Raw genomic sequence first — 57,551 nt, 5'->3', positions numbered from 1 at the left:
CCAGCTCGCCGCGGTCGGTCTCGCCACCCTCGCCGCGCTGGTGCTGGACCTGCCGGTGGCCACCGTCGAGGTGCGGGGCCTGCTCGGCTCGATCCAGCCGCCGTCCCTGGACACCTTCGGCGGGGCGGCCGGACTCGGTCTGCTCGGCACGATCGTGGCGTTCACGCTGATCGCGTCCGCCGAGTCGCTGTTCAGCGCGGCGGCGGTGGACCGGCTGCACGACGGGCCGCGCACCGAGTACGACAGGGAACTCCTCGCGCAGGGCGCGGGCAACACCGTCTGCGGTGTGCTCGGCGCCCTGCCGATGACCGCGGTGATCGTGCGCAGCGCGGCCAACGTGCAGGCGGGCGCGCGCACCAAGGCGTCCCGGGTGCTGCACGGCGTCTGGCTGCTGCTGTTCGCGGCGCTCCTGCCGAACGTGCTGGCCTACATACCCATCCCGGCGCTCGCGGGCATCCTGGTGCACGCGGGGGCCAAGCTCATCCCCGTCCGGTCGATCGTGTCGCTGTGGCGCGACCACCGGGGCGAGGCGCTGATCCTGGTCGTCACGGCCGTGTCGATCGTCGCGGTCAGCATGTTCGAGGGCGTCCTGATCGGTCTCGCGCTGGCGGTCGTCAAGACGGCCTGGGAGGCCTCGCACATCAGGATGGAGGTCGTCGACAAGGGCGCCGGACCCGTCCAGGCCTGCCTGTCGGGCAACGCGACCTTCCTGCGGCTGCCGAAGATCCTGGACAGCCTGGAGGCCCTGCCGCAGGACCGCCCGGTCGAGCTGGACCTCTCCGGTCTGCACCACCTCGACCACGCCTGCCGTACGGCGCTGGAGAACTGGGCGGCCCGGCACAGCGACGCCGGCACCGAACCGGTGCGGGTCACCATGGCCGCGTAGGACGAGGCTCGTCGAGGACTCGCCCCCCGCCCGCCGTCGGTTCCGGGACCCGGCACGTGGCCCCGGACCCGGCGGCGGGCCTATCTTTGCAGGACAGGCATGTCGGACCTCTGCCTGAGGAGGTCGTGATGGTCGAGGAACTGCTGACGGCGGCCGCGGCGGTCGGCGCCGCGGGGTTCGCGTACGTGGTGGCGGGCGCGCGGGTGGTGAAGCAGTACGAGCGCGGGGTCGTCTTCCGGCTCGGCCGGGTCGCGGGCGAGGTGCGCAGGCCGGGCTTCACCATGGTGGTGCCCTTCGTCGACCGGCTGCGCAAGGTCAATCTCCAGATCGTGACGATGCCCGTGCCCGCGCAGGAGGGCATCACGCGGGACAACGTGACCGTGCGGGTCGACGCGGTCGTCTACTTCCGGGTCGTCGACCCGGCGGCGGCGATCGTCAACGTCGAGGACTACCGTTTCGCCGTCTCGCAGATGGCGCAGACCTCGCTGCGGTCGATCATCGGCAAGAGCGAACTGGACGACCTGCTCTCCAACCGGGAGAAGCTCAACCAGGGCCTGGAGCTGATGATCGACAGCCCGGCGGTGGGCTGGGGCGTGCAGATCGACCGGGTCGAGATCAAGGACGTGTCGCTGCCCGACACCATGAAGCGCTCGATGGCCCGTCAGGCGGAGGCCGACCGTGAGCGGCGGGCCCGGATCATCAACGCGGACGCGGAGCTGCAGGCGTCGAAGAAGCTCGCCGAGGCGGCCCAGCAGATGGAGGGCACCCCTTCGGCGCTCCAGCTCCGCCTCCTGCAGACGGTGGTGGCGGTGGCCGCCGAGAAGAACTCCACGCTCGTGCTGCCGTTCCCGGTGGAACTGCTGCGCTTCCTGGAGCGCGCCCAGCAACAGCCGCAGCCCCTGCAACAGCCGCAGCCCCAGCAACCGCCACCGCCACCGCCACGAACCGCGCCCTCGCCGTCTCCCTCACCGGTGGAGCGGTGACACGAGCCACGCGCGTGGTTCCCGAGGTGCGCGCCGGGTGATAGACACGGCGGGGTCACCGTCCCTGTCCGCCAGCAGGAAGGTCACCCCATGTCCGCGACCCGTCGTCAGATCCTCGCCCGCACCGGTGCCCTGGGAGCGGGCATCGCCTTCTCCGGGGCACTGTCCGAACTCTTCCCCGGCACGGCCGCCGCCGCCCAGAACCTCGGCCACAGCGGCTACGGCCCCCTCGTGCCCGACCCGCACGGCCTGCTCGATCTGCCGGAAGGTTTCCGCTACCGGGTCCTGTCCCGCGAGGGCGACCCGCTGCGCTCGGGAGAGGGCCCGGTCCCCTCGAACCACGACGGCATGACGGCCCTCCCGGGCCGCCACGGCCGCGTCCACCTGGTCCGCAACCACGAGAACCGGCCCACCGCCCGGTACGCGGTCCCCACCGTGGACGGCCTGACCTACGACCCGGCCGGCAAGGGCGGCTGCACGGCCCTGACGCTGGACGCCGGCAACCGGGTGCTCGACGAACGGGTCGCGATCGCCGGCACGGCCGTCAACTGCGCGGGCGGACCCACCCCGTGGCACACCTGGCTGACCTGCGAGGAGACCGAGGACAAGGCCGGCACCAACGGCTACACCAAGGACCACGGCTTCGTCTTCGAGGTCGACCCGTCCGACCCGCGCCGCACCGGGGCGGTCCCGCTGACCGCGATGGGCCGTTTCCAGCACGAGGCGATCGCGGTCGACCCGCACCTGGGGATCGTCTACGAGACGGAGGACGCCTTCCTCAAGCCCTTCGGCCTGTTCTACCGCTTCCTGCCCGAGAAGCCGCTGGGCGGCGTGGGCTCACTGCGCGCGGGCGGCCGGCTCCAGGCGATGCGCGTGCCGGGCGTACCGGACCTGTCGTCGGTCCAGGAGACCGGCACGGGTTTCGACGGCGTCGAATGGGTCGACGTACCCGACCCGCTGGCCGCCGGGACCCCGGTCCGGCTCCAGGACTTCGGCCCGCGGGGCATCACGCACGCGCAGAAGCTGGAGGGCTGCTACTGGGGCGGGCGGTGCGTGTACTTCGTGTCGTCGTTCGCCCGCGGCACGGACGGCTCGGCGGCCGACCACTTCGGCCAGATCTGGCGCTACGACCCGGCCCGCCGCCGGCTGACCCTGGTGATCGTCTTCGGCCCGGACACGGACGTCCAGCTGCCGGGCGAGTCCCCCGACAACATCTGCCTGGCTCCCGGCGGCGGCCTGATGGTCTGCGAGGACGGCAACGGCGCCCAGCACGTCTTCGGGGTGACGCGCGGCGGCGAGGTCTACGCGATGGCGCGCGGCCGCCAGAACATCGGCACACCGCAGGAGCCCGAGTGGGGCGAGTTCGCCGGCGTCACCTTCTCGCCCGACGGCCGCACGATGTACGTCAACTGCTACACGCCGGGGACGACGTTCGCGGTGACGGGCCCCTGGCGCCGGTAGGCCGGTGATCCGGGTCCGTGATCCGGGTCCGTGATCCGGGTCCGTGATCCGGGTCCGTGATCCGGGTCCGTGATCCGGGTCCGTGATCCGGGTCCGTGATCCGGGCGGGTGACACGGCACGGGGCGCGCGCACGTCTCCACACGATCGGGCCGTCGTCGCTCATAACTTCATACGATGATCCCTCCCGTACGTCGTCTCGCCGCCGTGGGTGCCCTCGGTGTCCTCGGTGCCGTGCTCGCCGCCTGCGGCACCGCCGAGGCACCCCGCGCCCCCCGCGATCCCCGCCCGGCCCCCGGCCTGCCCTCGGCCGGCCTGCCCTCCGCCGGCCGTCCGTCGCCCGTCGCGTCCCGGCCGCCCACCCTCGCGCCGGGTCCGGCCGGCCAGGTTCCCGTCTTCGCGCACGCGCCCCGCACCGGCGACAAGACCGTCGCCCTCACCTTCGACGCCGACATGACCGCCGGCCAGGGGGCGCGGGCGGCGGCCGGTGAGCACTTCGACAACCCCGGACTGATCGCGGCCCTGCGGGCGTTGAAGGTGCCGGCGACCGTGTTCATGACCGGCCGGTGGGCCGAGGAGTATCCGGCCCAGGCCCGCGCCGTCGGCCGGGACCCGCTCTTCGAGGTCGCCAACCACTCCTACAGCCACTACGCCTTCACCGACGACTGCTACGGCCTGCCGACCGTGGAGCGCGAGGCGATGCGGGCGGACGTGGAGCGGGCGTACGCCGCCTTCCGCGCCGCCGGGGTTCCGGACGCGATGCCGTACTTCCGCTTCCCGGGCGGCTGTTACGACGCAGAGGCACTGCGCGCGGTGAGCGGCACCGGGGTGACGGCGGTGCAGTGGGACGTGGTGAGCGGCGACGCCTTCGCCACCGACGCGGACGCGGTGGCCCGGCAGGTCCTGGAGGGCGTGCGGCCGGGGTCGGTGGTGGTCATGCACTGCACGCGCAGCGCCGCCCCGGTCACCGAGCGGGCGGTGCGCGCGATCGTGCCCGAGCTGCGCCGCCGGGGCTACCGGTTCGTGAAGGTGTCCGAGCTGATCGGCGCCGCGGGCGGCCGCCGCTGAGGCCCGCGCCCCTCTCGTACGCTGGGGTGATGAGCGACGACACCTACGGTCCGACCGACGCGAGCGGGCCGCCCGGGGCCGAGGGGGCGCCGTACGCGGAGTGCGTACTGTGCCGGGAGCCGACGGAGTACCCGCGGTCGTACCGGGGGACCACGCTGTGCCCCCGGTGCGAGTGGCAGGAGGCCCAGCGGACGGCCTGCTCGGGCTGAACCCCGGCCGCGCGACGGCCTGGGGCCGGGGGCGTCCCCGGCCGTGCCGGCCCGTCCAGTACTCTGCGCCGAGTGAGTGAGAGCCCCTTCCAGACCGAGCCGAATCCGCGTGATCAGGCGCCGCAGTTCGTCCTCCCGCTCGTCGTGCGGTTGGAGAAGACCGACCCTCCCGGCCGCACCGACGCGCTCGAGACGGCCGCCCGGGCCGTGCTCGTGCTGCTGAGCGACGAGCGGGCCCTCGGGGAGGGCGAGTGGGCGCAGGCCGTACGGGACTGGCAGGACGCCCGCATCCGCAAGGTCGTGCGGCGGGCCCGCGGGGCCGAGTGGCGGCGGGCCGGGGAGCTGCCCGGGATCACCGTGACCGGGGGGACGGCGGAGGTCCGGGTGTTCGTGCCGGTGCCGTTGGACGGGTGGCCGAAGGAGCTGGCGAAGCTCCAGGTGTCGGGGACCGATCTCGACGACCCGCGGGAGCCGTCGCCGGCCGGTCCGGGGGTGCCGGTGCTGTGGATGAGTCCCGAGGTGGAGATGTCGGCGGGCAAGGCCATGGCGCAGGCCGGGCACGGCGCGCAGCTCGCCTGGTGGGAGCTGTCCGACGAGGAGCGCTCGGCATGGCGCGAGGCGGGCTTCCCACTGGCCGTGCGCACCGCGGAGCCCGAGCGCTGGCGCGAGCTGACCGCGAGCGGACTGCCGCTGGTGCGGGACGCGGGGTTCACCGAGATCGCGCCGGGCAGCTGCACGGTGGTCGCGGAACATCCGGCGCTGCGCTCGCGGTGACGGAGCCGGCGCCGCCGTCACGGATCTCGACGCGACCGGGCCCCCTCGTGCCCTCCCTCTGAACCGGGCGGGCCCCTCCCGCGTACTTCCCGGGGACGGGCGGGCCGTGCGGTGGTGCGCGGGCGAACCTCAAATGTTGCTCTGAAGGAGCGCCGTCGGCGGTTCGGGCCCGGCCGGTGGGGTCATATCCCGGTCACCACGCCGGGGGGTCGGCGATGAAGGAGGGGACCATGACGCGACTCGGTACGGGAATCGGCTGGCGGCAGGAGATCGCGGACGCCGTGGAGCGCATGCCGGGCATCGACTGGGTCGAGGCCGTGGCCGAGAACGTCTGCCCCGGTCACCTCCCCGAGTCCCTGCTGCGGCTGCGCGAACGCGGGGTCGTCGTCGTCCCGCACGGCGTCTCGCTCGGCCTCGGCGGCGCCGACCGGCCCGACGAGGGGCGGCTGGCCGCGCTCGCCGCGCGGGCCGAGGTGCTGGGCTCGCCGCTGGTCACCGAGCACATCGCGTTCGTCCGGGCGGGCGGCCCGCTGACCGCGACGCCCCGGCTGGAGGCCGGGCACCTGCTGCCCGTGCCGCGCACCCGGGACGCGCTGGACGTGCTGTGCGAGAACGTGCGCATCGCGCAGGAGTCGCTGCCCGTGCCGCTCGCCGTGGAGAACATCGCGGCGCTGATCGCCTGGCCCGGCGAGGAGATGACGGAGGGTCAGTTCCTGTACGAGCTGGCCGACCGCACGGGCGTCCGGCTGCTCATCGACGTGGCCAACCTGCACACCAACCATGTGAACCGCGGCGAGGACCCCGCCGAGGCGCTCGCCGAACTTCCGCTGGAGGCCATCGCGTACGTCCACGTCGCGGGCGGCTTCGAACGGGACGGCGTCTGGCACGACAGCCACGCGCATCCGGTGCCGCGCCCCGTCCTCGACATCCTGACCGACCTCACCTCCCGCGTCGCCCCGCCCGGGGTGCTGCTGGAGCGCGACGAGAACTTCCCCGCGCCGCAGGAGCTGGAGCGGGAACTGGACGCGATCCGGGAGGCGGTGGAGCCGGGGGCGCGGCAGCGGGGGCCGACCGCCGCACAGATACCGGCCGCGGAGGCCGGGGAAGCGGAACCATACGCGGCGGGGACCGGGGAGACCGAGCCGTCGGCCGCGGGTCCGGGGGCGGCAGGGCCCTCCACCACGAGGGCCGGGAGGGCGGAGCCGTCCGCCACGAGGGCCGAGGAGACCGAGCCGTCGGCCGCGGGTCCGGGGGCGGCAGGGCCCTCCACCACGAGGGCCGGGAGGGCGGAGCCGTCCGCCACGAGGGCCGAGGAGACGGAGCCGTCGCCCCTGGAGGCCGGGGAGACCCGACGGCCGGCCGCCGGCACCGCCGGGGAAAGGGAGCCGTCGGCCGCCGGCACCCTCGGGGAGACCGGGCCGCCGGCCGTCGCCGACGCCACGCGGCAGCGGCTCGGGCTCGCCCAGGCCGCCCTGCTGTCCGCACTGGTGGCCGGGACGCCCGTCCCGGAGGGTTTCGACCGGGTGCGGCTCGGCGTGCAGGCCCGCGCGCTGGCCGCGAAGCGGGCCGACGTGGTGGCGAAGCTGGCGCCGGAACTGCCGCTGATCCTCGGCGCCGGCTACCGGTCCGCTTTCCTCGCCCACGCCCAGCGCCACCCGATGCGCGGCGGCTACCGGCAGGACGCCCTGGACTTCGCCGAGCACCTGCTGCTGGGCGGGCAGCTGGCGGAGGGGCGGGCCCGGCGCGAGCTGCGACGCTGGTGGCTGGACCGCTCGGGCCCGGCGCCGAGGCCGCTGTCCCGGCTGGGCCGGGTGGGCCGCGTGGGACGTTCGTTGATCGGGCGGTGACCGGGGCGGCACCCCGGGCGTCGAAGCCGTCGGGGCACCCCCGTGCCCGAGTGTGCCCGGGTTAACACCGGGGGCGGCCGGTCCTCCCCGGTGAGCGTTTCACGATGCTTTCCGCCCTTTCGCCGCGCGACCCCGGAGGGCGTTTCGCGTTGAAAGCCCGAGCCGCGACCTTTGCCCCTCGGGCGGCAGTCGCCTCCGCGGGCGCAGTAATATGCCCACCCCGCACCCGAAGCACGAGCGTGCGGTGCCGTGAGCAGGAGGCACCATGCGACCCCGACCCCCGATCAGGGGCAGAGGCATCTTCAGTGGCACCGGGCTCATCGTCGTCGGCCTGGCCGCGACGCTCGTCGCGCTCGTCTTCCCGGTCTGGTCCTACGAGGACCGGTCGGGCACCGGCGTCGACGTGCTGAACGCGGAGACCGTGGCGACGCAGTACGGGCCGCTGTCCGGACTCGACCGCGACTTCGTCACCAAGGTGCGGCTGGCCGGGCTGTGGGAGCTGCCGGCGGGCCGGCAGGCACAGGCCAAGGGCGCGACCGAGGCCGTGCGGACGGCGGGTCGGCACCTCGTCGAGGGGCACGCCTTCCTGGACGAGCGGGTGCGCACGGTCGCCGCGCAGCTCGGGCTCGCCCTGCCGAACGAGCCCACCGGCCAGCAGCAGGACTGGCTGAAAAGGCTGGACGCGGCACAGGGCGAGGACTTCGACCGGGAGTTCGCCAACATCCTGCGACTCGCGCACGGCCGGGTGTTCTCCGTCGTCGCGCAGGTGCGGGCGGGCACCCAGAACGCGCTGGTGCGCGACCTCGCCGACGACGCCAACACCACGGTCCTGGACCACATCAAGGTCCTGGAGGCCACCGGTCGCGTCGACTTCGCCCGCCTCGCCCGGGACCTGGCGGCGGGCAGCACCCCGCCGGTCACCCGCTCCCCCGCTCCGCCCGGTCCGGTCGCCGACCCGGGAACGGTCGTGCCGCTCGCGCCACCCTCGGCGTCCTCGGTGTCGGGTTACCCGCTCCCGCCGGCCGCGACCGGTCCGCCACCGTCCGACGGTTCCTGACCGGGCCCGACGAAGGCGAGCGGAACGTCATATATCCACCACACCGGGTCCGGATACTGAACAAGGCATGGCGCTCCCCGGTGCGTCCGGCATAGAACTGCGGCATGTTCTGGGTCCTTCTCCTGCTGCCGGCCTGGGCCGTCGCCGGTGTCGCGTGCACCCGGCTGTGCCTGGCCGCCGTCCGTACGGCAGCCGTCGGCACGGACGCGGCCGGGGGACACGACCTGACGCTCTACGAGGCGGCGTTCCTGTCCGGGGGTCCCGCGCGGGTCGCCGAGCTGACGCTGGTGTCCATGGCCCGGCAGCGACGGCTGCTGCTCGCCCACACGGGCTGGGCCACGGTGGTGGACCCGCACGGGCGCGACGAGATGGAACGGTCCGTCATAGGAGCCATCGGCCCCGCGGGGCAGTCCAGGATCGCCCCGGTGCGGGCCGCCGCCGCGGCAGCCGACGCGGTCCGCCGGCTCGCCGACCGCCTCGTCGGCGTCGGCCTCGCGGTGCCCGACGGCGCCGGTACGACGGTGGCGGCGGGCGTCCGGCAGGTACGGGGTGCCGCCCTCGCCGTCCTGGCGCTGGGTACGGCCGCGCTGCTGATGCCGATCCCCTCGGACATGCCGCGCGTCCTCGTCGCCGCCTGGTTCGGGCTGCCCCTCGCCCTCACCCTGAGCTGCCTGGCCCTGGCCCGGATCGAGGCGCACCCGTACTCACCCTGGGCGTCCCCGGCGGGACAGCACCTGTTGACCGCCCTGACCCGTGGCACCGCGGTCGGGGCCGACGACCACGCCTACCTGACCTCCGTCGCCGTCCACGGCATCCGGGCGGTGTCCGAACCGCACCTGCGAGCGGCGTTCGCCCACCGCGACGCCGGCCACGGGGCCTGCGGGAGCGGCTGAGGCACCCCGGCCGGCGCCCGGCCGGCGCCGTCCCCGTCCGCCCTCGTCCGTCGCCGACCGGCCCGGCCCGGCGCGTGCCGGGCATCGTCCGCCCCGGCGCGTCCGGGTCTCCCGGGGGCGCACGAGGGGCATTGGCGCCGACACCCTCGCGTGGTGCTTGCCTTCGCCGACAGGCGGACGAAGCATCCCTTCTGTCGCTGCCGCGCTTCGAAGGGACACGCGATGAGAGCTGCCGTCCTCCACTCGGCCACGGGAGCCCTGCTCCTGACCCTCCTTTCCGCCGTCCCCGCGGGCGGGACCCCGAACGCCGTCCCCGATGTCGCGGGGATCGCGGGGGTCGCGGGGGTCGCGCTCGCCGCCGAGCGGGCCGCGGCGAAGGGGATCGACTTCGGTGCCTGCTCCGACGTGCCGGACCTGCCGGCCGGCGTGGAGTGCGGCACCGTGAGCGTGCCGCTCGACTACGCGCGGCCGAACGGCGAGCAGCTCGCATTGGCCGTCAGCCGGGTGCGGGCCACCCACCGCGACCCGCACAACAGCAAGCGCCGTGTGCCCGGGCAGGGTTCGCTGGTCTTCAACCCGGGCGGGCCGGGTGCCTCGGGGCTGTACTTCCCGCTGGTCGGCATGGTTCCCGCGTGGAAGCGCCTCGGCGCCGCCTACGACCTGGTGGGGTACGACCCGCGCGGGGTCGGCCGCTCGGCCCCGCTGTCCTGCGAGGACCCGAAGACCTTCTTCAAGGGGCCCGCTGCGGCGCCGGTACACCCCTCGGAGGCGTACAAGCGGGAGCGCGTCGCACGGGCGAAGGCGTACGCGCGGGGCTGCGCGCGGCGGACGGGCGACGCGCTGCGGCACTACCACTCGCTGAACAACGCCCGTGACCTGGACGTCCTGCGGGCCGCGCTGGGCGAGGACCGGCTGACGTTCCTGGGGGCGTCGTACGGCACCTACTTCGGGGCGCTGTACGCGACGCTGTTCCCCTCCCACGTGCGGCGGATGGTGTTCGACGCGGCGGTGAACCCGGACCCGGCGCGGATCTGGTACCGCAACAACCTCGGCCAGTCGGCGGCGTTCGAGAGCCGCTGGGAGGACTTCCGCGAGTGGGTCGCACGGCACGACCGGGTGTACGGGCTGGGCGGCACCCCGCAGGCGGTGCTGCGCAGTTACGAGCGGGCGCGGGCGAGACTGGCCGCCGAGCCGGCCGGCGGCCGGGTGGGGCCCGCGCAGTTGCAGGGCGCGTTCCTCCAGGCCGGGTACTACGACGACTACTGGCCGTCCCGCGCCGAGGCGCTGTCGACGTACCTCAAGGGCGATCCGAAGCGGCTGATCGCGCTGGCCGCGCCGGCCCCGGAGGCGGCGGCGGAGGCGGAGAACGCGAACGCCGTCTACACGGCCGTGGAGTGCAACGACGGGCCGTGGCCGACGGACTTCCGGGTGTGGGACCGGGACAACACGCGGCTCGCGCGGGTGGCGCCGTTCGAGACCTGGGACAACGTGTGGGCGAACCTGCCGTGCGCGTACTGGCCGGCGCCCCGGCAGCAGCCGCCGGACGTGCGGACCGGGCCCGGCGAACTGCCGGCGACGCTGATCCTGGCGGCCGAACGGGACGCCGCGGCACCTTACGACGGGGCCCTGGAACTGCACCGGCGGCTGACGGGCTCGGTGCTGGTGACGGAGCGGGACGCCGGCACCCACGGCATCGCGGGCGGGCCGAACCCGTGCGTCAACGGCCACCTGGAGACCTACCTGCTCCAGGGGCGGCTGCCGGCCCGGCGCGCGGCCTGCGCCCCGCACGCGCAGCCCCGGCCGGCCGGCCCCGCCGAGAGGGCGGCGGCCGCCCGGCCGGCGCGCTGATCAGGCGAGGCCCGCCACCAGTTCGGCGACGTCCTTGCGGCGGCCCGTGTAGAACGGGACCTCCTCGCGGACGTGCAGCCGGGCCTCGGAGGCGCGCAGGTGGCGCATGAGGTCGACGATGCGGTACAGCTCGTCGGCCTCGAAGGCGAGGATCCACTCGTAGTCGCCGAGGGAGAACGAGGCGACCGTGTTGGCGCGGACGTCCGGGTAGCCGCGGGCCATCTTGCCGTGGTCGGCGAGCATGCGGCGGCGGTCCTCGTCGGGCAGCAGGTACCAGTCGTAGGAGCGCACGAACGGGTAGACGCTGATGTAGTTCCGCGGCGTCTCGTCGGCGAGGAACGCCGGGATGTGCGAGCGGTTGAACTCGGCGGGCCGGTGCAGCGCCATGTTCGACCAGACCGGCTCCAGGGCGCGGCCCAGCCGGGTGCGGCGGAAGAGGTTGTACGCCTCCTGGAGCTGGTCGCTGGTCTCGGCGTGCCACCAGATCATCAGGTCGGCGTCAGCGCGCAGGCCGGACACGTCGTAGGTGCCGCGGACCGTCACGTCCTTGGCGGCGAGCTGGTCGAACAGCTCCTGGACCTCGTCGGCGTAACCGGCGCGGTCCTCGGGGAGGGTGTCCTTCAGCCTGAAGACGGACCACAGCGTGTAGCGGATGACCTCGTTGAGGTCCTTGGCCAGCTTGCCCTTGTTCGGGATCCTGCCGGACTCGGTGGTGGGGGCGTCGTCACTCATGGTTCTCATTCTCCCGCTCCGCCGTGCAGACTTTGCACGGGGTTGGCCGTCAGCTCGCGCGCGGTGCTGCCGTCGCCGCCGATCCCGTCGACCGCCGCGTACGCGCTCGCGATGCAGGCGGGGATGCCGACACCGTCGTAGGGCGCGCCGCACACCGCGAGGCCGGGGAGCTTCGCGAGGTGCTCGCGGACGCGGGCCACGCGCGCGTGGTGGCCGACGGGGTACTGGGGCAGGCCGTCCGTCCAGCGGGTGACGCGGGTCTCGAGGGGTGTGGCGTCCAGGCCGACGGCGGCCTTCAGGTCGTGCCGCGAGACGTCGACGAGTTCGGCGTCGGAGCGCTCCAGGATCTCCGTCTCGCCGTACCGCCCGACGGAGGTGCGCAGCACGGTCACGTCCGGGTCCTGGCCGGCGATCCAGCCCCACTTCTGCGAGGCGAACGTGGACGCCTTGACGGTGCGGCCGTCGACGGGCGGAACGAGGAAACCGCTGCCGTCGGGCAGGGTGGCCTCGGCGCGGCGGAAGGCGAGGGTGATCAGGGCCATCGAGGCGTACTCGACGGTGCGCAGTTCGGCGGCGGCCCCGGGGGACTCGGCGGCGAGCAGCGCGGCGGCGGCGGGCGCGGGGACGGCGACGACGACGCCGTCGGCGTGCAGGACGCGGTCGCCGGCGGTGACGCGCCAGCCGCCGGCCGGGTCGCGGCGCAGGGCGCTCACCGGCGTGCGGGTGAGGATCTCGCCGCCGCGCGCCCCGACGGACGCGGCCACCGCGAGGGGCAGCGAGCCGACGCCGCCCTCGATGCCCGTGAACACGGGTCCGGTCTGCTGGTGGGCGGCGGCCTTCGCCTGGATGTCGCGGACGGCCTCCGTCAGCGAGCGGTGGGTGCGCGCGGCCTGGAACAGCTGCGGGACGGCCGAGCGCATCGAGATGCGGTAGGCGTCACCGGCGTAGACCCCGCCGAGGAGCGGCTCCACCAGGCGGTCGACGACCTCGCGGCCCAGGCGGGCCGCCACGTACTCCCCGACGGCCACGTCCTCGCCGATCTCCGTGCGGGGCAGGTCGGCGTCCCGGGCGATCCGGGCGAGGCCCTCGTCGGAGAGGAGGCCGGCGAGCGCGGCGGCGGTGCCGGGGACGCCCATGACATGGCCCTTGGGCATGGGGCGCAGGGCGCCGCGGGTCCACACGGAGGCGGTGGCGGTGGCCGGCGGCTGGAGGCGCTCGCCCAGGCCCGCCTCGCGCGCGAGGGCGACCGCCTCGGGTCGGCGGGCGAGCATCGACTCGGCGCCCAGGTCGACCCGGACTCCCGCGATCTCGCCCGGCAGGAGCTTGCCGCCGACCCGTTCGGACGCCTCCAGCACGGTGACGCGCGCGCCGCGCTCCAGCAGCCGGTGGGCGGCCGCCAGGCCCGCGATCCCGGCTCCCACCACGACGACGTGCCCCGTGCTCGTACCCGTTGCGCTCATGCCCCCCACTCTCTCAGACCCCACCGGCACTCCGGCCAGGGCCATGTGGCCCCACCGAGTCCCGACCGTGACCGCTTCGGAACCGTCGCGGCCGAACGCCGCGCCCCGCCCCGGCGTCGAAGGACCGTCAGCCGTCGCCGAACCCTCGGGGGGTACGCCCACATGCGCACACGACGTTCCGTACGACCGGTCCACGCCCTGGCGGGCGTCCTGCTCGCCGCCGCCGTCGCCCTCACCGGGTGCGGCGCGAACGACACGGGAGCGAGCAGCGCCTCGGACAAGGCGGCCGGTCCGGAGGCCGGCGTGGCGCGGCCGGCCGAGGACGCCAAGTCCGGTGCGGGCGCCGAGTCCGGCGCGGACTCGGGCGCGGGCGGGTCGCGGGCGACCGCGGCGCCGAAGCCGTCCGTCAACCGCATCATCCGCACCGCCACCCTGACCGTGCAGGTCAAGAACGTGCCCAAGGCCCTCGACCGGGCCCGCGCCACCACCGAGAACGCGGGCGGCTACATCGGCGACGAGACGACCGTCCGCGACGAGGACGGCGCCGAGGAGACCCGCGTCGTCCTGCGCGTGCCGGTGGAGGAGTACGACGACGTCCTGGCCGGGCTGCAAGGGACGGGCAAACTCCTGGAGCGCACGGCGAAGGCCCAGGACGTCACCGACCAGGTCGTCGACGTGGAGAGCCGGATCACCTCGCAGCGTGCCAGCGTGACCCGCGTGCGCGCGCTGATGGACCGGGCGACGAAGCTGAGCGACGTGGTCACCCTGGAGGGCGAGCTGAGCCGCCGGGAGGCCGATCTGGAGGCGCTGCTCGCCCAGCAGGCGTCCCTGAAGGACCGCACCAGCCTGGCCACGATCACGCTGACCCTGTCCGAGAAGCCGGTGCCGGTCGAGGCCGGGGACGACGACCCCGGGTTCGTGGACGCGCTGGCCGGCGGCTGGGACGCGTTCGTGACGATGCTGCGCTGGATCGCGATCGCGTTCGGCGCGGTGCTGCCGTTCGCCGCGGTGCTCGCGCTGGCACTGCTCGTGTGGCTGCGGCTGCTCCGCCCCCGGCGCCGGGCGGCCCGCCCGGCCGAGCCGGCCCAGTGGCCGGCCCACCCGGCCCACCCGGCCCGCCCGGCCGAGCCCGAGGGGCGGACGGCCGACCGGGACTGAGCGGGCGGGCGGCGCCGGGCCGCTTCAGGACCCGGCTTCGGGGCCCTGCGCCGTCCCGGGCGTCGGCGCCCCGCGGCCGCGGCGCGCCCCGGAGGCCGCCGGGCCCGACGAGCAGGCCGGCGACCCGGCGCGTGCTGCGCGCCGGCGGTCCGCGAGCCGCTCGGCGGGGAGGCCGCGGCCGCGCTGTCGCGGAGGCTTGAGGCGCTGTCGGGCCCGGCCCGGCTGCGGCTGCGACTGCTGTCTCTGACGGCTTTCCCCGAGGGCGGCGAGGCCTGTGCGTGCGGCCTCACCGGCCCTTCGGCGTCTCCCGGCCGACGGCCTCCCACCACCTGGAGGTGCGGGGGGCCGGGCCGGCCGGACCGCCAAGTCCACGGCCCGGTCGGCCCGGTGGGGGCGAGGGCGGGCGGGGTCCCGTGGCGTCCGCCCCGTAGCGTGTCCGCATGAGCATGAGCGAGAGCGCGCGCCCCGGGGCGGCCGGGCGGAAGCGGCTGGTCGTGATCGGCGGCGACGCCGCGGGCATGTCGGCGGCCTCCCAGGCCCGCCGGCTGAAGGGGCCCGGGGAACTGGACGTCGTGGCCTTCGAGCGCGGCCACTTCACGTCCTACTCGGCCTGCGGCATCCCGTACTGGGTGGGGGGCGACGTCGACGAGCGGGACGAGCTGATCGCCCGCACGCCGCAGGAGCACCGCGCGCGCGGCATCGACCTGCGCCTGCGCACCGAGGTCACGGAGATCGACCTCGCCGGGCAGCGGGTGCACGCGCGTGACGTCGACTCGGGGGCGGAGTCCTGGACGTCGTACGACGACCTCGTGATCGCCACCGGGGCCCGGCCGATCCGGCCGGACCTGCCGGGGGCCGACGCCGAGGGCGTGCACGGGGTGCAGACGCTCGACGACGGGCAGGAGCTGCTCGACTCGCTCGCGCGCACCCGCGCGCGCGGGCGGCACGCCGTGGTGGTCGGGGCGGGCTACATCGGCGTGGAGATGGCCGAGGCGCTCATCAAACGGGGCTACCTGGTGACGGTCGTCAACCGGGGCAGCGAGCCGATGTCCACGCTCGACCCGGACATGGGCCGGCTGGTGCACGAGGCCATGGAGGGTCTCGGCATCACCATGGTGAACGACGCCGAGGTCACCGGGCTGCTCGCCGGTGACGACGGCCGGGTGCGGGCGGTCGTCACGGCGGACGCCGAGCACCCGGCGGACGTGGTGGTCCTCGGCATCGGTGTCCGCCCGGAGACCGCCCTCGCCGAGGCCGCCGGCCTGCCCCTCGGCGCCCACGGCGGTCTCCTCACCGACCTGGCGATGCGGGTGCGCGGCCACGAGAACGTCTGGGCCGGCGGCGACTGCGTCGAGGTCCTCGACCTGGTGTCCGGCCAGGAACGCCACATCCCCCTCGGCACCCACGCCAACAAGCACGGGCAGATCATCGGCACCAACGTCGGCGGCGGCCACGCCACCTTCCCCGGCGTCGTCGGCACCGCCGTCAGCAAGGTCTGCGACCTGGAGATCGCCCGCACGGGCCTGCGCGAGAAGGACGCGCGCCGGGCGGGGCTGCGGTACGAGGCGGTCACCGTCGAGTCGACCAGCCGGGCCGGCTACTACCCCGGCGCCTCCCCCATGACCGTCAAGATGCTCGCCGAACGCCGCACGGGCCGCCTCCTCGGCGTGCAGATCGTCGGCAGGGAGGGCGCGGCCAAGCGCGTCGACATCGCGGCGGTGGCCCTGACGGCGGGCATGACGGCCGAGCGGATGACCACCCTGGACCTGGGCTACGCCCCGCCGTTCAGCCCGGTGTGGGATCCGGTGCTGGTGGCGGCGCGGAAGGCGGCCGCGAAGGTGCGCGGCGCACAGGGGTAGGAACAGCGGCCTGCCCCACGCACCCGCACCCGCACCCGGCCTACGCGGTCCCGGACAGCCTCGGCAGCGCGGAGACCGCCGGAGGCTGCTGCTCGGCCGGCTTCGCGTGCGCCGCCGACGCCGGCCGGGACCGCAGCCGGTGGCTGACGGCCTCGTCGAGGGTCACCGCCCGCTGGTGCTGCGCGGCCAGCCGCCCCGCCTCCTGACCGAGCCGGGCCACGTCCTCCCAGGGCAGCCGGATCACGAGCGCGATCTCCGCCTCGCCGTCGGGTGTGGCGTGCATGGGAGGGGTCACCCTGTCGTTCATCGCCTGTTCCTCACGTCGGTCCCGCGGCCCGCCTTCCCGGTGCGGCGGGCGGTTGCCGGTTCATACGGGCCCGCGGGGAACCGCGTTCACCGGTTCACCGAACGGATCGGGGGCAGTACTTCCTTGTGGTCATCCCCGTCCATGACGTGAATCCCGCACGCCGTACCCCCGTGGTGACGTATGCGCTGATCGCCGTGAACGTCTTCGTGTTCCTGTTCATGCCGGGCCTGTCCGGCTCGGTGGCGGGTGACAGCACGCTGGCGCAGACCTGCCATCTGCACGCGTTCCTGGAGCAGTACGCGGCCGTGCCCCGCGAGTTGATCCACCATCGGTTCCCGCAGCTCGTCCCCACCGGGGACGTGCGCGGCGGCGGCTGTCTGCTGGGCCCGCCGGACTACGACAAGTCCCCGCCGCTCAGCGTCCTCACCGCGATGTTCCTGCACGGCGGCTGGCTGCACCTGCTGGGCAACATGCTGTTCCTGCTGATCTTCGGCAACAACATCGAGGACCGCATGGGCCACGTCCGCTTCGCGCTGTTCTACGTCGCCTGCGGCTATGCGGCGTCGTACGGCTTCGCGCTCGTCAACGCCGACTCGGCCGACCCCCTGATCGGCGCCTCGGGAGCGATCGCGGGCGTGCTGGGCGCCTATCTGGTGCTGTACCCGAAGGCCAGGGTGTGGGTGCTCGTGCCGTTCCTGGTCTTCCTGCCGCTGCGGCTGCCGGCCTGGCTGGTGCTGGGCTTCTGGTTCGGGCTCCAGGCGGTGTACTCCTCCGGCGAGGGCGTGTCCGACGCGGGCACGGTGGCGTACGCGGCGCACGTCGTCGGCTTCCTGGCGGGCATGCTGCTCGCCTGGCCGCTGAAGAAGGGCACCCCGCCACCGCCGGAGCCGCGCGGCCTGCTGTTCGGCAGGAGCGCGCGGCCGGGCTGGTGACGCGGGCGGCGGGTCAGCGGGCCGTGTGGGTGTGGACGTACTCCACGAGGCGGGTCAGCGCGTCCGGGTCGGTGGACGGCATGACGCCGTGCCCGAGGTTGAAGACGTGGCCCTCCAGGCCCTCGGCGGCGCCGAGGACCTCGCGGGTCTTGGTCTCGACGGCCTCGGTGGAGGAGAACAGCACGGTCGGGTCGAGGTTGCCCTGGAGCGCCTTGCCGGGGCCGACCCGGCGGGCGGCCTCGTCGAGGGGGACGCGCCAGTCGACGCCGACGACGTCCGCGCCCGCCTCGCCCATGAGCCGGAGCAGCTCGCCGGTGCCGACGCCGAAGTGGATGCGCGGGACGCCGTACCCGGCGACGGCCTCGAAGACCTTCACCGAGGCCGGCATCACCGAACGGCGGTAGTCGGCCGGAGCGAGGGCGCCCACCCACGAGTCGAACAGCTGGACCGCCGACGCGCCCGCCTCGATCTGCACCTTCAGGAAGGCCGCCGTGATGTCCGCGAGGCGGTCCAGCAGGTCGGCCCACAGCTCGGGGTCGCCGTACATCATCGCCTTGGCGTTCTCGTACGTGCGCGACGGGCCGCCCTCGACGAGGTAGCTCGCCAGGGTGAAAGGCGCGCCCGCGAAACCGATGAGGGGGGTGGAGCCCAGCTCGCGGGTCAGCAGGCCGATCGCCTCGGTGACGTAGGAGACGTCCTCGGGGGTGAGGTCGCGCAGCCGGGCGAGGTCGGCGCGGGTGCGGACGGGCTGCTCGACGACCGGGCCGACGCCCGGCTTGATGTCGAGGTCGAGGCCGATCGCCTTGAGCGGGACGACGATGTCGCTGAAGTAGATCGCCGCGTCCACACCGTGCCGGCGCACCGGCTGGAGGGTGATCTCGGTGACCAGCTCGGGCCGCATGCAGGACTCGAGCATCGGGATGCCCTCGCGCACCTTGCGGTACTCGGGCAGCGAGCGCCCGGCCTGGCGCATGAACCACACGGGCGTGTGCGGCACCGGTTCCCGCCGGCACGCCTTCATGAAGGGGCTGTCGTACGTCGCTGTCGGCTGCCGGCCCGCGGGGCTCTCGTTCGCGCTCACGACGGCAAGTCTCCCACGACGCGGAAAGCCCGCGGAAACCGGCGGTCCGCCCCCGTCCCGCCCGCCGACACCCCCCGCCCGCGCGCCTGTTCGCCCAGCGCGCAGCCGTCCGAGGACCGCGCACGGGTGTCTTGCCCTGCGCGAAGCTCCCGTTCCCCTTAATGTTCCCGGCATGGCTGCGGCTCAGGGACGACTGTCGGACGGTACGGGCGGGATGGATGACGCGAACGGGGAGGACCGGGAGGGGGGCGGGGCTGTTCCGGCGCCCTTCCAGGCCGCCGTCGACGCGCTGAGGACCGCCCGGCTGCGGCCCCAGATCGAGATCGAGCCGACCCCGGCCCCGCGGCGCCTCGCGCCGTACGCGTACGCGCTGGAGGCGACCGTCGTGGACGGCGACCAGGATCTGGCCGACGGGCGCCTGGTCCTGCTGCACGACCCGGCCGGGCACGACGCCTGGCGCGGGACCTTCCGGCTGGTCACCCTGGTGCGGGCGGAACTGGAGCAGGAGATGGCGGTGGACCCGCTGCTGCCGGACGTGTGCTGGTCCTGGCTGACCGGGGCGCTCCAGGCGCGCGGCCTGACGTACGGCGAGCCGAGCGGCACGGTCACGCGGGCGAGTTCGCACCACTTCGGCGGCCTGTCGGAACGTCCGGCGTCCTCGCAGATCGAGATCCGGGCCTCCTGGACGCCTCGCGAGGGGCGCGGCTCGGTCCCGGACACGGCGGCGCACCTGGCGTCCTGGTGCGATCTGCTGGCGCAGGTCGCGGGGCTGCCGCCGGCCGGTCCGGGGGACGCGTCCGTGGTGACGCTGCCGCAGCGACGGGGGCCGCAGTCGCGGTGACGCCGCCGCGACGACGGCGGCCGCGGCGGCGGTGACTGCGGCAGCGGTGACCGCGCACACCGACGGCGACGGGTTCCGTCGCCGCCCGGCACACCCCTGACCTCCTCCGGTTTCCCGACTCCCGCCGATCACCCCGGCACTCCCCGGCCTTCCCCGACCTCACGACCTCACGACCGACGGGCCCCGCCGGGACCCGTCGGCCGTGCTCGCACGCCGTGTTCGGGCCCGGCAACCGCGGAGTCCCCCGAACGGCCGCCCCGATTGACCATCTCTTTGTCGATACGGCCACTTTCGATCCCATACGGCACTCGCTCAAACCGACTCGATCTTCGGATGATCGATCACGTGTCCGAATTAGACGGATTTTTACTCACTAGATCGTGATCATTTTCTAAAGGACCCACGGTCCGGTGCCGAAGACGACTGTGACCTTCACAGCACGGTTCGTCCCGGCTTCATCCCCACGAGCCGGCCCGTCATCCCCCCTCCCAGGAGGCCTGGTGTCCGTTCTCCTCGAGCAGCCCGCAAGCCTGGTCGCCTACCGCCCGAACAAGCCCACCGCCATGGTGGTCGTGGCCGACCCGCGCGTCCGCTCCACCGTCACCCGCCATCTGTGGGCGCTCGGTGTGCGCGACGTCATCGAGGCCTCGTCCGTCGCGGAGGCTCGTCCCCGCATCGGCAACCCCCGCGACATCTGCGTCGCCGACGTCCACCTTCCCGACGGCTCCGGCCTCACCCTGCTGTCGGAGACCCGCGCCGCGGGCTGGCCCAACGGGCTCGCCCTCTCCGCGGCCGACGACATCGGCGCCGTCCGCAACGCCCTCGCCGGCGGCGTCAAGGGCTACGTCGTCACCGGCACCCGCACCAACGTCGGGCTCCCCACCCGGCCCGGTGCCGCCCCCATCGGCGCGGCCGCCGCCCGCCTCCACCGCCGCCCCCCGGGTGCCCCGAGCCACCCGGGCGGCTACCGCGAGCTGTCCGGCCGCGAGGTGGAGGTGCTGCGCCTGGTCGCCGAAGGCCAGTCCAACAAGGCGATCGGCGTCTCGATGGGCCTGTCCGCGCTGACCGTCAAGAGCCACCTCGCCCGCATCGCCCGCAAGCTCGGCACGGGCGACCGCGCCGGGATGGTCGCGGTGGCGCTGCGCACCGGCATCATCCACTGAGCTTCGCGGACCGAGGGCCCGCCCGGCCGCACGGCGGATCGGCCCCGGTCCCGACGCCCCCACCGATCCTCTTCGCTCCCCCCCGACCGCCTCGACACCCCCACCCCTCACCCCCCTCCCCCACCTCACCCCCTCCCCCACCTCACCGGTTCGCCCCGCCCGGCCTCGCCGGCCCGACCGGTTTCCCGTCCCCCTCCCCGGCCTGACTGGTTTGCGACCCTGCGGCGACCGCCGACGGAACGTTCCGTCGGCGGTCGCCGTCCACACACGGATACCCTTGACAGGTGACCGACGCCCAAGAAACCGCCGCAGCCAGCTCACTGCGAACCACCGGGGGCGCCCCTCCGGAAGACGACGGAACGCTTGACACCGGGGCGCCGACACCACTGCTCGAACCGCGCGAGGGCATCCCCCCCGTGATCGCCGACGAGGCCGCGCTCGCCGAGGTGATCGCCGCCTTCGCCGCGGGCTCCGGCCCCGTCGCCGTGGACGCCGAGCGCGCCTCCGGCTACCGCTACGGCCAGCGCGCCTATCTGGTGCAGCTGCGCCGCGAGGGCGCCGGCACCGCGTTGATCGACCCCGTCGCCTGCCCCGACCTCTCCGCGCTCGGGGAGGCGCTGTCCGACGTGGAGTGGGTGCTGCACGCGGCCACCCAGGACCTGCCGTGCCTGCGGGAAATAGGCATGGTGCCCACCCGGCTGTTCGACACCGAGCTGGCCGGGCGACTGGCAGGGTTCCCGCGCGTCGGACTCGGCGCGATGGTCGAGGGCGTCCTCGGTTTCGTCCTGGAGAAGGGACACTCCGCCGTCGACTGGTCCACCCGTCCGCTGCCCGAGCCGTGGCTGCGCTACGCCGCCCTGGACGTCGAGCTCCTCGTCGATCTGCGCGACGCGCTGGAGAAGGAGCTGGACCGGCAGGACAAGCTGGATTGGGCCCGGCAGGAGTTCGACGCGATCGCCTCCGCGCCGCCGCCCGAGCCCCGCAAGGACCCCTGGCGCCGCACGTCCGGCATGCACAAGGTGCGCCGGCGCCGTCAGCTCGGCGTGGTGCGGGAACTGTGGCAGACGCGGGACCGGATCGCCCAGCGGCGGGACGTGTCGCCCGGCAAGGTGCTGTCGGACGCGGCCATCGTGGAGGCCGCGCTCGCCGTGCCGGCCACCGTGCACGCGCTGGCCGCGCTGAACGGCTTCGGGCACCGGATGAGCCGGCGCCAGCTCGAACAGTGGCAGGCGGCCGTCGACCGGGCCAGGGCGCTGACCGAGTCGCAGCTGCCGCAGCCGGGGCAGTCGGTCGCGGGGCCGCCGCCGCCGCGGGCCTGGGCGGACAAGGACCCCGAGGCCGCGGCCCGCCTCTCGGCGGCGCGGTCGGCCGTCTCGGCGCTGGCCGAGGAACTGAACATGCCGCAGGAGAACCTGATCGCCCCGGACACCGTCCGGCGGGTCTGCTGGGAGCCGCCCCAGCCGGTCGGCACGGACTCCGTCGCCGCGGCGCTCACCGCCCTCGGCGCCCGCCCCTGGCAGGTGGAGCAGGCGACGCCGGTGCTGGTGGCGGCGCTGTCGGCGAAGGGCCCGGACACGCAGGGCGGCGGTGCGCCGGAGCCCGGGGGTCAGGGGCCCGCGTAGCCGCCGTGGACATCGCCGTCGTACGGCGGCCGCCAGCCGCGGGCCGTGACCCGCGCGGTGTCCGCGCGCGTGGCCCGGCCGGGTCGCGCCGCGCCGCTGGAGCGGTACCGCGAGGTCGGGATCAGGCCAAGATCTCGTGCGGGCCCGTGGTGGACGGGTGCTGGGGCCACGGGGGCGGCGCCTCCGCCGGCCGTGTGACATTCGCCGCTCCGCCGGGTAGGGCTGTGCAGCTACGTTACCCACAAGTAGCATGGGTTCTGAGCGCGCGCTCAGCGCTTGCGTCACGCAGCAGTGCCATCCCGCACCTGGAGGAGAGCCATCGTGCCTCGTACCGTCAGGGACGTCGTCTTCGTCGACGGCGTCCGTACCCCGTTCGGCAAGGCGGGCCCGAAGGGCATCTACCACGAGACCCGTGCCGACGACCTCGTCGTGAAGGCGATCCGGGAGCTGCTGCGCCGCAACCCCGGTCTCGACCCGAAGAAGGTCGACGAGGTCGCCATCGCCGCGACCACGCAGATCGGCGACCAGGGTCTGACCATCGGCCGCACCGCCGGCATCCTGGCCGGTCTGCCGACCTCGGTGCCCGGTTACTCCATCGACCGCATGTGCGCGGGCGCCCTGACGGCCGTCACCTCGGTCGCCGGCTCCGTCGCCTTCGGCGCCTACGACGTCGCCATCGCCGGCGGTGTCGAGCACATGGGCCGCCACCCGATGGGCGAGGGCGTCGACCCGAACCCGCGGTTCGTCAGCGAGAAGCTGGTCGACGAGTCCGCCCTGTTCATGGGCATGACGGCGGAGAACCTGCACGACCGCTACCCGCAGATCACCAAGCTGCGCGCCGACGAGTACGCGGTGCGCTCGCAGGAGAAGGCCGCCAAGGCGTACGCCGACGGCAAGATCCAGGCCGACCTGGTGCCGGTGTCCGTGCGGCGCACCAGCCCCGAGGCCGGTGAGACGGGCTGGGGCCTGGTCACCGCCGACGAGCCGATGCGTCCGGGCACGACCCTGGAGAACCTCTCCGGGCTGAAGACCCCGTTCCGCGTGCACGGCCGGGTCACCGCCGGCAACGCGGCCGGTCTGAACGACGGCGCCACCGCCTCCCTCATCGCCTCCGAGGACTTCGCGCGCGAGAACGGCCTGCCGGTCAAGATGCGCCTGGTCTCCTACGCCTTCGTGGGCGTCGAGCCGGAGGTCATGGGCTACGGCCCGATCCCGGCCACGGAGAAGGCCCTCGCGCAGGCGGGTCTGTCCATCTCCGACATCGGTCTCTTCGAGATCAACGAGGCCTTCGCCGTCCAGGTCCTGGCCTTCCTGGACCACTACGGCATCGCCGACGACGACGAGCGCGTCAACCAGTACGGCGGCGCCATCGCCTTCGGCCACCCGCTGGCCTCCTCCGGCGTCCGGCTGATGACGCAGCTGGCCCGCCAGTTCGAGGAGCAGCCGCACGTCCGCTACGGCCTGACCACCATGTGCGTCGGCTTCGGCATGGGCGCGACGGTCGTCTGGGAGAACCCGCACTTCGAGGGGGACAAGTGAGCACCACCGCTGAACTGCTGAAGGGTGCGGCCGAGCTGTTCCCGGACGAGGTCGTCACGCAGGCGCACGTACGCCACTTCGACCTGCCGCAGGGTGCCGGGCGCTTCGCCCTGATCACCCTCGACAACGGCCTGGACCACACCAAGCCGACCACCTTCGGCCCGCAGTCCCTCGCGAACCTGAACACCGCGATCGACCAGGTCGAGAGGGAGGCGGCGGCCGGCGAGATCGTCGCCGCCGGCGTCACCGGCAAGCCGTTCATCTTCGCGGTCGGCGCCGACCTCAAGGGCGTCGAGCTGCTGAAGGAGCACGAGCACGCGCTCGCCATCGGCAAGGGCGGCCACGAGGTCTTCAAGCGCCTCTCCGGCCTGGCCGTGCCGACCTTCGCCTACTACAACGGCGCGGCCATGGGCGGCGGCGTCGAGGTCGGCCTGCACTGCACCTACCGCACGGTGTCCGCGGCCCTGCCCGCCTTCTCACTGCCCGAGGTCTTCCTCGGTCTGGTCCCCGGCTGGGGCGGCTGCACCCTGCTGCCGAACCTGATCGGCGCCGACAAGGCCGTCTCGGTGATCATCGAGAACTCGCTCAACCAGAACAAGCAGCTCAAGGGCGCCCAGGTCTACGAACTGGGCATCGCCGACGCCCTGTTCGAGGGTGCGGACTTCCTGGAGCAGTCGCTGATCTGGACGGCGTCCGTCCTCAAGGGCGAGATCGTCGTCGAGCGCCCGGTGATCGACCGCGGCGAGGCCTGGGACCAGGCCGTCGCCAGGGGCCGCTCCATCGCGGACGGCAAGGTGCACGGTGCGGCCCCGGCCGCCTACCGCGCCCTCGACATCATCGCCGCCGCCAAGAACGGCGACCTCCAGCAGGGCTACGACGCCGAGGACCAGGCCCTCGCCGACCTGATCATGGGCGGTGAACTGCGCGCCGGTATCTACGCGTTCAACCTGGTGCAGAAGCGCGGCAAGCGCCCGGCCGGTGCCCCGGACAAGAACCTGGCCCGCCCGGTCACCAAGGTCGGCGTCGTGGGCGCGGGCCTGATGGCCTCGCAGCTCGCCCTGCTGTTCCTGCGCCGCCTGGAGGTGCCGGTCGTGCTGACCGACATCGACCAGGAGCGCGTCGACAAGGGTGTGGGCTACGTCCACGCCGAGATCGACAAGCTGCTCGGCAAGGGCCGCATCAACCAGGACAAGGCCAACCGCCTCAAGGCGCTGGTGACCGGTGTGCTGGACAAGGCCGAGGGCTTCGCGGACGCGGACTTCGTCATCGAGGCCGTGTTCGAGGAGATCGGTGTCAAGCAGCAGGTGTTCGCAGAGGTCGAGGCGGTCGCCCCGGCGCACGCGATCCTCGCCACCAACACCTCGTCGCTCTCCGTCACCGAGATGGCGTCGAAGCTGAAGAACCCCGAGCGGGTCGTGGGCTTCCACTTCTTCAACCCGGTCGCGATCCTGCCGCTCCTGGAGATCGTGCGCGGCGAGACGACCGACGACGCGTCGCTGGCCACCGCCTTCGCCGTCGCCAAGAAGCTGAAGAAGACGGCCGTCCTGGTGAAGGACGCCCCGGCGTTCGTCGTGAACCGCATCCTGACCCGCTTCATGGGCGAGGTGCAGAACGTCATCGACGAGGGCACCCCGGTCGAGGTCGCGGAGAAGGCGGTGGAACCGCTCGGTCTGCCGATGTCCCCGCTGGTCCTCCTCGAGCTGGTCGGCCCGGCCATCGGCCTGCACGTCTCGGAGACGCTCAACCGGGCGTTCCCGGACCGCTTCACGGTCTCCCCGAACCTCAAGGCGGTCGTCGAGGCGGGCAAGCGCGGCTTCTACGTCTACTCCGCCGAGAACAACTTCAAGCCGGAGCTGGACCCGGAGGTCGCCGCGCTGCTGAAGCAGGGCGACACCGTCCTGACCGAGGAGCAGGTGCGGGCGCGCGTCCTGGACGCGGTGGCGCAGGAGATCGGGCTCATGCTCGACGAGGGCGTCGTCGCCGAGGCGCAGGACGTCGACCTCTGCCTGATCACCGGTGCCGGCTGGCCCTTCCACCTGGGCGGCATCACGCCGTACCTGGACCGTGAGGGCGTGTCGGAGCGGGTGAACGGCAAGAAGTTCCTGGCTCCGGGCGTGGCGTCGATCCCGGCGTAACGCGGGCGCATGACGTGAGGAGGGCCTCCGCCGGTCGGCGGGGGCCCTCCTCACGTCGCGCGGGCGGCGGGCCGGTCAGACCTCCTGCCACGCCGTCAGCGCCAGCCCGGGTTCGTCCTTGCGGCGGGTGACGAGGAGCCGGCCGGCCGACGGGGACAGGGTCACGGCGACCACCCGGTCCTCGTGGTCGCGGGCGAGGGCCACCTCGGCGTCGGCGGGCAGCGCGGGTCCGGACTCGGTCCACCAGGCGCCGGCGCCCTCCTCCTCGGTGGGGTACGCCGCGAAGGCCACCCGGCCGCCGGACGAGCGCTGGGCGAGCAGCGTGCAGTCGTGGCCGTCGAGTTCGCAGCGCACGGCGGCCACCGGACCGGGGCCCGCCGCGGCGAGCAGGACGACGGGCGCGCCACCGGGACGCCAGGCGCACAGGTCCCCCGACGCGTCGGTGTAGTAGAGCGTGGTGTGCTCCGGCGAGGTGGCCAGGGCCCGCAGGGTGCCGGGGCGGACCGGCGTCTCCACCGACTCCCCGAGGACGGGCGGGGTGCCCGGCTGCTCCTGCCGCCAGTGCTGGAGCCCGCCCGGGACGGCCGCGTACGCCTCGACGCGCCCGGACTCCCCCGCGAGCGCGACCGGTGCTCCCAGGACGTCCGGCCCCTTCAGGTCGCGCCACGGGTCCCAGCCGCCCTTCTCCTTCTGCGCGACCATGCCGAGCCCGGTGCCGGACCGGGCCACGAAGAGGTGCGCCCGTCCCTGGGCGTCCACGGCGGCGGCGGGGGCGCCGGTGAGGTCGCCCCTGGTCTCCGGGTGGCCGACCGGAACCCAGTCGAGGGCGGCGAGCAGGGGCCGGAAGTGGGCGGAGTGCACGATTCCCGACTGGCCCGGCACGGTGGGCCGCCAGGAGACGAGATGGGCGTACCCGTCGGCCCCGCGGCCGACCGCCGGGACCGCGCGCAGCCTCTGGTCGCCACCGACCCTGCGCGGCGGGTCCCAGGCGCCGCCCGGGGTGCGCTCCGCGCGGCACAGGACCGCCTCGTCCGACGTCAGATAGACACAGAGCCGCCCGTCACGGCCACGTACGAGCCATTCGCCGTTCACCCGGTCACTTTATGACGGCCCGTCGGCGGCGCTCCCGGGCGGGCCGCGTCGGGGCCGCCGTCGGCCGCCGTCGGCCGTCGTCGGCCGTCGTCGGCCGTGGCACCCTGGTCGCCATGGACGACGACAACGGCCCGCTGCTCGTGATCGTCGACGCCGCGAACGTCGTGGGGTCGGTGCCCGACGGGTGGTGGCGCGACCGGCGGGGCGCCGCGGAGCGGCTGCGGGACCGGCTGGCCTCCGACGGGCTGCCGGGGCACTTGGGGCCCGTGGAGGTCGTCCTGGTCGTCGAGGGCGCCGCACGCGGTGTGGCACCGGTGCCCGGCGTACGGGTGGAGTCGGCGCCCGGCAGCGGCGACGACCACATCGTCGGCCTGGTGGCCGGGGCGGGAGACCGCCGCCGGCTGGTCGTCACGGCCGACCGCGAGTTGCGCCGGCGGGTCACCGCGCTGGGCGCCGAGGTGGCGGGGCCCCGCACCGTCCGGGCGTAGGCGGGTACGGCACCCGCGCGCGCCCCGGCCGAGCGGTACACCGGCCGGACGGCAGGCGGCCCCGCGGGCACCGCCGGAGCGGGGCGCGCGGGGCCGTGGGGCGGGGTGTTCAGCGGCCGTCGCCGGGGCCGGGCCCGGCCGCCCGGCCGGCCGCGGTGCCCTCGCCGCGGCCCAGCCGGCTGTGCGAGCGGCCGTACAGGAAGTAGACGACGAACCCGATCACCATCCAGATCGCGAAGCGCAGCCAGGTCTCGGCGGGCAGGTTGAGCATCAGCCACAGCGAGGCCAGCACCGACAGGATCGGCAGCACCGGCACCCAGGGGGTGCGGAAGGAGCGGGGCAGGTCGGGACGGGTCCGGCGGAGGATGATCACGCCGATGGCGACGACCACGAAGGCGAAGAGCGTGCCGATGTTGACGAGTTCGGCGAGTTCGCTCAGGGGCGTGAAGCCGGCCAGGATCGCGATGAGCACGCCGAGCAGGATGGTCGGCCGGTGCGGGGTCCTGAACCGCGGGTGGACCTGGGAGAAGAACCGCGGCAGCAGTCCGTCGCGGCTCATCGCGAAGAAGACGCGGGTCTGGCCGAGCAGCAGGATCATGCAGACCGTGGTGAGGCCGACGGCGGCGCCGAAGCTGATGAAGCCCGCGAACCAGGGGTGACCGGTGGCCTTGAACGCGTCGGCGAGGGGCGCGGTGATGGACAGCTCGGTGTACTTCTGCATGCCGGTCACGACGATCGACACCGCGACGTAGAGGGCGGTGCAGATGACCAGGGAGCCGAGGATGCCGCGGGGCATGTCGCGCTGCGGGTTCCTGGTCTCCTCGGCGGCCGTGGCGACCACGTCGAAGCCGATGAACGCGAAGAAGACCACGGAGGCGGCGGTGAAGATGCCCATCACGCCGAAGTTGGACGGCGCCCAGCCGAACATCAGCTGGATGAGCGGGGCCTGGAGGCTGTCGCCCGCGGGCACCTCCTGCGCCTTCGGGACGAACGGGTCGTAGTTGTCGCCCTCGATGAGGAAGGCGCCCGCGATGATCACGACGAGGACCACGGTCACCTTGACGGCGACGACCACCGAGGTGACGCGCGCGGAGAGCTTGGTGCCCACGACGAGGATGGCGGTGAGGACCAGGACCAGGGCGGCGGCGAGGATGTCGAAGCCGAAGCCCTCGGCCCCGTCCCGGCCGCTGAGCGCCTCCGGCAGGTGCCAGCCCGCGTTGTCCAGCAGCGAGGCGACGTAGCCGGACCAGCCGACCGCGACCACCGCCGTGCCCAGCGCGAACTCCAGGACCAGGTCCCAGCCGATGATCCAGGCGGGCAGTTCTCCGAGGGAGGCGTAGGAGAAGGTGTAGGCGGAGCCGGCCACCGGGACGGTGGAGGCGAACTCGGCGTAGCAGAGCGCGGCGAGCGCGCAGACGACACCGGCCGCCACGAAGGCCAGGGCGACGGCGGGGCCGGCGTTGTTCTTGGCGACCGTGCCGGTCAGGACGAAGATGCCGGTGCCGATGATGACGCCGACGCCGAAAACGGTCAGATCGAGCGCGGACAGGGATTTCTTGAGCGCGTGCTCGGGTTCCTCGGTGTCGAGGATGGACTGCTCGACCTTCTTCGTCCGGAAGAGGGTGTTGCTCACGGGTTTACCTCCCACGCGGTGTCGTCCCCGACATGATCGAGAGGGGCCGTAGTCCGTATGCCCCGGCGCGGGCGCAATCACGCAAATGGGCCGGTTTCACCACTCTCTCAGCGGTGGAACCGGCCCGGTACGGCGTGTCGGCGCGCATCGCGCGTTTCCCGCCGGTCGCGTGCGTTCCCGTCAGTCGCGCGCGGGCTCGACCTCGGCGGCCGTCCTGTCGTACCGCCCGTCGAGCCGGGAGACCAGGCCGGTGACCTGGCGGGCGATGTCGGGGGCGGTCAGGCCGATCTCGGCCATGACCTCGGCGCGGGAGGCGTGGTCGAGGAAGCGGGGCGGGATGCCGAAGTCGCGCAGGGGCACGTCCACCCCGGCGTCGCGCAGGGCCTGGGCGATCGTGGAGCCGACGCCGCCGACGCGCGAGTTGTCCTCGACGGTGACGACGACGCGGTGGCGCTCGGCGAGCGGGGCCATGGCCTCGTCGACGGGCTTGACCCAGCGCGGGTCGACGACGGTGGTGGAGATGCCCTGCCGGTCGAGCAGGCCGGCGATCTCCAGGCACATCGGGGCGAGGGCGCCCACGGAGACCAGCAGCACGTCGGGCCGGTCGGTGCCCGGCTCGCGCAGGACGTCCATGCCGCCGACGCGCCCCACGGCCGGTACGGCGGGTCCGACGGCGCCCTTGGAGAAGCGCACCACGGTCGGCGCGTCGTCGACCTGGACGGCCTCCCGGAGCTGGGCGCGCACCTGGTCGGCGTCGCGCGGTGCGGCCAGCCTGAGGCCCGGGACGACCTGGAGGATCGACATGTCCCACATGCCGTTGTGGGAGGCGCCGTCGGTGCCGGTCACGCCGGCCCTGTCGAGCACGAACGTGACCCCGCACCTGTGCAGGGCGACGTCCATGAGGACCTGGTCGAAGGCGCGGTTGAGGAAGGTGGCGTAGACCGCGAAGACGGGGTGCACGCCCGCGTGGGCGAGGCCCGCCGCGGAGACGGCGCCGTGCTGCTCGGCGATGCCGACGTCGTAGACGCGCTCGGGGAAGGCCTTGGCGAACTTGTCCAGGCCGACGGGCTGGAGCATGGCCGCGGTGATGGCGACGACGTCCTCGCGCTCGGTGCCGAGCTTCACCATCTCCTCGCCGAAGACGGAGGTCCAGTCGGCGCCGCTGCTGGCGATCGGCAGGCCCGTGTCGGGGTGGATCTTGCCGACGGCGTGGAAGCGGTCGGCCTCGTCCTGGAGGGCGGGCTGGTAGCCGCGGCCCTTCTCGGTGAGGCAGTGCACGATGACGGGGCCGCCGAAGCGCTTGGCGCGGGCCAGCGCCGACTCCAGGGCCTCGATGTCGTGGCCGTCGATCGGGCCGACGTACTTCAGGCCGAGGTCCTCGAACATGCCCTGGGGCGCGATGAAGTCCTTCAGGCCCTTCTTGGCGCCGTGCAGCGTGTCGAAGAGGGGCTTCCCGACGACCGGGGTGCGGTCGAGGATGTCCTTGGTGCGGGCGAGGAAGCGCTCGTAGCCGTCGGTCGTGCGCAGGGTCGCCAGGTGGTTGGCGAGGCCGCCGATGGTGGGGGCGTAGGAACGCTCGTTGTCGTTGACGACGATGACGAGCGGACGGTCCTTGGCCTCGGCGATGTTGTTCAGCGCCTCCCAGGCCATGCCGCCGGTCAGGGCGCCGTCACCGATGACCGCCACGACGTGGCTGTCCCGTTTCAGGATCTCGTTGCCCTTGGCGATGCCGTCGGCCCAGCCGAGCACCGTGGAGGCGTGGCTGTTCTCGATGACGTCGTGCTCGGACTCGGCCCGCGAGGGGTAGCCGGACAGGCCGTCCTTCATCTTCAGGCGGGAGAAGTCCTGCCGGCCGGTGAGCAGTTTGTGCACGTAGGACTGGTGGCCGGTGTCCCAGAGCACCTTGTCCTTGGGGGACTCGAAGACCCGGTGCAGTGCGATGGTGAGCTCGACCACACCGAGGTTGGGGCCGAGGTGGCCGCCGGTCTTGGACACGGCGTCGACGAGGAAGGTCCGGATCTCCCCTGCCAGCTGGTCCAGCTCCTCCAGGCTGAGCCGGTCCAGATCGCGCGGTCCCCTGATGCGGGTCAGCAGCGGCACCCGTGCCTCCTTGCAGTAGAGCTGATCGAGCTGTTGCCGGGCCCTGCGAGTCTAATCTTCCGCCCCGGCGGGCGGCGCCCGCCCCTTGATTCAGGGGTTCTCGGGGATTCACGGATCGGCCGCGCCCCGGATGCGGGTTTCCCCGGGCGGTCCCGGCATGCCTGTGCCCGGCACCCGCCACGGGTACCGGGCACAGTCGGTCGCCGCCGTGGTCAGCCGCGACCGGCGGCCTTCTGGCTCTTGCGGGAGACCGAGTCGATGACGACCGCGCCGAGCAGGACGCCACCGGTGATCATGTACTGGATCGAGGTGTTCATGTTCAGCAGGTCGAGACCGGTCTGGATGGACTGGATGACCAGCATGCCCAGGAGGGCGGACCAGACGCTGCCGCGGCCGCCGAAGAGGCTGGTGCCGCCGATGACCGCCGCGGCGATCGCCAGCATCAGGGTGTTGCCGCCACCGGCGCTGAGCGTGGCGCTGGCGGTCTGGCCGGCGAAGAACATACCGCCGACCGCGGCGAAGCCACCGGCGATGGAGAACACGGTGATGCGGATCATCGGCACGTTGATACCGGCGCGACGGGCCGCCTCGATGCCGCCGCCGACCGCGAAGACCTGACGGCCGAAGGTCGTACGGCGGAGGATGAAGTCGACGATGACCAGCGCGGCCAGGAAGATGACGAGCGCGTTGGAGACGCCGGCGGCGTTGTTCAGCACGGCCGCGGCCGCGAAGGACGCGACGGCCAGCGCGCCGACGCGCAGCAGGATCTCGCTGGTGGGCCGGAACGGCACACCAGCGGCCCTGCGGCGGCGCTGCTCGCCGAAGGAGCCGATCAGCATGGACGCCACACCGAGGCCGGCCAGGATGTAGGCGCCGACGATGGCCTGGTCCATGAAGAAGGAGCTCTGCCCGAGCAGGTGGACCGGGCCGGAGTCCGACGGGATGTTGATGGTGCCGCTGTCGCCCAGCAGCCACAGCATCAGACCGTTCCAGCCGAGGAAGCCGGCCAGGGTCACCACGAAGGCGGGTACGCCGATCTTGGCGAAGAACCAGCCGTGCAGGGCGCCGATGGCGATGCCCGTGAGGACCGTCAGGATGAGCGACAGCCAGGGGTTCATGCTGTTGTTCACCACGAACACGGCGAACAGGGTGGACGCCAGGCCGCTGACGGAGCCGACGGACAGGTCGATCTCGCCGAGCAGCAGGACGAACACCAGGCCGATGGCGAGCATGCCGGTGGCCGACAGGTAGTAGCTGATGTTCGAGAGGTTGTCGGCGCTCAGGAAGCGGTCGTTCTGCAGCTGGAAGATCGTCCAGATGACGATCAGGCCGATGACCACCGGCAGCGAGCCCAGCTCGCCGCCCTTGACCTTGCGCTTGAACTCGGTGACGTAGCCCTTGAGGCCCTCCTCGCGGACCAGCAGGCGCGGGTCGACGACGGAGACCGGGGCGGCCGTGGGGTCGTCGGCGGGGGCGACGGTGGTCTGGTCCTCCACCACACCCTCGGTCTTGTCGACCTTGGTGGTGTCGCTCTTCACGGTCTTGCACGTGTCGCTCACTTGGCCGCCTCCGCGGTGCGACGCCCCGCACGACGGGTCACGGCGTTGTCCGTGGCACCCGTGATCGCGGCGATGATCTCTTCGTGGCTGGTGTCCTTCACCGGGAAGGAGCCGTTGTTCTTGCCCAGACGCAGGACGGCGACGGTGTCCGCCACCGCCTTGACGTCGGCCATGTTGTGGCTGATGAGGATGACGCCGAGGTTGCGCTCGCGGAGCCGCTCGACCAGGTCGAGGACCTGCGCGGTCTGCTCGACGCCGAGGGCCGCGGTGGGCTCGTCGAGGATGACGACCTTGGGGTCGCCGATCAGCGCGCGGGCGATGGCGACGACCTGGCGCTGACCGCCGGAGAGGCTCGCGATCGGGATGCGCACGCTCGGGATGCGGATGGAGAGCGTGGACAGCAGCTCGCGGGCGTTCTTCTCCATCGACACCTCGTCGATGACACCGCGGCGCAGCAGTTCGCGGCCGAGGTAGAGGTTGCCGACGACGTCGAGGTTGTCGCAGAGCGCGAGGTCCTGGTAGACGGTCGCGACACCGAGGCCCTGGGCGTCGTGCGGCTTGGTGATGCTGACCGGCTTGCCCTCCCACTCGATGACGCCGTCGTCGATGGGGTGGACACCCGCGATCGTCTTGACCAGGGTGGACTTTCCTGCGCCGTTGTCGCCCACCAGGGCGACCACTTCTCCGGCGTGGACCTCCAGCTCGACGTCGGTGAGTGCCTGCACCGCACCGAATCGCTTGGAGACTCCGCGCAACGCCAGCACGGGCGTAGCGGACACGTGAACCATCTCCTTCGCCGCCTGACCGGCGGGGATGCCGCGCTGTGGGACAGGCGCGGAAGGGTGTGCGCAACGCCGACGGGTACGGGGCGCTGACGCACGAGGTTTACAAGATGAACATGCGCGAGTCCGCCGCACTTGGCAACGGTTCCGTCCGACGCCCGCCCCGGCAGCGGGGTGTGAAGGTGGGGCAGGCGTCGGCGGGGTCTCACGGGGCCGCCGTGCGGCCGGTGGCCCGGGCCCCCGCGGGGGACCCGAGCCGGACGCGCGCGGGGCGCGGTACCGCTACTGGAGTCCGGCGGCCTTGCAGGCGGCGGCGAACTCGGCGGTGCAGATCTCCTGGACCGTGTACAGCTTGTCCGCGATCACCGTGTCCTTGATGTTGGCCTTGGTGACCGACACCGGGGTCAGCAGCTGGGAGGGCACCTTGTCGCCGGAGCCGCTGGTCAGCTCGGTGGTGGCGAGGGACTTGATGTCCTTGCCCTCGAGCAGGTTGACCGCGAGCTGGGCGGCGGCGTCGGCCTCGGGCTTGAAGGCCTTGTAGACGGTGGAGGACTGGGTGCCGGCGACGATGCGCTGGATGCCCGCGAGTTCCGCGTCCTGGCCGGTCAGCGGGATGCCGCTGATCTTCGCGCCCTTGAGGGTGTTGGCGATGCCACCGGCCATGCCGTCGTTGGCGGCGTAGACGCCCGCGATCTTCTTCGCGCCGAGCTGGGTGATCGCGGCGGACATCTTCTGCGCGGCGACGGTGTCCTTCCACAGGCCGGACTGCTCGTAGGCGATCTTGACCTTGCCGTCGAGGGCCTTGTGGGCGCCTTCCTTGAACTGGCCGGCGTTCGGGTCGGCGTCGTCACCGTTGATCATGACGACGTTGGCCGAGGGGGTGGCCTTCGAGCCGAGCGCGGCGAGGAGGGCCTGGCCCTGGAGCTCGCCGACCTTGACGTTGTCGAAGGAGACGTACGCCGAGACCGGACCCTGCGCGAGGCGGTCGTAGGCGACGACCTTCACGCCCTTGTCCACGGCGGACTTGATGGAGGACTTGATGGCGGCCGAGTCCTGCGCGGAGACGACGATCACCTTGACACCCTTGGTGACCATGCTGCTCATCTGCTGGGCCTGCTTGGCCGGGTCGGCGGCGGCGTTCGCGTACTGGACGTCGCAGTCGGAGCAGAGCTCCTTGACCTTGGCCTCGAAGAGCGGCTTGTCGAACTTCTCGTAGCGCGCCGTGACGCTGTCGGGGAGCAGCAGGCCGATGGACTTGCTGTCGGAGCTGCTGCTGCCGGAGTCGTCGTCGCCCGCCTTGCCGCACGCGGCAATCGACAGGGCCATGGAGACGGCGGTGGCGCCGATCACGACTCTACGCATCGTTGCGTTCATTGGGGTGTGCCTCCCTGACAGGGCCGCAACGCTGCGGCCGAGGTGGCTGGAAGTCAACTCGGCCACGCGTGCGACGTCAAGAAGTAAATACTTAACGAGATGGCAACGGCGTCATTCGTTCTCTAAGTGAAGGCAGGTGCGTTGGCCGACAGCGTGCCGTCCAAAAGGGTTGAATCACCCATCTCGCTGAGCGCGAGGGCGAGTGCCCCGAGCACCTCCGCGCGGCCCCCGAGCGCCCCCGGGAGAACGGTGAGCTGCCGTGCCGCACTGGGGATCGCGTAGCGGCCGACGGACTCCCTGATGGGCCCGAGCACCAGCTCACCGGCCTCGGCGAGATCACCGCCCAGGACCACCCGGCTCGGGTTCAGCAGGTTACAGAGATTGGCGACTCCACTGCCGATGTGTCGGCCGACGTCGGCGATCACCCGACGGCAGCCCGGGTCTCCGTCCCTGGCGAGCCGTACGACTCCCTCCATGGTCAGGTCCGTGCCGTGGCTGGACTGGAGGAGCGGCAGCACGTAGCGCGCGGCCGTGAAGGTCTCCAGGCAGCCCCGGTTTCCGCAACGGCAGACGGGGCCGGATTCATCGAGTGTAATATGTCCTATTTCTCCCGCGGTCCCGCCGGGACCCCGGTAGATCTTCCCGTCGATCACCAGACCGGCGCCGACACCGCTCGCGACCTTGATGTAAGCAAGATCACGAACGCCTCTGCCGCTGCCCCAGACCATCTCGCCGAGGGCGCCGAGATTGGCGTCGTTGTCCACGTGCACGGTCACGCCGAGCCGCCCCCGCAGCTCCTCGGCGGGCTTGGTGCCGATCCAGCCGGGCAGGATCGCGGACGAGCCGAGCGAGCCGGACTCCACGTCGATCGGACCGGGGACCCCGAGGCCCACTCCGGCGATCTTCGAACGGTCCACCCCGGTGGCCTCGATCAGGCGGTTGACCAGCTGTTCCGCCCGGTCGAAGCCCTGTGTCGAGGAGGCGTCCACATCCAGCGGTTCGGACTCCTCGGCGAGCACCTGATGGGCGAGGTTCCCTACGGCGACCCGTAGGTGGGTATGCCCGAAATCCACCCCGATGACGATGCCGGCGTCCCCGCTGAGGCTGACGCTGCGGGCCCTGCGGCCGCCGGCCGAGGTGGGCGTGACCTCGACGGTCCCGCGGTCCTTCAGCTCGCGCACGATGTTGGACACGGTCGCCGCGGACAGGCCCGTCGTCCGGGCGATCTCCGCCTGCGTGAGGGACCCGGCCAGGCGCACGGCGCGCACCACCCGCTCCAGGTTGGCTCGGTGCAGCGACGACTGCGACCCCGGAGTCTCCACGACGACCTCCCGCGCGCGGGACCGCATCGATGAGGCCCCGTCTATGTCCAACTAGTGAACTCTAAGCTGAGCTGTTCGGGTTGCCTCCCGTCAAGAGGTTGAACACTAATCGCATTCATGCGCACACCGAACGGTGCCGTTCCCCGACTCGGGAACGGCACGCGTACGGGTGGCTGCGCAGCGCTACGGCGGCGTCCAAGTGATCAAGGGGAGGGACTACTTCAGCGCCCCCGCGGTCAGTCCCCGCACCACCTGCCGCTGGAAGACGACGTACGCGGCGAGCACCGGCAGCATCGCCATCACCAGGCCCGCGAAAAGACCCGACCAGTCCCCCTTGTACCCCTGGCTGACGGCCAGCTGGACCAGGCCCTGGGTGAGGACGCGCTTGTCCGGATCGGTGTTGAGGACCGTGGGGAGCATGTACTGGTTCCACTGACCCAGGAAGTTGAAGATCCCCACGCTGATCAGGCCGGGCCTGGCCATCGGCAGCATGATCTGGAAGAACGTACGGCTGTGCGAGGCGCCGTCGACGAACGCCGCCTCCGCCACCGACGAGGGCAGCGTGCGGAAGAACGCCGTGAGGAAGAACACCGTGAACGGCAGCGAGTAGGCGATGTAGACCAGGATCAGGCCGTGGATCGTGTTCAGCAGGCCCATGTTGTTCACCACGTAGAACAGCGGGACCAGTGCGAGCATGATCGGGAAGCTCATGCCGCCGACGAACAGGTAGTAGACGAACCGGTTGCCGGGGAAGTCGAACCGGGCCAGGACGTACGCCGCCATCGAGCCGAGCACCAGGGTGCCGACGAGCGAACCCCCCACCACCAGCGCGGTGTTGAGGAAGTAGTCGCCCATGTCGGCCTCGGTCCAGGCCCGCGACCAGTTGTCGAGGTGCAGCGTGTCGGGCAGCGACCAGGGCGAGCCGAAGATGGAGCCGTCGTCCTTGAAGGAGGTCATCACCGCCCACAGCAGCGGCAGCACGACCATGACCGCCCACACGACGAGGATGCCGTGCGAGAAGGCGTTGAGGACCTGCCCCTCCTTCCGCGTCCGGGGCGCCGCGCCGCCCGGCGGGACGTCCGCCTTCGCGACGGGGACGGGCGCGGGGGGCTCCGCGGTCTTCTCGATGCTCATGATCAGTACTCCAGCCGCTCGCGCCGGCCCAGCCGCATCACCAGCGCGGCGAAGGCCAGCGTCACGACGAGCAGGGCGACTCCGATGGTGGTGGCGTAGGCGGCCTGACCGTCGCGGAACGCCTTCTGGTACACGTAGAGGACCATGACGGTGGTCGAGTAGTCGGGCCCGCCCGGCCCGGTCGTCATGATCTGGACGACCGCGAACGACTCCGCGCCGAGCGCGAGGATGCCCATGTAGACCCAGCCGGACTGCACGGTGTCCCACAGCAGCGGCAGGGTGATGCGGAAGAACGTGGTGGCGCGGCCGGCGCCGTCGAGCAGGGCGGCCTCGTACAGGTCCGTCGGGATCGACGCCATGCCCGCGGAGAACAGCACCACGAAGAAGCCGACCGTCGACCAGACGAGCACCGCCATCACGCACCACAGCGCGAGGCCCGGATCGCCCAGCCACAGCGGCTGCACGCCGTCCAGCCCGATCCCCCGCAGCAACGAGTTGATCGCACCGCTGTCGGGGTTGTAGGCGAAGGCGAACAACAACGCCACGATGGCGATCGACAGTACCTGCGGGAAGAAATAGACGATCTTGTAGAAGGACGAGCCGCGCACACCGGAGACGGCCGGGCCGCCTTTTCTCCTCCGTCCGCCGACATTGATCATGAAGGCGAGGAACAGCGCCAGCCCGATCGTCACCAGTGGCAGCGCGACCGCGAACATCAGGCTGTGTTGCAGGGACTTCCAGAAGATGTCGTCGTCGAGCATCCTGCGGTAATTGTCCAGGCCGACCATCTCGAATTCGGGGCTCAGACCGGTCCAGTCCGTGAACGAGTAGTAGATGGACTGGATGAACGGCCACACCACGAAGAGCGCGTACAGGCCCAGGGGTGGCGCCAGGAACCCCGCGATGAACCGGTACTTGCCGTGCTGCATCGCCACTCCGGTGTCGTGATGTCTGTCGTGATGGCGCCGGTCACTGGTGCTTGTAGTGCTTGATCGAGGAATCCTTGGCCGCCTCGTCGGCGTAACCCTGGATCTTCTTGATCGCCTCCGCCGGGGTGAGCCGGCCGGCCATCATCTCGCCGAGTCCGGAGACCCCGATCTTCTCCTTCTGCAATTGCACGTACCAGTCCTGGAGCCGCGGGTTCACCACGTTCTGACCGGCCTTGTCCAGCGCGGCGACACCCGACTTCAGGCCGGGGGTGAGGGTGATGCCGTCGGTGCCGCCGTCGTAGGCGGTCAGCGACTTGACCTTGGAGGTGAAGTTCTTCGAGGACGCCTCGCTCAGCATGATGCGCAGCTGCTCCATGCCGCCGGCCGGGTTCTTCGCCTTGGCCGGGACGACGAACGGCTCGCCGCCGGAGGCCCAGATGGTGCCGAACGGCAGCTTGTCGGAGCCGTCGAGTCCGGTCGGCGCGGAGACGGCGAGGCCGAAGTCGGCGGGGATGACGTTGGCCGACTCGTTCTCCACCCAGGAGCCGTTGGGCAGGAACAGGGCCTTGCCCTTGGCCCAAGCGGTCTGCGACTGGATGTGGTCCAGACCGGGGGTGCCCCGCAGGACGTAACCCTTCTTGTACAGCTCGTAGTAGGCGTCGAAGCAGGCCTTGACCGCCGGGTGCTTCCAGGCGTTCGGCTCCAGGTTGTCGATGGCGTCGAGGACTTCACGGCCGCCGACCTTGCCGATCATCGGATACAGCGAGAAGGGCAGGTAGTACGGGTACTTGCCCGCGTACGTCCAGCCCGCCATGCCCTTCTTCTTCGCCTTCTCGCACACCGCGAGCATCTCGTCCCAGGTCTCGGGGTAGGCGGCGTCCAGCGAGTCCAGGGCCTTTTGCGAGTACCAGACGCCGTACACGGTGTACGCGTAGTACATGATCCAGACGGGGTCGCCGTCGAACTGGCCCATCTCCACGATGCCGGGGCGCAGGGTGTCGCGGACCTTCTTCGCCGGGTCGTCGTAGGACGGCGCGTCCAGCAGCGCGGTGAGGTCGGCCAGCTGGCCCTTGCCGACCAGGACGCCCATGTCCATCTGCTCGGCGCCGGAGTTGTCGATGAGGTCCGGCGGGGTGCCCTGGTTGAAACGGGGCTGGAGGGTGGACTGGATCTTCTGGGTGGCCGAGAACTTCACCTCGGCCTTCGGGAAACGCTGTTCGTAGATCTTCACGGCGTCCTCGGCGTACTCCTTGCCGAAACCGCCGTCGAACAGGACGAATTCCATCCGGGTGGTGTCGTTCACGCCGAGCGGGTTCTTGTCGGTCTTCTCGCCGGTCTCGGCCTTGCCCTCGTCACCGCCGCCCCCGCTGCTGGCGCAGGCGGAGAGGAAACCCACCGTGGGGACGGAGATCAGTCCGAGTGCGGCCGATCTCCTGATCAGATCGCGGCGGCCGATGCCTTTAGCACCGCGATTCCCGATGGAGCCGGTCGAAGCAGCCGAACCAGTTGAATCAGTTGAATCAGTTGAATCAGCCGAATCGGACACAGAAGTGGATCCCATGCTCAAGTCCTCGCCTTCTCCAGGACTCAGGCGGTGAACCGGATCCTTCCCGGCACCGCGGTCAGGTCAAGCAGGGTCGTGCGGATCGGGTGAATCGCCGACAGGTATAGTCCACTTCCCGCCACCGGACAAGATCGAATGCAAGGTTGGCCATGGGTCTTTTCCGAGTTGAGACCTGGCGGACATATGAGCCCCCCCGCGACCGCCCGGCCGGAAAATCGCCGGACACGAGCCCGCGGAGAAGGTGCGGCGCACCCGCGGAGGACGGTCCGGACGATTCGCGGCGGAGCCCGGCGGGATACCTCGCAGGGGCTGCCCGGCTCTGCCGCGAACGGCTCGGACGGCGCGTTCAACATCCTTGACATCGCTTGCCACTTGGCCACCTACTGATTCCTGCGCATCGAAGAAGACAACGTTGTCCGGCGCAGGGAGGGTGCTCGCGGATGCAGCGCTTCGGAGCTCGGTCGAGGTGGATCCGGTGGAGACGGGCGGTCGTGGGCACGGCCGTCCTGGTCATGGCGGCGGGCGCGCCGGGGGCGGCGGTCGCCCTGCCGGACCGGGTGCCGGTGCCCGACCGGGAGTTCGCCTCCTCCTTCGAGGAGGGTGAGCGGGCTCCCGACTGGCGGAGCACCGTCGAGTCCGCGCCGGGCGGCGGGAAACGGGCGTCGGGGGTCGACGGCGGCTACGGCGGCGGGCTCCCCGGCGACGTGACCGACCGGGTCACCGGCGTCCGGGCGAGCGCCGAGAACACGGCGGGCGGCGAGGTGAAGGAGAACCTCGTCGACGGCGAGGCCGGCACCAAGTGGCTGGCCTTCGAGGCCACCGGCTGGGTGGAGTTCGACCTGCCCGAACCCGCGGCGGTCACCGCGTACGCGCTGACGTCCGCGAACGACGCCGCCGAACGCGACCCGGCGGACTGGACGTTGAAGGGTTCGGCGGACGGCGGCGACTGGACGGCCGTCGACACCCGCTCCGGCGAGTCCTTCGACCGGCGGCTGCAGACGAAGACGTACGCGCTCGGCGCACCGGCCTCCTACCGGCACTTCCGGCTGGAGGTGACGAGGAACCACGGCGCCGGGCTCCTCCAGCTCGCCGACGTGCGGTTCGGGACGGGCGGCGACGGCGACCCCGTCCCGCCGGACATGCAGACCGTCGTCGACCGCGGGCCGAGCGGCTCCCCCACCGCCAGGGCGCGGGCCGGCTTCACGGGACTGCGGGCCCTGCGCTACGCCGGGCGGCACACCGCCGAGGGGCGCGGCTACTCGTACAACAAGGTCTTCGACGTGAACGTGCGGGTCTTTGCGCGCACCCGCCTGGCGTACCGGATCTTCCCGGCGATGGCCGAGGGGGACCTGGACTACGCGGCGACGAACGTGTCGGTGGACCTGGCGTTCACGGACGGGACGTACCTGAGCGATCTCGGGGCGAGGGACCAGTACGGCTTCGCGCTGTCGCCCCGCGGGCAGGGCGCGGCCAAGTCGCTGTACGTCAACCAGTGGAACGACGTCGTCGCGGGGATCGGCGCGGTGGCGGCCGGGAGGACCGTCGACCGCATCCTCCTCGCCTACGACTCCCCCGGCGGACCGGCGCGGTTCCGGGGCTGGGTGGACGACGTCGCGCTGCGCACGGCCCCGCCCGAGGCCCCGAAGGCGCACCTGTCGGACTACGCGGTCACCACGCGCGGCACCCACTCCAGCGGGAGCTTCTCGCGGGGCAACACCTTCCCCGCGACCGCCGTGCCGCACGGCTTCACCTTCTGGACCCCGGTGACCAACGCCTCCACCCTGGGCTGGCTCTACGACTACTCCCGCGCGAACAACGCCGACAACCTGCCCGAGATCCAGGCGTTCAGCGCGAGTCACGAGCCCAGTCCGTGGATGGGCGACCGGCAGACGTTCCAGGTGATGCCGTCCGCGGCGGCCGGCGTCCCGGACACCGGGCGGACGGCGCGGGCACTGCCGTTCCGGCACGCGAACGAGACCGCCCGGCCGTACTCCTACGGGGTGCGGTTCGAGAACGGGCTGAAGGCGGAGATGGCGCCGACCGACCACGCGGCGGCCCTGCGCTTCACCTACCCGGGCGACGACGCGAGCGTCGTCTTCGACAACGTCACCGACCAGGCGGGCCTCACGCTCGACACCGGCAAGGGCGTCGTCACCGGCTGGTCGGACGTGAGGTCGGGACTGTCCGCGGGCGCCACCCGGCTGTTCGTGTACGGCGAGTTCGACGCGCCGGTGACGGCCGGGGCGTCGAGCGGGGTGAAGGGGTACCTGCGGTTCGACGCGGGCGCCGACCGCACGGTCACCCTGCGCCTGGCGACCTCCCTGATCGGCGTCGACCAGGCCCGCGACAACCTGCGCCAGGAGATCCCGGAGGGAACCTCCTTCGAGACGGTCGAGCGGCGGGCCCAGCGGCAGTGGGACGAGCTGCTCGGCACGGTGGAGGTCGAGGGCGCCACCCCGGACCAGCTGACGACGCTGTACTCCAGCCTGTACCGGCTGTACCTGTATCCCAACTCCGGTTTCGAGAAGGTGGGTTCGACCTACAGGTACGCCTCGCCCTTCTCGCCGATGCCGGGCCCGGACACCCCGACACACACCGGCGCGAAGATCGTGGACGGCAAGGTGTACGTCAACAACGGCTTCTGGGACACCTACCGGACGACCTGGCCGGCGTACTCGCTCCTGACCCCGGCCAGGGCGGCCGAACTGGCGGACGGGTTCGTGCAGCAGTACAGGGACGGCGGCTGGACCTCGCGCTGGTCCTCGCCGGGGTACGCCGACCTGATGACCGGCACCTCGTCGGACGTCGCCTTCGCGGACGCCTACGTCAAGGGCGTCGGTCTGGACGCGGAGTCGGCGTACGACGCGGCCGTGAAGAACGCGACCGTCGTGCCGCCGTCGTCCGGCGTGGGCCGCAAGGGCATGACGACCTCCCCCTTCCTCGGCTACACCGCCACCGACACCCACGAGGGCCTGTCCTGGGCCCTGGAGGGCTACCTCAACGACTTCGGGATCGCCCGGATGGGACAGGAGCTGTTCCGGAAGACGGGCGAGCGCCGGTACGAGGAGGAGTCGGAGTACTTCCTGAACCGCGCGCAGGGCTACGTGCACCTGTTCGACGCGGAGGCCGGCTTCTTCCAGGGCCGGGACGCCGAGGGCGACTGGCGGGTGAAGTCGTCGGCCTACGACCCCCGCGTGTGGGGCCACGACTACACCGAGACCAACGGCTGGGGCTACGCCTTCACCGCCCCGCAGGACAGCCGGGGCCTGGCCAACCTCTACGGCGGCCGCGACGGCCTGGCGCACAAGCTCGACACCTACTTCACGACCCCCGAGACCGCCTCCCCCGAGTTCACGGGCTCCTACGGCGGCGTCATCCACGAGATGACGGAGGCGCGGGACGTGCGGATGGGCATGTACGGGCACTCCAACCAGGTGGCCCACCACGCGATCTACATGTACGACGCGGCCGGGCAGCCCTGGAAGGCGCAGGCCCGGGTCCGCGAGGCGCTGGGGCGCCTGTACACCGGCAGCGCGATCGGGCAGGGCTACCACGGTGACGAGGACAACGGCGAGCAGTCGGCCTGGTACCTCTTCTCCGCGCTCGGCTTCTACCCGCTGGTGATGGGCGGCGGCGAGTACGCGGTCGGCTCCCCGTTGTTCAAGAAGGCCACCGTCCACCTGGAGAACGGCGCGGACCTGGTGATCCGGGCACCGCGCAACAGCGCCCGGAACGTCTACGTACAGGGTCTCAGGATCAACGGCCGCCCGTGGACGTCGACGTCGCTCCCCCACGCGCTGCTGGCCAAGGGCGCGGTCCTCGACTTCGACATGGGCCCGCGGCCCTCGGCGTGGGGCAGCGGGAAGGGCGCGGCCCCCCTGTCGATCACCGAGGACGACGAGGTGCCCGCCCCGCGCACGGACGCACTCGCGGGCGAGGGCCCCCTGTTCGACGACACGTCGGCGACGGGGACCGGGGTCTCGGGCGCGGTCGACCTGCCGGTGGGCGCCGCCGAGAAGGCCGTCCAGTACACGCTCACGTCCGCGCAGCAGGCCGACGCGCCGACGGCCTGGACGCTCCAGGGCTCGCCCGACGGCACGACCTGGACGGACCTGGACCGGCGTACCGGCGAGTCGTTCCGCTGGGACCGGCAGACCCGGGCGTTCTCGATCCCCCGACCGGCCTCGTACCGGCACTACCGGCTGGCCTTCGACGGTCCGGCGGTCGTCACGGAAGTCGAGTTGTTGTCATGATCCGGTAACCAAGAGCGATCGCGGGGTGCACCGTGCGAGACCCCTGACCCACAATGATCAGGCCGCCCGCGAAGAGCGGGCGGCCTGTCATCACGAGGGGGAACAAAAAGATGGGCGTCATCAGAAGGTTCGCGGGTCTGCTGGCAGGTGCGGCGCTGGGGGCGGGGGCCCTGGTCGCCACGGCGGCTCCGGCACAGGCGTACAGCCCGAACCCGACGTTCAGCTCGTACTACTACGACACCGACACCTGCCCGTGCAGCGGCGGCAACCTCACCGACCCGTTCGACGGCACGTACTTCGCGAACGACGCCGGCGGGTACGCCGTCAAGATGGAACTGGTGCAGTCCGGCGCCTTCGTCGGCAAGGTGGAGTTCCACCCGAACGACGAGAAGCTGTGGGTGTACGACACCAGCAACGACGGCGACTCGTTCTACGTCAAGGCCGGATACTCCTTCGACGGCACCTACCACGACCTCGGCACCTTCGCCGCCCCCGGCACCTCGGCGGTGGTGGACTACTCGGTGCAGGACTTCGAGCTGCCCGAGGGCGCGGCGGTGGACATCTCCGTCTACGACGACGCGGGCCTGACCGACCTCATCGGCTCCGCGCGCGGTACCGGATCCGCCATCGCCTGACCCGCGGGGGCCCGTGCCACCGCCACGGGTGGCGCGGCCGCCGTCACCGCGCTCGGAGCACGGTCCCCTTCACCAGCGGGGCCGTGCTCCACGAGGTCGCGGGCGGCCCGGTGGGGGGGGGGCGGGGCCGGGGCCCCCCCCCCCCGCGCCCCCCGGGGGGGGGGGGGGGGCGGGGGGGGGGGGGGGGGGGGGGCGCCCCCCGCCCGCGGGGGGGCGGGGGGGCGCGCGGGGGGGGGGGGGGGGGGCCCCGCCCCCCCGGGGGGGGGGCCCCCCGGGGGGGGGGGGGGGCGGGGGGGGGGGCGCCCGGGGCGGCCCCCCCCCCACCGGGCCGCACCGGTGCGGCCGGGTCCGCGGTGGGGTGACGGCTCAGCCGGCCCGGCAGGAAAGGCTCGTCGCGCTGTCGCCGCCGGGGCCCGAGACGACGTATCCGAAGGTCGCGCTCCCGCCCGGGCTCAACGAGCCGTTCCAGCCGGCGTTGTGGACCATCACCGCCTGGCCGGCGTAGGTGGCGTTGCCGTTCCAGAGGCTGTCGACCCGCTGGCCGGCGGGCAGTGTCCAGTCGACCGTCCAGCCGAGCATCGGGACGTCCCCGGAGTTGGTGACGGTGACCTCGGACTGGTGGCCGCCGTTCCACGTGCCCGTCGTGCGGCGGGTGGCCGTGCAGGTGCCGGGGACGGGCTCGCTCGGGTTGCCGGGCTCGTGGATGCCGGTCACCTCGCCGTTGCCGCCGTCGAAGACGACGTCGGAGGCGGAGGAGGGTGGAGGCGGGAGCGGTCCCGGCGGGTTCCGGTCCGCCGAGTGGGAGCGCTCCCACCTCACCTGTGGCGCAACGTAGCGCCGCCGGGCCGACTTGTAAACGGAATCGGCGGCACTGTCCGGAAAGGGAGGCCCGCCGCGGCCGGCGGAGGGGGTTCGGGGCCGGCCGTGCGGCGGGCGCCGGGACGCGTCACGGCCGTCGCTCGTGGGCGGGTGCGCCGTACCAGCGCCATCGGGTGAGGCGGGGGTGGTCCGGGAGGTCCGCGCGGCCGGTGGCCCACAGGAGGGTGGGCCAGCGGGGGGTGTCCGTGGGGGCGTCCGGGAAGAGCCGGGTCAGCACCCGGTCGCACAGGGCGGCGTCGGGTGTCCAGGCGAGGCCGAGTCCCTCGGCGACGTCGTGCAGGTGCACCAGCGTCTCGACGACGCCCATCGCGGCGAAGCCCTCCGGGTCGGCCGCGCCGAAGACGTGGTGCGACCGTACCGTCGGCGGCGTGGTGCGCACGACGGCCGCGAGCAGCGCGCCGCACGCCTCCAGGACCTGCAACAGGCCCGCCGGGCCGGCGGCACGGTCGGCGAAGACGACGTTGGCCGGACCGCCCGGCTTCCTCCGGCTCCACACGAACGGCACGTGGGTGTCCGACGGCGGTTTCTGCGGGCCCAGTTGGGCGGCGTAGGAGAACAGGTCGTCGGCGAGGTGCTCGACGGTCTCCCAGCAGTCCCACTCCAGGCTGCCGGCCCTGGCGCCCCAGTCCGGCGCCCGCGCTCCCCGCAGGGTGGCCACGGCCAGCCGGACGGCGTGCTCGACGTCGGCCGCGGTGACGGACCCGCCGGTCGCGGAGGAGCCGCTCGCTCCGTGTGTCTCAGACATGGCCGGACCGTATCAACGGCCCCCGGGGGCACCGTCGGTGGCGGCTCACGGCACGGCGAAGGGCCGCACCCCCGTCACCGGGGGAACGGCCCTCGTACGCCTGCCGGACCGCGGTCCGGTCGAGCGTCCGCCCGCTGACTACTTGCGGATCAGGCTGCGCAGCACGTACTGCATGATGCCGCCGTTGCGGTAGTAGTCGGCCTCACCGGGGGTGTCGATGCGGACGACCGCGTCGAACTCGACGCCGGTGTCGGTGGTGACTTTGACCGTGCGCGGGGTGGTGCCGTTGTTCAGCTCCTCGACGCCGGTGAAGGAGAAGGTCTCCTCGCCGGTCAGGCCGAGGGTCGCGGCGGAGGCGCCCTCCGGGAACTGGAGCGGCAGGACGCCCATGCCGATGAGGTTCGAGCGGTGGATGCGCTCGTACGACTCGGCGATGACGGCCTTGACGCCGAGCAGCGCGGTGCCCTTGGCGGCCCAGTCGCGGGACGAGCCGGAGCCGTACTCCTTGCCGGCCAGGACGACCAGCGGGATGCCCTGCTCGATGTAGTTGCGCGAGGCGTCGTAGATGAACGACACCGGCGCGCCCTCGACCGTGAAGTCGCGGGTGTAGCCGCCCTCGGTGCCCGGCGCGATCTGGTTGCGCAGGCGGATGTTGGCGAACGTGCCGCGGATCATGACCTCGTGGTTGCCCCGGCGCGAGCCGTAGGAGTTGAAGTCACGACGCTCCACACCGTGCTCGGTGAGGTACTTGCCGGCCGGGGTGTCGGCCTTGATGGCGCCGGCCGGGGAGATGTGGTCGGTGGTGACCGAGTCGCCCAGCTTGGCCAGGACGCGGGCGCCCGTGATGTCGGAGACCGGGGTGGTCTCCATCGTCATGCCCTCGAAGTACGGGGGCTTGCGGACGTAGGTCGACTCGGCGTCCCACTCGAAGGTGTTGCCGGTCGGGATCGGCAGCGCCTGCCACTGGGCGTCGCCCGCGAAGACGTCCTGGTAGGACTTGTTGAACATGTCCTCGCCGATGGCGTTGGCCACGACGTCGTTGACCTCGGCCTCGGAGGGCCAGATGTCCTTGAGGAAGACCGGGTTGCCGTCCTGGTCGACGCCCAGGGCGTCCTTGGTGATGTCCACCTTCATGGAGCCCGCGAGGGCGTACGCGACGACCAGCGGCGGGGAGGCCAGGTAGTTCATCTTGACGTCGGGGTTGATCCGGCCCTCGAAGTTCCGGTTGCCGGAGAGGACCGAGGTGACCGCGAGGTCGTGGTCGTTGACGGCCTTGGAGACCTCCTCCGGCAGCGGGCCGGAGTTGCCGATGCAGGTGGTGCAGCCGTAGCCGACGAGGTTGAAGCCGACCTTGTCGAGGTACGGGGTCAGGCCCGCCTTGTCGAAGTAGTCGGTGACGACCTTCGAGCCCGGCGCGAGGGTGGTCTTGACCCAGGGCTTGCGGGTCAGGCCCTTCTCCACGGCCTTCTTCGCGACGAGCGCGGCGGCGACCATGACGTACGGGTTGGAGGTGTTGGTGCAGGAGGTGATGGCCGCGACCGTCACCGCACCGTGGTCGATCTCGTACGTCGAGCCGTCGGGGGCGGTCACGGTGACCGGGTTGGACGGGGCGCCGTTGGGGTGGATGGCGGGGGCGTCGGAGGCCGGGAAGGACTCCTTGCCGGCCTCGTCGACCTCGTCGACGTAGTTGCGGACGTCCGTCGCGAACTGCTCGGCGGCGTTGGCGAGGACGATGCGGTCCTGCGGGCGCTTCGGGCCGGCGATCGAGGGGACGACGGTGGACAGGTCCAGCTCGAGCTTCTCGGAGAAGTCCGGCTCGGCCTTCGGGTCCAGCCAGAGGCCCTGCTCCTTGGCGTACGCCTCGACGAGCGCGACCTGCTGCGCGTCACGGCCGGTGAGCTTGAGGTACTTCAGGGTCTCGTCGTCGATCGGGAAGATCGCGGCGGTGGAGCCGAACTCCGGCGACATGTTGCCGATGGTGGCGCGGTTGGCCAGGGAGGTGGCGGCGACGCCCTCGCCGTAGAACTCGACGAACTTGCCGACGACGCCGTGCTTGCGCAGCATCTCGGTGATCGTGAGGACCAGGTCGGTGGCGGTGGTGCCGGCCGGCAGCTCGCCGGTCAGCTTGAAGCCGACGACGCGCGGGATGAGCATGGAGACCGGCTGGCCGAGCATCGCGGCCTCGGCCTCGATGCCGCCGACGCCCCAGCCGAGGACGCCGAGGCCGTTGACCATGGTGGTGTGCGAGTCGGTGCCGACCAGGGTGTCGGGGTAGGCCTGGCCGCCGCGGACCATGACCGTGCGCGCCAGGTGCTCGATGTTCACCTGGTGGACGATGCCGGTGCCCGGCGGGACGACCTTGAAGTCGTCGAACGCGGTCTGGCCCCAGCGCAGGAACTGGTAGCGCTCCTTGTTGCGGCCGTACTCCAGCTCGACGTTCTGGGCGAAGGCCTCGTGGGTGCCGAACTTGTCGGCGATGACGGAGTGGTCGATGACCAGCTCGGCCGGGGAGAGCGGGTTGACCTTCGCCGGGTCGCCGCCCAGCTCCTTGACGGCCTCACGCATGGTGGCGAGGTCGACGACACAGGGCACGCCGGTGAAGTCCTGCATGATCACGCGGGCCGGCGTGAACTGGATCTCCTGGGAGGGCTGGGCCTGCGAGTCCCAGTTGCCGAGGGCGCGGATGTGGTCGGCGGTGATGTTCGCGCCGTCCTCCGTGCGGAGCAGGTTCTCCAGCAGCACCTTCAGGCTGTAGGGAAGGCGCGCGGAGCCCTCGACCTTGTCCAGCCGGAAGATCTCGTACGACTCGTCGCCCACCTGCAGCGTGCTGCGGGCGTCGAAGCTGTTCGCCGACACGACAGTCTCCTTCATTGATGTGCGCGTACCACCGCATCCTGCCGTCACACGGACTTGGCCGATCCACTTAGGACAGGCTAAGTTAGGGCACCCTTACTTGGGTGGCGGCTGCGGTGCGCCTCGGCAGATATCTCGATGTCGAGATAACTCTAGTACATGGGGGCTGGTTGGTCATGCCCGGGCCCGCCGCGTCACGGAACCTTCCCGGCGTCGACGCCGGGACACCAGGACCGCGGGACCGCGGGGCGACGGGGCGGTGGGGCCCCGGCGGGAGCGGCGGCCGTCCGGCGGGAGCGGCGGCCGTCCGGCCGAGGCGGTGACCGTCCGGCCGAGGCGGTGACCGTCCGGACCCACGTCCCCCGACGAGGGCGACCACCGGGCCGCACGCCCCGCCCCGCCGGACGCCCGACGGCGCGTCAGTTGCCGGTGCGTCAGCCCGGCGGCGCGAGGGCCATGCCCCGGCCGAGCGGGGGTAGACGGAGGCGGAGCGTCCCGGCGTCCCCGCGGAACGCTCCCGATGCACCGGCTCCCGACGCACCGGCTCCCGATGTACCGACGAGAAGGAGGCCCCGATGCCCCTCACCTTCCGCAAGAGCTTCCGCATCCTTCCGGGGGTGCGCCTGAACATCAACAAGCGCTCGTGGTCCATCACCACCGGCGGCGGCTCGCACGGCCCGCGCCACACCCACAGCAGCACCGGACGTCGTACGACATCGATGGATTTGCCCGGACCTTTCGGGTGGCGTCGTACGCGTACCGCCAAGCGACGTTGACGGGGCGTCACCCGAACAGACCCCCCGAGAGGCGCGATCTCATATCTGAGATAACCTCAGCCTCATGGCAGACGACTACCTCGTACGCATCGGCAGGCTCATCCGTGACGCCCGGCAGCACCGCGGCTGGACACAGGCGCAACTGGCCGAGGCGCTCGGAACCAGCCAGAGCGCCGTCAACCGCATCGAGCGCGGGAACCAAAACATCAGCCTTGAGATGATCGCTCGAATCGGTGAAGCCCTGGACAGTGAGATCGTCTCACTGGGCTACGCGGGGCCGATGCACCTGCGCGTCGTGGGCGGCCGACGCCTGTCGGGCGCCATCGACGTGAAGACGAGCAAGAACGCGTGCGTGGCGCTGCTGTGCGCCTCCCTGCTGAACCGGGGGCGCACGGTGCTGCGCCGGGTCGCCCGCATCGAGGAGGTCTACCGCCTCCTGGAGGTGCTGAACTCGATCGGCGTCCGGACGCGCTGGATCAACGAGGGCGTCGACCTGGAGATCGTGCCGCCGGCCGAACTGGACATGGCGGCCATCGACGCCGAGGCCGCCGTGCGCACCCGCTCGATCATCATGTTCCTCGGCCCGCTGCTGCACCGCACGGACCGCTTCATGCTCCCGTACGCCGGCGGCTGCGACCTGGGGACCCGGACCATCGAGCCGCACATGATCGCGCTGCGCCGGTTCGGGCTGGACATCGCCGCGACGGAGGGGCAGTACCACGCCGTCGTCGACCGCGCCGTCCGCCCGGACCGCCCGATCGTGCTGACCGAGCGCGGGGACACCGTCACCGAGAACGCGCTGCTGGCCGCCGCCCGGCACGACGGGGTGACCGTCATCCGCAACGCCTCCTCCAACTACATGGTCCAGGACCTCTGCTTCTTCCTGGAGGCGCTCGGCGTCGCGGTCGAGGGCATCGGCACCACCACGCTCACCGTGCACGGCGTGCCGGACATCGACGTCGACGTGGACTACTCCCCCTCCGAGGACCCGGTCGAGGCGATGAGCCTGCTGGCCGCGGCGGTGGTGACGGAGTCGGAGCTGACGGTGCGCCGGGTGCCGATCGAGTTCCTGGAGATCGAGCTGGCGGTCCTGGAGGAGATGGGCCTCGACCACGACCGCACGCCCGAGTACTTCGCGGACAACGGCCGCACCCGCCTGGTCGACCTGACCGTGCGGCCCTCCAAGCTGGAGGCGCCGATCGACAAGATCCACCCGATGCCGTTCCCCGGCCTGAACATCGACAACGTGCCGTTCTTCGCGGCCATCGCGGCCGTCGCCCAGGGCAAGACCCTCATCCACGACTGGGTCTACGACAACCGCGCGATCTACCTCACCGACCTCAACCGCCTCGGCGGCCGGCTCCAGCTCCTCGACCCGCACCGCGTCCTGGTCGAGGGCCCCACCCGCTGGCGCGCCGCCGAGATGATGTGCCCGCCGGCCCTGCGGCCCGCGGTGGTCGTCCTGCTGGCGATGATGGCGGCGGAGGGCACCTCCGTGCTGCGCAACGTCTACGTCATCAACCGGGGTTACGAGGACCTGGCCGAGCGCCTGAACTCGATCGGGGCGCAGATCGAGATCTTCCGGGACATCTGAAAGCCTTCAGAAATAACGCCGCCGCCCCCCTCCTGACCTGCATGTATGCGATCCAGGAGGGGACTCGGCTTCGCCTGTGGGACTTCTCAGGGACTTTTGGGCCGAACCGGGAGACCGCCGGTCTCGGGGGCTGAGGGGCGGATTGCCCGGCCCTGCACGTGATGGGTCACGGGCAGGGCGTCGGCATGAGCGACTCATGGGCGAGGACAGGTCGGGCCGGGTTCTCGACTCACTGCCTTGCTGTCACGCTCGGACACCCTCCACGGGCCCGTCCCGCTCACTGCGGACGCAAGCTCGCGCATCATGCCCCTCACCGCTCCCCTGCGGTCATACTGGAGGTATGCCCTCCGCCCCACAGCGCCCCGCGCCCGCGCCGAGCGGCCTTTCGGACGCGGCCGCCGAGGATCTCGCGTTGCACCGGGAGAAGTTCCGCCGCCGTCTGCCGGAGTCGCTGGACGAGCTGCGCGGGCCGACCCAAGGGATCGTGGAGCTGCCATAGCACATGGCCTGGTCGGGGATGACCTCGTACGACCTGGGCAAGCCGCGTCAGCGCATGGGCCTGTACCGCACCGTCCTGCACGAGGGCCTGCACGACGACCTGCCCCGCTACCTCAACCGGGACCTGCTCCTCCAGCTGTGGCCGGTGCTGCGTACCCTCGTCGGCCGCAGCGTGCGCGCCGTATGGGAAGACGCCTTCCCCCAGCTCCCCTCCCGCCCCCGGGCAGCCGCGTGACGGACATGCCGGAGCTGCACACGCGGCTCCTGGCCGATGTGATCGCACTCGGTTCCCCGTATCCCCTGGTCCTCACCGGTGGATACGCCGTGCGGGCACACCGCCTCATGAACCGCCCCAGCCAGGACCTCGATGCCGCCACCGAGAACCCGGCGCCCACGGCCGACATCGCCGCCACGCTCCGCACCGGCCTCGAAACCCGCGGCTGAAAGGTGCACGCGCTGGAGACCGCGCTTGCGCCTGCCGACGGGGCCTCATCGGTCTCCCGGTCGCGTTCGGCCCCGGGAGACCGCCGTCCCAGTCCTGACTCCGCAGACCGGAGGCCGGTGGCGGGCTGTCACCACGCCGCGTGCCGAAGCGGGTGATGCGCCGACAGGGGTCAGCGCTGGAGCCACTCAAGAAGTTCGTCGTGACGTACCTGGTAGACGGTGCCGGCTGACCTCAGCAGACCCCGTTCGTGGCACCAGCGGAGGAATGCGGTCAGGCGCCACGGCAGCTTTCCGTGCATGGCCAGAAGCAGCCCGAGGTACTGGCGACCGGTGACTGCGACAAAACCGGGCCCGGCAGCCACACCGCAGGCCAGGGCCGTGAGGACAGCGAGGGGCCAGGGAACCCGCAACCACTCGACGCACAGCGTCCCGTAGAGCGTGAGTATCACGACGACGACGCCGGACACCACCCCTGCCATCACGTCATTGCGCAGGGGAGACAGCGGCGTGGGCACACCGGGCGGATCCGGGTCCGGCTCTCCGCCATTGTTTCGCCGAGCGGCGCGCAGCCCTGCGGGTACCCCCACCGCCAACCCGATCGCTCCGGCACCGCATCCCGCGATGAGCCCGATGAAATCGCCGAGTCGGCCGACGAGGAATCCCGCCCCCACTGTCACCGACAGGGCAGTCGGGATACTGACGGCCATCAGATGAGGGCGGTCGATGTCCGCCCGCACCGACAGCGCCAGGCCGAAGCCGAAGACGGCGGCGGAACCGGTGCCTGCGGCCAACGCGAAACCCGGACCGAACACGGGCGTCAGCGGCAGCATGAGGACGCCGCCCAGTGTGACTCCCAGACATATCCGGCTCCAGCCGAGTCTGCTGCCAAGCCGCTGGAACAGGATGCGGCGGGGTTCAACGTACCGTGCGCGTGCGTTCCAGGCTGACAGCAGCGGCGCAGGGATCAGTAGTGCGAGCAGCACTGCGCCGGGCAGGGGCAGGGCGTGGTTGCGGTGGAGGCAGACCGCCAGGGAAAGCAGGGCGGGGAGCCAGCAGGCCATGGTGATCGCCGCGGCGGCGTAGCGGGCGCTGCGCGGCCCCGCGACCGGCCACAGCGTGTGGATGGCCAGGTCTCTGGACGGCATGACGGCGCCGCTGCCGTCGGCCGGTACCGCGTGACCGCCGCGCAGGCTCGCGGTGAGCAGCCGCAACCACTGAGCCACGGCTTCCGCCTGGTACCGCCGGCGCCGGTCGGCCGGATCCGGCTCGCACAAGGACGGAATGAGCTCCTCCAGCAAGGTCGCCCGTAACTCTTCCTGCGCTCGGCCACCCGAGGCCGGCGCCCCGATGAAAGCAAGGAGTTTCTCGGCTCCGGCTTCCGTCTGCGAGGCCAGTGACGCCAGCGTGAGCATCCAGGGTGAGGACAGCACCGCTCTCATGGCCGTCCCCGCTGCGCAGAGATCGTGTTCCAACTCGGCGAGCCGGGCCCTGTCCCTCGTCCGCTCGTCCAGGAACCGCCAGCCGTCGACGGGACGGACCCTCTCGATCCGCACCGTCGCACAGTCCAGCAGACGCTGACCGGCGCGGCTGAGCCCGGCGTACTCGTCCGAACGGCAGGTCAGCGCCAACGGACCGGCGAACCGGTTGAGCTCGGCGAGCGCGGCGACGGCCCTGGGCCGCGCGCCGCCCGCGGGGTCCATCTCGTCGAGGCCGTCCAGGACCGGCATGACGCGGCCGGAGGCCAACAAGTCCCGTGCCCTGGCCTCGGAACCGCCCAGGTACTCCTGACTCAGGCGAGCGCTGAACCAGTCGGCGAACATCACGCTGGTGTCCCAGCCCGACAGGTCGACCGGGACCGGAACCGGACCGTTGTAGTGCTTACGGGCGAGCAACCGATGAACGAGTTCATAAGCCAGGAGCGTCTTACCCGAGCCGGGACCGCCCGTGATGACCAGGCGTTGGGGCCGGAGGGCGTCCAGGTAACGGGCGATGCCGTCGAAATCACCGCGCGGCCATGCCCTGTCCGCGTCCCTGCCGTCCTGCGGCAGGGTGACGAAAGTGATGTTGATGGCCTTGTTGTCGTTGCCCAGCAGTTGCCGGCGACGTCGCCCCACCTCTGCTCGAGTGGCCTCCCGCAGCCTTCGGACGGCGGCTTCCCGACCGTCTCCCGCCGACCGCGGGCCACGGAACCAACCCATGCTCCACCCGGCCAGAAGACCGGAGATTGCCGACCCGACCGGCCAAGTGACGCCCGGTGAGGGCGGGGACAGCGCCAAGAGCGCCAGGGTCGTCGTCCCTGCCGCTGTGGGCGCCAGCAGCTTCCTCAGGCGGTGCCGTGAGGAGGGCGGAGGCATGGCGATCGGCGTGTAGTCCGGCTCGTCGTCGGGATCCGGAGGCGCCCCGTCGAGGTCCTCGGTGACGAAGTGGACGCCGTGGGCGTGCAGGATCTGCTCGAATCCCGGCAGTTCGGCGAGGACGCTGACGGGTACGGCCTCCAGCACGCCGGGGGCCAAGCTCTTTTCCGTGGTCACGACCGCGATCAGGTGCGGTCCGCACAGTAGCCCGGCCCCCGAACTGCCGCTCCAGCCCGAGCGGCTCGGCACGATGCCCTCATCGACCTGCACCGTCGTCATCCGCGATTTCATGCCGTGCAACGGGTCCACATGGCCGCGTATGGGCATGGTGTCCCGTGCGTGGCCGGGACGTGTCACCGCGTCGGGAAAACCCAGTCCGAGGCAGGGCAATCGGTGCCTGCCCACGACCCGCCCGAAGCGCACCGGGGGAGTCACCGGCGGTCGCCAGTTCGGCCCGGTGATCCGCAGCAGCGCACCGTCCGCGCCCGGCAGCACCCCCGAAGCCGCTGCTTCCGGCAGCCACACCAGTTCGGCGGCCGTCCAGTCCGTGCCGCCCTCCGGATCCAGTTGCCGGACCTCCACGCCGCCGCGCAGGGGAACTCCGGCCACGATGTGGTGCGCAGTGAGCACCAAGCGGTCACCGATCAGGTACCCGCTGCCCGACCTCTTCGAGACCGGATTCCAGATCTCCATGACCCGTGCCTGGTCCATCCCCCGTCCTGCCCCTCACCAGACGAGCTGGTCTCCACGCGGACCGTACGCGCTATTTCGGACGCTGCGGAGAGTCGGCGGAGATCTTCAGATCGTTGTCGTCGCCGTCGACCGGCTGCAGGGTGAGCTTGACACGATGGATCCGACCCGCACTTGCGGCACCCTGGGCCTCAACCGTCCACGGAAGAACAAAGATTCTGGTCCTGACCCCGCTCTCCTTCTTGACCTCCACCGTGAACTCGAGTTCAACCGGCCCGGTCCTGAATTTCAGCGACTCCTCCTTGCCCGTTTCCATGGCGCTCTGCAACTCGGCGCGAATCACGCTGATGGTCTCCCCCAGCTCTGCCCACGGTTCCTGCGGCACGTCGATACCCCCCTCGATTCGAACCGTATCCGGTCCCGATCTCCCCGGGAGTCACAACCAGCAAACACCGATCTTCCCTGTACGGCGCACGACCGCGCCCCGGTCCGCGTCCGGTTCTCGTTGCCCACGCGCACCTGCCCGACGTCATGAGGCTGCGCTAACCTGTGGCTGTCGGCTTTTGTCTGCTGACTCTTCATCATGGGGGCGTACGTGTCTCACTATTCGAGGTCCGCGAGGACAGGAGCAGCCGCAGAATTCGGCTTAGCCGACGGGCCGCATATGCCTGGGGCCAGTCGACGGATCATGGCCTGGCTGATCGATTTCGCCCTCGTGGTCGTGGTGGCCGTTCTTCTCGGCTCCTTCACTTTCGATCGCATCAGCGCGCAGATGACCGACACCACCGAGCTGGTCGGCAGCAGCGCCTGGGAGGTGCTCACCTCGGGAGGTCACCCTCTCGATGCCACCGAGCAGGTGTGGGACCACGTCTGGGGCTCCGCTGTGGGTGCCGTCCAGCAGGCTTTCGTCGCGTTGGTACTCATCACCTTCGCCTACCATTTCACGGCGCTCGTGCTGACCAACCGCACGGTGGGCAAGCTGTTGCTCGGCCTGCGTGTCTCCCCCACTGAGCCTGGTGTCCTCGGGCCTCGCCGGGCCGCGATCCGAGCCGGTGTCACCACGCTAGCCGACGTCGGCTGCTTCGCGGTGGCCTGCTGCGTGCTGATCGGCGGCTCAGTCGCGCTGTCGGTGTTGTGCTGGATGGTCGCGGTGACCGTCTTCTGGGCCAATGGCGTCCCCGCTCTCCGGGGCCGTAGGCGCTCCCTCGCCGACCGCCTGGCCGGCACCACCGTCGACAACATCACGCTGCCCACGCCTGATTGGGGTGCCACACGGCAGGGTGTCTCCCAGACGATGGTCCTGGGGCTCACCAAGGCCCGTGATGGCCGGGCAGCCTGGAAGAACGCGGTTCGGAACACCCTGGACGGCGGGCAGCGAATCGCCAGACACGAGACCATGCGGCGAGTTGTCGACTCCGACCTGAACCGCGCTGCGGCGAGCAAGGGCCGGGCTGCGTTCGACCGTGCCAAGGCCGCCGCCACCCGCAAGCGCCACGAAGACACGCCCCCCATTCCGCCTTACCCCCCTCCCACCGGCTTCGCCGCCCCCGGGGCCCCCGTCCCTTACCCCCCGCGTCCCCCGGGGGTGCCTCGTCCACCGATCCACCGGAGGGACTGAGTTTTCCCGGCGTGAGGGCCGTCAGGCAGTGCCACACCGCTGACGGGATCGCCGGTCAGGTGACGAGGCCGGTGGCCTGCACGAAGTGGATACGGCGCGCCGCGGCGTGTGCAGTGATCGCGGCGGGCAGGCAGCCGCCGAGGACGCGTTCCAGCGGCGAGGCGGTGTCCACGACGATGACCGGGATGCCGCGGGCGGCGCAGGCACCGGCCGCCTCCATGCCGAGGAAACCGGCGCCGACCACGATGCCCGAGCCGGCGTGCGCGAGCCGGTGGCGGAGTCGACGGCAACACCGTTGCGTTAGCGCTGTGAGCGGCTGTTGAGGCCGTGTTCGAAGAATGCGACGGTGGTGTGGACGGTGTAGTTCTGGGCCTTCTGGGGG

Annotated in this window: 46 protein-coding genes and 2 pseudogenes (1 of these 48 running past the window's edge); 27 read left to right on the top strand and 21 right to left on the bottom strand. The window is 72.1% G+C overall.

Annotation, left to right across the window (positions count from 1 at the left end):
* The 10 genes from ACH4N1_RS31205 to ACH4N1_RS31160 form a co-directional block, all read left to right on the top strand.
* Positions 1 to 886, top strand: partial view of a SulP family inorganic anion transporter gene (locus ACH4N1_RS31205; RefSeq protein ID WP_398102850.1) — the 3' portion only. Its footprint begins 572 nt before the window's first position; the window shows 886 of its 1,458 coding nt (coding positions 573–1,458); its start codon lies off the left edge, out of view; it ends in the stop codon at positions 884 to 886.
* Between the two features lie 128 nt (positions 887 to 1,014).
* The gene (locus ACH4N1_RS31200; protein ID WP_398102847.1) at positions 1,015 to 1,869 is read left to right on the top strand and encodes a slipin family protein; all 855 of its coding nucleotides are present in this window, start codon (positions 1,015 to 1,017) and stop codon (positions 1,867 to 1,869) included.
* 90 nt (positions 1,870 to 1,959) lie between these two features.
* A complete protein-coding gene (locus tag ACH4N1_RS31195; protein WP_398102844.1) occupies positions 1,960 to 3,330 on the top strand; it encodes an alkaline phosphatase PhoX in 1,371 nt (456 codons plus the stop codon).
* A gap of 175 nt (positions 3,331 to 3,505) precedes the next feature.
* Entirely contained in the window at positions 3,506 to 4,396 is an 891-nt protein-coding gene (locus ACH4N1_RS31190; RefSeq protein ID WP_398102841.1) for a polysaccharide deacetylase family protein, read from the top strand.
* Positions 4,397 to 4,425: 29 nt separating this feature from the next.
* The gene (locus ACH4N1_RS31185; protein ID WP_398102838.1) at positions 4,426 to 4,605 is read left to right on the top strand and encodes a hypothetical protein; all 180 of its coding nucleotides are present in this window, start codon (positions 4,426 to 4,428) and stop codon (positions 4,603 to 4,605) included.
* A gap of 72 nt (positions 4,606 to 4,677) precedes the next feature.
* Positions 4,678 to 5,379, top strand: coding sequence for a peptidyl-tRNA hydrolase (locus ACH4N1_RS31180; RefSeq protein ID WP_398102835.1), 702 nt, complete (start codon positions 4,678 to 4,680; stop codon positions 5,377 to 5,379).
* A gap of 230 nt (positions 5,380 to 5,609) precedes the next feature.
* Positions 5,610 to 7,226, top strand: a complete 1,617-nt coding sequence (locus tag ACH4N1_RS31175) for a DUF692 family multinuclear iron-containing protein (protein ID WP_398102833.1) — start codon at positions 5,610 to 5,612, stop codon at positions 7,224 to 7,226.
* Between the two features lie 265 nt (positions 7,227 to 7,491).
* Positions 7,492 to 8,283 (top strand): DUF4142 domain-containing protein, encoded by a 792-nt coding sequence (locus ACH4N1_RS31170; protein ID WP_398102830.1) that lies wholly within the window; start codon positions 7,492 to 7,494, stop codon positions 8,281 to 8,283.
* A 104-nt stretch (positions 8,284 to 8,387) separates the two neighbouring features.
* Positions 8,388 to 9,176 carry a TIGR04222 domain-containing membrane protein gene (locus ACH4N1_RS31165; RefSeq protein ID WP_398102828.1) on the top strand — a complete coding sequence of 263 codons (789 nt, stop codon included), beginning with the start codon at positions 8,388 to 8,390 and terminating at the stop codon, positions 9,174 to 9,176.
* Between the two features lie 222 nt (positions 9,177 to 9,398).
* A complete protein-coding gene (locus ACH4N1_RS31160; protein WP_398102826.1) occupies positions 9,399 to 11,024 on the top strand; it encodes an alpha/beta hydrolase in 1,626 nt (541 codons plus the stop codon).
* On the opposite strand, the gene hemQ is transcribed toward ACH4N1_RS31160, so the two are convergent.
* Together hemQ and hemG are read right to left on the bottom strand one after the other, a co-directional pair.
* Complete coding sequence (hemQ, locus tag ACH4N1_RS31155; RefSeq protein ID WP_398102824.1) at positions 11,025 to 11,756, bottom strand: hydrogen peroxide-dependent heme synthase; 732 nt, start codon at positions 11,754 to 11,756, stop codon at positions 11,025 to 11,027.
* A gap of 5 nt (positions 11,757 to 11,761) precedes the next feature.
* A complete protein-coding gene (gene hemG / locus ACH4N1_RS31150; protein WP_398102821.1) occupies positions 11,762 to 13,216 on the bottom strand; it encodes a protoporphyrinogen oxidase in 1,455 nt (484 codons plus the stop codon).
* 162 nt (positions 13,217 to 13,378) lie between these two features.
* Between hemG and ACH4N1_RS31145 the strand changes: the two genes are divergently transcribed.
* Together ACH4N1_RS31145 and ACH4N1_RS31140 are read left to right on the top strand one after the other, a co-directional pair.
* A complete protein-coding gene (locus ACH4N1_RS31145) occupies positions 13,379 to 14,374 on the top strand; it encodes a DUF4349 domain-containing protein (RefSeq protein WP_398102818.1) in 996 nt (331 codons plus the stop codon).
* A gap of 446 nt (positions 14,375 to 14,820) precedes the next feature.
* The gene (locus ACH4N1_RS31140; protein ID WP_398102958.1) at positions 14,821 to 16,233 is read left to right on the top strand and encodes an FAD-dependent oxidoreductase; all 1,413 of its coding nucleotides are present in this window, start codon (positions 14,821 to 14,823) and stop codon (positions 16,231 to 16,233) included.
* Positions 16,234 to 16,273: 40 nt separating this feature from the next.
* Here the strand turns inward: ACH4N1_RS31140 and ACH4N1_RS31135 are convergent, their stop codons facing one another.
* Entirely contained in the window at positions 16,274 to 16,540 is a 267-nt protein-coding gene (locus ACH4N1_RS31135) for a hypothetical protein (RefSeq protein WP_363090419.1), read from the bottom strand.
* A 125-nt stretch (positions 16,541 to 16,665) separates the two neighbouring features.
* Between ACH4N1_RS31135 and ACH4N1_RS31130 the strand changes: the two genes are divergently transcribed.
* On the top strand, positions 16,666 to 17,472 hold the full coding sequence (locus tag ACH4N1_RS31130) for a rhomboid family intramembrane serine protease (protein WP_398102815.1): 807 nt from the start codon (positions 16,666 to 16,668) through the stop codon (positions 17,470 to 17,472).
* 13 nt (positions 17,473 to 17,485) lie between these two features.
* Here the strand turns inward: ACH4N1_RS31130 and hemE are convergent, their stop codons facing one another.
* Positions 17,486 to 18,553 carry a uroporphyrinogen decarboxylase gene (gene hemE, locus ACH4N1_RS31125; protein WP_398102812.1) on the bottom strand — a complete coding sequence of 356 codons (1,068 nt, stop codon included), beginning with the start codon at positions 18,551 to 18,553 and terminating at the stop codon, positions 17,486 to 17,488.
* Positions 18,554 to 18,725: 172 nt separating this feature from the next.
* On the opposite strand from hemE, the gene ACH4N1_RS31120 reads away from it, so the two are divergent.
* The 3 genes from ACH4N1_RS31120 (at position 18,726) to ACH4N1_RS31110 (ending at position 22,179) form a co-directional block, all read left to right on the top strand.
* A complete protein-coding gene (locus ACH4N1_RS31120) occupies positions 18,726 to 19,394 on the top strand; it encodes a DUF3000 domain-containing protein (protein ID WP_398102809.1) in 669 nt (222 codons plus the stop codon).
* A 500-nt stretch (positions 19,395 to 19,894) separates the two neighbouring features.
* The gene (locus ACH4N1_RS31115) at positions 19,895 to 20,557 is read left to right on the top strand and encodes a response regulator transcription factor (RefSeq protein ID WP_003972894.1); all 663 of its coding nucleotides are present in this window, start codon (positions 19,895 to 19,897) and stop codon (positions 20,555 to 20,557) included.
* Between the two features lie 284 nt (positions 20,558 to 20,841).
* Positions 20,842 to 22,179, top strand: coding sequence for an HRDC domain-containing protein (locus ACH4N1_RS31110; RefSeq protein WP_398102806.1), 1,338 nt, complete (start codon positions 20,842 to 20,844; stop codon positions 22,177 to 22,179).
* On the opposite strand, the gene ACH4N1_RS31105 is transcribed toward ACH4N1_RS31110, so the two are convergent.
* Positions 22,164 to 22,349: a hypothetical protein gene (locus ACH4N1_RS31105; RefSeq protein WP_398102803.1), complete on the bottom strand. Its 186-nt coding sequence runs from the start codon at positions 22,347 to 22,349 to the stop codon at positions 22,164 to 22,166. The genes ACH4N1_RS31110 and ACH4N1_RS31105 overlap by 16 nt on opposite strands.
* Before the next feature lie 151 nt (positions 22,350 to 22,500).
* Here ACH4N1_RS31105 and ACH4N1_RS31100 point away from each other — a divergent pair, with 151 nt between their 5' ends.
* On the top strand, positions 22,501 to 23,718 hold the full coding sequence (locus ACH4N1_RS31100; protein ID WP_392245611.1) for a thiolase family protein: 1,218 nt from the start codon (positions 22,501 to 22,503) through the stop codon (positions 23,716 to 23,718).
* The gene (locus ACH4N1_RS31095; protein WP_398102800.1) at positions 23,715 to 25,853 is read left to right on the top strand and encodes a 3-hydroxyacyl-CoA dehydrogenase NAD-binding domain-containing protein; all 2,139 of its coding nucleotides are present in this window, start codon (positions 23,715 to 23,717) and stop codon (positions 25,851 to 25,853) included. Before ACH4N1_RS31100 ends, ACH4N1_RS31095 begins: the two co-directional genes overlap by 4 nt.
* 75 nt (positions 25,854 to 25,928) lie before the next feature.
* Here the strand turns inward: ACH4N1_RS31095 and ACH4N1_RS31090 are convergent, their stop codons facing one another.
* On the bottom strand, positions 25,929 to 26,945 hold the full coding sequence (locus ACH4N1_RS31090; protein WP_398102798.1) for a hypothetical protein: 1,017 nt from the start codon (positions 26,943 to 26,945) through the stop codon (positions 25,929 to 25,931).
* 113 nt (positions 26,946 to 27,058) lie between these two features.
* On the opposite strand from ACH4N1_RS31090, the gene ACH4N1_RS31085 reads away from it, so the two are divergent.
* Positions 27,059 to 27,433, top strand: a complete 375-nt coding sequence (locus ACH4N1_RS31085) for an NTP pyrophosphohydrolase (RefSeq protein ID WP_398102795.1) — start codon at positions 27,059 to 27,061, stop codon at positions 27,431 to 27,433.
* 109 nt (positions 27,434 to 27,542) lie between these two features.
* Here the strand turns inward: ACH4N1_RS31085 and ACH4N1_RS31080 are convergent, their stop codons facing one another.
* From ACH4N1_RS31080 to ngcE, 9 genes are all read right to left on the bottom strand, one after another.
* Complete coding sequence (locus ACH4N1_RS31080) at positions 27,543 to 29,066, bottom strand: amino acid permease (RefSeq protein WP_398102792.1); 1,524 nt, start codon at positions 29,064 to 29,066, stop codon at positions 27,543 to 27,545.
* A gap of 180 nt (positions 29,067 to 29,246) precedes the next feature.
* Positions 29,247 to 31,166: a 1-deoxy-D-xylulose-5-phosphate synthase gene (gene dxs / locus ACH4N1_RS31075; protein WP_398102789.1), complete on the bottom strand. Its 1,920-nt coding sequence runs from the start codon at positions 31,164 to 31,166 to the stop codon at positions 29,247 to 29,249.
* Between the two features lie 212 nt (positions 31,167 to 31,378).
* Complete coding sequence (locus tag ACH4N1_RS31070; protein ID WP_398102786.1) at positions 31,379 to 32,725, bottom strand: sugar ABC transporter permease; 1,347 nt, start codon at positions 32,723 to 32,725, stop codon at positions 31,379 to 31,381.
* Positions 32,722 to 33,513 (bottom strand): ATP-binding cassette domain-containing protein, encoded by a 792-nt coding sequence (locus ACH4N1_RS31065; RefSeq protein WP_363090407.1) that lies wholly within the window; start codon positions 33,511 to 33,513, stop codon positions 32,722 to 32,724. Before ACH4N1_RS31065 ends, ACH4N1_RS31070 begins: the two co-directional genes overlap by 4 nt.
* Before the next feature lie 276 nt (positions 33,514 to 33,789).
* Positions 33,790 to 34,881: a sugar ABC transporter substrate-binding protein gene (locus ACH4N1_RS31060; protein WP_398102783.1), complete on the bottom strand. Its 1,092-nt coding sequence runs from the start codon at positions 34,879 to 34,881 to the stop codon at positions 33,790 to 33,792.
* A 122-nt stretch (positions 34,882 to 35,003) separates the two neighbouring features.
* The gene (locus ACH4N1_RS31055) at positions 35,004 to 36,203 is read right to left on the bottom strand and encodes an ROK family protein (RefSeq protein ID WP_398102956.1); all 1,200 of its coding nucleotides are present in this window, start codon (positions 36,201 to 36,203) and stop codon (positions 35,004 to 35,006) included.
* A gap of 216 nt (positions 36,204 to 36,419) precedes the next feature.
* A complete protein-coding gene (locus tag ACH4N1_RS31050; protein ID WP_398102780.1) occupies positions 36,420 to 37,337 on the bottom strand; it encodes a carbohydrate ABC transporter permease in 918 nt (305 codons plus the stop codon).
* A 2-nt stretch (positions 37,338 to 37,339) separates the two neighbouring features.
* A complete protein-coding gene (locus ACH4N1_RS31045; protein WP_398102778.1) occupies positions 37,340 to 38,266 on the bottom strand; it encodes a carbohydrate ABC transporter permease in 927 nt (308 codons plus the stop codon).
* Positions 38,267 to 38,306: 40 nt separating this feature from the next.
* Complete coding sequence (gene ngcE / locus ACH4N1_RS31040) at positions 38,307 to 39,827, bottom strand: N-acetylglucosamine/diacetylchitobiose ABC transporter substrate-binding protein (RefSeq protein ID WP_398102776.1); 1,521 nt, start codon at positions 39,825 to 39,827, stop codon at positions 38,307 to 38,309.
* A 515-nt stretch (positions 39,828 to 40,342) separates the two neighbouring features.
* On the opposite strand from ngcE, the gene ACH4N1_RS31035 reads away from it, so the two are divergent.
* Positions 40,343 to 44,083: a GH92 family glycosyl hydrolase gene (locus tag ACH4N1_RS31035; protein ID WP_398102953.1), complete on the top strand. Its 3,741-nt coding sequence runs from the start codon at positions 40,343 to 40,345 to the stop codon at positions 44,081 to 44,083.
* Between the two features lie 110 nt (positions 44,084 to 44,193).
* The gene (locus tag ACH4N1_RS31030) at positions 44,194 to 44,718 is read left to right on the top strand and encodes a hypothetical protein (protein ID WP_398102773.1); all 525 of its coding nucleotides are present in this window, start codon (positions 44,194 to 44,196) and stop codon (positions 44,716 to 44,718) included.
* A 366-nt stretch (positions 44,719 to 45,084) separates the two neighbouring features.
* On the opposite strand, the pseudogene ACH4N1_RS31025 reads toward ACH4N1_RS31030, so the two are convergent.
* From ACH4N1_RS31025 to acnA, 3 genes and pseudogenes are all read right to left on the bottom strand, one after another.
* Positions 45,085 to 45,531: pseudogene (locus ACH4N1_RS31025) on the bottom strand (cellulose binding domain-containing protein); the annotation flags it as partial.
* 133 nt (positions 45,532 to 45,664) lie between these two features.
* Positions 45,665 to 46,342, bottom strand: a complete 678-nt coding sequence (locus ACH4N1_RS31020) for a hypothetical protein (RefSeq protein WP_398102770.1) — start codon at positions 46,340 to 46,342, stop codon at positions 45,665 to 45,667.
* Positions 46,343 to 46,480: 138 nt separating this feature from the next.
* Entirely contained in the window at positions 46,481 to 49,198 is a 2,718-nt protein-coding gene (gene acnA / locus ACH4N1_RS31015; protein WP_398102767.1) for an aconitate hydratase AcnA, read from the bottom strand.
* Between the two features lie 572 nt (positions 49,199 to 49,770).
* Between acnA and ACH4N1_RS31010 the strand changes: the two genes are divergently transcribed.
* From ACH4N1_RS31010 to ACH4N1_RS30990, 5 genes and pseudogenes are all read left to right on the top strand, one after another.
* Entirely contained in the window at positions 49,771 to 49,971 is a 201-nt protein-coding gene (locus ACH4N1_RS31010) for a DUF4236 domain-containing protein (RefSeq protein ID WP_363090398.1), read from the top strand.
* Between the two features lie 64 nt (positions 49,972 to 50,035).
* Entirely contained in the window at positions 50,036 to 51,565 is a 1,530-nt protein-coding gene (locus ACH4N1_RS31005; RefSeq protein WP_398102764.1) for a helix-turn-helix domain-containing protein, read from the top strand.
* A gap of 340 nt (positions 51,566 to 51,905) precedes the next feature.
* The gene (locus ACH4N1_RS31000) at positions 51,906 to 52,064 is read left to right on the top strand and encodes a hypothetical protein (protein WP_398102761.1); all 159 of its coding nucleotides are present in this window, start codon (positions 51,906 to 51,908) and stop codon (positions 52,062 to 52,064) included.
* Between the two features lie 3 nt (positions 52,065 to 52,067).
* Complete coding sequence (locus ACH4N1_RS30995; RefSeq protein ID WP_398102758.1) at positions 52,068 to 52,298, top strand: transcriptional regulator; 231 nt, start codon at positions 52,068 to 52,070, stop codon at positions 52,296 to 52,298.
* Positions 52,299 to 52,303: 5 nt separating this feature from the next.
* A pseudogene (locus ACH4N1_RS30990) lies at positions 52,304 to 52,504 on the top strand (hypothetical protein); the annotation flags it as partial.
* Positions 52,505 to 52,677: 173 nt separating this feature from the next.
* Here ACH4N1_RS30990 and ACH4N1_RS30985 read toward each other — a convergent pair.
* Positions 52,678 to 55,572: an NACHT domain-containing protein gene (locus ACH4N1_RS30985; protein ID WP_398102755.1), complete on the bottom strand. Its 2,895-nt coding sequence runs from the start codon at positions 55,570 to 55,572 to the stop codon at positions 52,678 to 52,680.
* A 52-nt stretch (positions 55,573 to 55,624) separates the two neighbouring features.
* On the bottom strand, positions 55,625 to 55,936 hold the full coding sequence (locus ACH4N1_RS30980) for a trypco2 family protein (RefSeq protein WP_398102753.1): 312 nt from the start codon (positions 55,934 to 55,936) through the stop codon (positions 55,625 to 55,627).
* 198 nt (positions 55,937 to 56,134) lie between these two features.
* Between ACH4N1_RS30980 and ACH4N1_RS30975 the strand changes: the two genes are divergently transcribed.
* Positions 56,135 to 57,169 (top strand): RDD family protein, encoded by a 1,035-nt coding sequence (locus ACH4N1_RS30975; RefSeq protein ID WP_398102750.1) that lies wholly within the window; start codon positions 56,135 to 56,137, stop codon positions 57,167 to 57,169.
* A gap of 55 nt (positions 57,170 to 57,224) precedes the next feature.
* Here ACH4N1_RS30975 and ACH4N1_RS30970 read toward each other — a convergent pair whose 3' ends face one another.
* Positions 57,225 to 57,413 carry an NAD-binding protein gene (locus ACH4N1_RS30970; RefSeq protein WP_398102747.1) on the bottom strand — a complete coding sequence of 63 codons (189 nt, stop codon included), beginning with the start codon at positions 57,411 to 57,413 and terminating at the stop codon, positions 57,225 to 57,227.
* Between the last annotated feature and the right edge of the window lie 138 nt (positions 57,414 to 57,551).

This window comes from Streptomyces sp. NPDC017202 (genome assembly GCF_044331705.1).
Taxonomy (GTDB): Bacteria; Actinomycetota; Actinomycetes; order Streptomycetales; family Streptomycetaceae; genus Streptomyces.
Note: the sequence above shows the minus strand (reverse complement) of the source record. Positions and strands in the feature narration are given on the sequence as shown.

Excerpts from the sequence above, each read along its gene's own strand:
- ACH4N1_RS31200 (WP_398102847.1), top strand. The coding sequence starts at position 1,015 with ATGGTCGAGGAACTGCTGACGGCGGCCGCGGCGGTCGGCGCCGCGGGG.
- ACH4N1_RS31195 (WP_398102844.1), top strand. The coding sequence starts at position 1,960 with ATGTCCGCGACCCGTCGTCAGATCCTCGCCCGCACCGGTGCCCTGGGA.
- ACH4N1_RS31190 (WP_398102841.1), top strand. The coding sequence starts at position 3,506 with ATGATCCCTCCCGTACGTCGTCTCGCCGCCGTGGGTGCCCTCGGTGTC.
- ACH4N1_RS31185 (WP_398102838.1), top strand. The coding sequence starts at position 4,426 with ATGAGCGACGACACCTACGGTCCGACCGACGCGAGCGGGCCGCCCGGG.
- ACH4N1_RS31175 (WP_398102833.1), top strand. The coding sequence starts at position 5,610 with ATGACGCGACTCGGTACGGGAATCGGCTGGCGGCAGGAGATCGCGGAC.
- ACH4N1_RS31170 (WP_398102830.1), top strand. The coding sequence starts at position 7,492 with ATGCGACCCCGACCCCCGATCAGGGGCAGAGGCATCTTCAGTGGCACC.
- ACH4N1_RS31165 (WP_398102828.1), top strand. The coding sequence starts at position 8,388 with ATGTTCTGGGTCCTTCTCCTGCTGCCGGCCTGGGCCGTCGCCGGTGTC.
- ACH4N1_RS31160 (WP_398102826.1), top strand. The coding sequence starts at position 9,399 with ATGAGAGCTGCCGTCCTCCACTCGGCCACGGGAGCCCTGCTCCTGACC.
- hemQ (WP_398102824.1), bottom strand. The coding sequence starts at position 11,756 with ATGAGTGACGACGCCCCCACCACCGAGTCCGGCAGGATCCCGAACAAG.
- hemG (WP_398102821.1), bottom strand. The coding sequence starts at position 13,216 with ATGAGCGCAACGGGTACGAGCACGGGGCACGTCGTCGTGGTGGGAGCC.
- ACH4N1_RS31145 (WP_398102818.1), top strand. The coding sequence starts at position 13,379 with ATGCGCACACGACGTTCCGTACGACCGGTCCACGCCCTGGCGGGCGTC.
- ACH4N1_RS31140 (WP_398102958.1), top strand. The coding sequence starts at position 14,821 with ATGAGCGAGAGCGCGCGCCCCGGGGCGGCCGGGCGGAAGCGGCTGGTC.
- ACH4N1_RS31135 (WP_363090419.1), bottom strand. The coding sequence starts at position 16,540 with ATGAACGACAGGGTGACCCCTCCCATGCACGCCACACCCGACGGCGAG.
- ACH4N1_RS31120 (WP_398102809.1), top strand. The coding sequence starts at position 18,726 with ATGGCTGCGGCTCAGGGACGACTGTCGGACGGTACGGGCGGGATGGAT.
- ACH4N1_RS31085 (WP_398102795.1), top strand. The coding sequence starts at position 27,059 with ATGGACGACGACAACGGCCCGCTGCTCGTGATCGTCGACGCCGCGAAC.
- ACH4N1_RS31065 (WP_363090407.1), bottom strand. The coding sequence starts at position 33,513 with ATGGTTCACGTGTCCGCTACGCCCGTGCTGGCGTTGCGCGGAGTCTCC.
- ACH4N1_RS31060 (WP_398102783.1), bottom strand. The coding sequence starts at position 34,881 with ATGAACGCAACGATGCGTAGAGTCGTGATCGGCGCCACCGCCGTCTCC.
- ACH4N1_RS31050 (WP_398102780.1), bottom strand. The coding sequence starts at position 37,337 with ATGAGCATCGAGAAGACCGCGGAGCCCCCCGCGCCCGTCCCCGTCGCG.
- ACH4N1_RS31045 (WP_398102778.1), bottom strand. The coding sequence starts at position 38,266 with ATGCAGCACGGCAAGTACCGGTTCATCGCGGGGTTCCTGGCGCCACCC.
- ngcE (WP_398102776.1), bottom strand. The coding sequence starts at position 39,827 with ATGGGATCCACTTCTGTGTCCGATTCGGCTGATTCAACTGATTCAACT.
- ACH4N1_RS31035 (WP_398102953.1), top strand. The coding sequence starts at position 40,343 with ATGGCGGCGGGCGCGCCGGGGGCGGCGGTCGCCCTGCCGGACCGGGTG.
- ACH4N1_RS31030 (WP_398102773.1), top strand. The coding sequence starts at position 44,194 with ATGGGCGTCATCAGAAGGTTCGCGGGTCTGCTGGCAGGTGCGGCGCTG.
- ACH4N1_RS31020 (WP_398102770.1), bottom strand. The coding sequence starts at position 46,342 with ATGTCTGAGACACACGGAGCGAGCGGCTCCTCCGCGACCGGCGGGTCC.
- ACH4N1_RS31010 (WP_363090398.1), top strand. The coding sequence starts at position 49,771 with ATGCCCCTCACCTTCCGCAAGAGCTTCCGCATCCTTCCGGGGGTGCGC.
- ACH4N1_RS31005 (WP_398102764.1), top strand. The coding sequence starts at position 50,036 with ATGGCAGACGACTACCTCGTACGCATCGGCAGGCTCATCCGTGACGCC.
- ACH4N1_RS31000 (WP_398102761.1), top strand. The coding sequence starts at position 51,906 with ATGCCCTCCGCCCCACAGCGCCCCGCGCCCGCGCCGAGCGGCCTTTCG.
- ACH4N1_RS30995 (WP_398102758.1), top strand. The coding sequence starts at position 52,068 with ATGGCCTGGTCGGGGATGACCTCGTACGACCTGGGCAAGCCGCGTCAG.
- ACH4N1_RS30985 (WP_398102755.1), bottom strand. The coding sequence starts at position 55,572 with ATGGACCAGGCACGGGTCATGGAGATCTGGAATCCGGTCTCGAAGAGG.
- ACH4N1_RS30975 (WP_398102750.1), top strand. The coding sequence starts at position 56,135 with ATGGGGGCGTACGTGTCTCACTATTCGAGGTCCGCGAGGACAGGAGCA.